Origin of the sequence: Corynebacterium ureicelerivorans, from assembly GCF_000747315.1 — a bacterium.
GTDB lineage: Bacteria > Actinomycetota > Actinomycetes > Mycobacteriales > Mycobacteriaceae > Corynebacterium > Corynebacterium mucifaciens.
The window spans coordinates 1-48,288 of record NZ_CP009216.1 but is presented as its reverse complement, the minus strand read 5'-3'; the positions used below and the strand labels follow the sequence as shown (position 1 = coordinate 48,288).

Genomic DNA, 48,288 nt, shown 5'->3' with positions numbered 1-48,288 from the left:
GACACCCCGCCCACCGGCATATTCACCAGGGGAAGAAGGTACGTTCCCTCAACTTTCCCCCAACCTCCAGACCTCCCGCCGTAATTGCGGTGTCACTTTCCTCACTGTGCTGTCACTGTGGAAAGTGACGCGACAGTGACCCGCGGGCGTTGGCGTCACCCCCGTTTCCTACCCCTACACTAGTACGCATTGCATACTAGTGCGCAATGCGTCATAATGGATTCACAAGCAAAGAACAGCCCCCACAAGGAGACACCATGAACCGCCAACAGATCATCACCATCACCACCCAGATCCTCGAAAACAGCATCTACGCAACCCACCTCGACATCCTCCGCGACTACAAAGACGACGAATCCTGGGACGCCTACACCAACATCATGGACATCCACCACAGCCGAGCAATCGCAAAGCTTGAGCTGCTCGACGTCATCAACCCCCGCCTCGCCGACCGCATCCGCGCCGAGCACCACGGACTAGACTACGACTCCTCGAAGCAGATGTACGCGCACTTCCTCGAAAACAAAACCCGCCGCGAACGCATGAACATTCTGCCGAAACTCGCAGACGCGGGCCGCCTAGGCGAGGTGGAGGCGTTCATGCGCGAGTTCCGCGACCGGGAAATCCCGAAGGCCGCAGAGCAGGTCGCCAGCTACTTCGAGCAGGAGAACTAGCCGTGCAAATCATCAGCCCGGATACCCTCTCCCACATTGGCGAGAAGATCATCCTCATCGGCTTGGCGGCTAAGGCTGTGGGCGCGGAGGTCGCCGGCGGTAACGCCGTGGCACTGCGCTCCGCACGCGAGAGCTTGGCCGCGTCGGAAGCCGACTACGACAATGCCATGTCCGAGCTTGCACCGGAGCAGCGCGTGTGGGTGGAAAGCCTGTTTGCGGACGCGCTCGCTAAGGCGCGGGCTGGGCGCGACGGTTACCACCAGGCCGTCTACATGGCCCAGATTAAGTGGTCCGACGACCAGGTGCGCGAGCTCGAAGCGGTCACCACGGAGCTGAAAGACGCCCGCACGGAGTGGGTGCGCGACGCTATGTCGTACGACGTGACTGCGTACCAGGTGGCGAAGCTGTGCGGTCGCACCCCGTCCACGGTGCAGCGCTGGGTGAAATAAGAAAACCCCGCTAACGCGGGGCAGAAAGAAGCCGCCTTTGTACTACGGCTCACCCCCGCAAGGCGGGGAACACCCAGAATGTAGCACACCCCACAAACGTAAAAAGACCCCACCTTGGCGCATAGCCAGAATGGGGGCCAGGTGGGTTAGCGGCAGGCGCGCCACTTGTTGAAGCTGGGGAATGGTGGGTCTTTGAATTCGGGAATGGTGGAGAGGTGGTCGATGTAGGCGCGGGTGGCGTCCAGCTCGCACTCAAGGGCGTCAATGCGGTTGTCGCGCTCCGCCAGCTGTTCTTTGAAGAAGGATTTCATCTCCGTGGTCAACGTCTGCCAGTTCGCGGGCTCCGCGGCCTCCTTCTGCGCCTTTGTAGTCACCTTCGTGCCCGCGTACGCACCTAGCGCTGTGACTACAGCAATGATGATGGGGGCGACGCTATTCACGTCGAAGCTCACAAGCGATCTCCTCCCTGCTCACCGTCGGCTCACGACTACCGAACCACACGGCCCACAGGACGAGGGCTGCGATGGACAGGTAGCCGACTGCGGGTAGCCAACCACGCACGGCGCCCTTCGCAATCGCGTCCGCGATAAACGACGCGCCCCACAGCAGGTTCAAGCCGACGCAGGCACCAACCGCCACGGGGGCGGCACGCGGCCACCACGCCGCCACTATCGCAGCCACCCCGGCGATAATCCACACCCACGCCCACACCGACATGGGCAATGTTCCCTCTACCGGATGCGCTTGCCGCGCATGCTCCGACATGAGCAACGGGGTGTAGGAGATGCCGCGAGCTACCGCGCCCACACCGAGGATAAGAAGTGCGGGACCGACGGTGCGCGCCCAGTCACGCACCTGCCGCGCACCCGGCTTCATGCGCTCCGGTAGGTGCTCAATCGGCACGGTGCTTCCCCCCGTTCACAGTCGGGCCAGTGTAGACCGGCAGCGTCACCGGCTCCGCAGCCTCCGAATCGGCACGCTCAATACGCTCCGCCTCCGCAATGATCTGCTGCTGCTGCCCAACCGTCAACGCCGGAACAGTGAAACGGGCGATACCAAACGCCAACGCCGACGCCGCAACCGCCACCACCTGGCCCACACTGCCAGCCGCAGCCGGGATAGTGTCAGCATTCTCCGCAATGAGCGTGACCATCCACGCCAGAAGCGCAGCGAGGGCGGACAGGGACTCCTTACGCAATGCGAGTGAGGACTGCTTGCTGCGCACGCCCTTGACGGCGCGTTCCAAGATGTTCGTGTTCATTACTTGGCTCCGATCTGGTCGATTTTGCGGGACAATTCCGCCACGTCGTGGCGTAGTGCAGCTACCGCGTCCACGAGTGTGAGGTTCTGGCCGTTCTGGTTTTGGCCGAGCTGTTCCCAGCCCGCGTCTCCGCGTCCACGCAGCTGCTCGCGGATGTCCGCAGCGTCGCGGGCTGCGGCCTGGGCGGCAGTTTTCGCGTCGTTGAGTGCGGCGGGGCTGTCCGGCCACGGGTAGGAGGTGGTCATGGGTTCCTCCTTGGTGTTGTTCGGGTTAAAGATTCGGGCGAGTTCATCTCGGGTGCCGCGGTAGGCGTTCACGTCGACCGGGTAGTGGTCGCCCACGACACCTTCGGAGCCGAACTGCAGAATGTCCGGCTTGCGGTCGCCGAGTGGGTACGTCCAGCCGCGGTGGTTCGCCCCACCGTCGGCAAGGTACGTCTCCCGCGGGTCACCCTTGCGGTTCTTGCCGTAGTTGGACACCCACAGGTGGCCGAGCCCGTGCATGGGCGGTTCGCCGCCGGGCATTTTTTCCCAGTACCACGCGCCGGAGTAGATTCCGGGCACGTGGTAGCCGCGGGCTTCGAGTTCGCGCTTCGCCGCCCACACATCGTCCTTGGTGAGCAGGGCGCGGCCTTGCTTGTCGACGGATTCGACGTCAATCCACACGCCGAGGTCACGCCGCCCGTTCATCTGCTTGTCGATGACGTCCACCTGCTGGGCAATGGTGGTGCCTTCGGAGGGTGCGCGTAGGTACCAGTAGGTGGACACCAGCAGACCCTGCTTCTCCGCGTCCTCAAGGTGCGACTGGAACAGCGGGTCTTGGTAGGTGCCGTCGCACAAGCGGATGATGACGAACTCCATGCCGTCCGCCTTGACCTTCGACAGCGGATAATTCTTCTGCCAGCTCGAGATGTCGATACCGAAGATGGTGCCCGGCACCGCTGGTGGCGTCCAGGGTTTGGCGGGTGCTTCGCCTGGGTAGTCTGCTCCGGCTAGCCAGGTTTCGGGGTCGACGCGTTTCGAGCGGTAGCCGCGCTCGTAGATGGTGAGGTGTAGGTGCGGGCCCGTGGATTGACCGTTCGAGCCGACGTAACCGAGCAGCTGGCCTTTCTTCACTCGGTCGCCCGCCTTCAGCCCGGTGGCGGAGGCGTTCCACATGTGGCCGTACTCGGAGCACCCTCCGCCAACCTCGGCGGGGTGGTCGATGACGATCCACTGCCCGTAGCCGGACGCCTTACCGATGTACTGCACGGTGCCGTCCGCGACGGCGTAGAACGGTGTGCCGTCCGGGGCTGCGAAGTCGGTGCCGGAGTGGCTCTCCGGCCTGCCGGTGACGGGGTTTGTGCGGCCAGCGAACCGCGACGTGATGCGGATTTTGTTGCGCGGTAGGGGCCAACTGCGGTAACTCATTGTGTCCTCCTTTTGGGTATGAGTGAACCCCTGCCGCGTGTGCGGTCAGGGGTTGTGTGTTAGTGGGGTGTTATGGCCAGCGTCGGGCGATGACGAGGCCACCCGGTTCGCCGGAAGACCCGTCACCCCCATAGCCACTAGCGGTCTTATTGCCTGAGCTACCTCCTGCACCACCTTCTCCGGGGATGGTGCCGGTGTATGTGCTACCCCATGCTTGGGGAGTGGGGCGTGTAGTGGCTGTGGCTGTGGTGAACCAGCCGCCGATAGTTGTGGGACCGCCGGGGACACCCACGTTGCCGGAACTCGAAATCGAGCTCCCCCGACCTCTCTTGCCGCCTTCTCCTACAGTGACGTTGGGGAGCATGTCGAGAGTGAACCCCGACACCGGCGCACCGTTTCCGGGTGCACCCTTCTTGCCCGCACGGTCAGTGCCGCCGCCCTGGCCGCCCTGGCCGCCGCTATAGGCCCACGCCGAAACCTCACCCCCAGGCACCAACAGCTGAATGCTGGGTGACACGGTGCGCCACGACACGAAGCCGGGACGAAGCGTCTCCGCAATCCAATCAGGGCTATCGGCTTGGCCCCCTCTGAAGCCCCACGCGGCGGTGTTCGTGGCGGCGACTGACGCATAACCAGGCGTAAAAACATCCTGGCTGTTGAATATGCCGCCGCTGTTGACGGTAGTAGCGACCTGCACACCATCGATCAGTAGCGTGACTTTATATGAGGTCAGTCCGTCCAAATCCGTCAAAAGCGCTACTGCGTGCATGCCGCCTGTCCACGGCGCGCTTAGAATGACTCTTTGGCCACTCGGAGACGTGGATTCCGCGTAGACCATTCCGCCCCGCACCTCCATGCGGAGGGCGCGCCTACCACCCTGCGTCACGGTAAGGGCGGAGTCGCTCCCCGCCACCATGTGCAACTCGCTTCGCTTGCTGCTGCGGACGGGTACTGTCGCGGTAGTCGCAGTCAAGGACGCGGCTGCCATTCGGAAGTCCATCTGGTCGATGAAGCCCTCGAACCCACGTATCCGCGACGCGGCGTAGATGAGCCGCCCCATGTGCCAGATTTCTTTCACCTTCCGGCCCTGGTGGAACACGTCTTTGACCTTCCGGCCCTGATGATAAATAGGCATGCCCGCTCCTATTCGTAGACGATGTGCAGTTTGCCGTCCGCCGCGCCGGTGTCACCCTCCACAATCAGCGCGTCCGTGTACGCCCGCGCCTCCCGCACCACCGTGTCCAACCCCTGCTGCACAGTGGCGTCCACATAGTTCTTGTTCGCTGCATGCACCCCCGCAGTCGGATCAGCAACCGACACAGCTCCCTTCGACGTGCGCCTCATGATGGTGCCAGCAGTCGCACTATAAGTAGCAGCCTCGACCTGGGCAGTAGCGTCCAACACACTCTGCGGAATCGGCGGAGCAATCTGTGACGTAGGCACCGACCGCCACCCACCATCCTGACGCACCACAACCTCACCGTCAGCAGGGTCATTCTGCACCAGTCGGTGCGTGTGGTCAGCCCGCGCCGCCGTCATCGACGAGCCACGGGAGTTAGCGGAGCCTACTGGCTTTGGGTACTCGTTTGTGAGCAGCGCCGCATTCTCCCCTGTTAGAAAGCCCGCTCCAACAATCGCGTCCACCAGCTTCTGCGGGTTGTCACGTACCGTCTTCGCCAGCTCAATGTGCAGGAATGGGTTTCCGCGTTGCGCCGCAACGTCACCTTGAATGTTCGCCATGCCGATGAGCTTCGTGGCTGACCCGTCCCACTGGCGTGCCGTCGTGATACCAGCGGATGCGATGAAGGCCTCCGTGCGGATCACGCCCGCCGACAGCGGGGACGACCCGGACGACACCACCGCCCCCACACCAGGCATCGAAGCATCACCAAAACCATGCAGTTGCAGCTCCGGCTGCCCCGGCTGCGCAATCTTCGTGGTCACCTTGTGCCACATCGACTTCGTATTGTGGGCAGCATCCCTAGGGTCAGTACCGTCCGGGTTTGTGCGGTGCGACCCAGCCACCGCTAGTACCGTCCCCGCAGGGGAGCGCTGCCACACCTGCACAGCAATGTCATCGGAGCCACCGTCAAAAACAGGGTGCGGGGCCTCCACAACACCCGACACCACACTGTCCACGGGGAATACCCACATCCCCCAATACAGGCCGTTGCCAGGCGTGCTCCGGAGGACACGCACGTTTCGCTTCGCCGCAGCCGAATACCCCTCGATGACCTCCGCCCCGTCCGGCAGGCTCGCAGGCTTCACGCCCCGCGCCAACGCCATCGCCGCCGACACCATACCCATCACCTGCTCCGTAGATGGGTCACTGTACGTGTGGCCCTCCGCCAATCCGGCGCGATTCTCCCCGACGAGCGCAGCCACGTCCACCTGCTTCGCCATAGGCTCCGGCAGGCCACGCAGACGAGAGGTCTTCGACTCGATCAGCGTGCGCAAAGCCTCGTCGCCGGACTCAAGAGCAGCCGCAAGCTCACCCAAAGTGTCCAAGGCTTCCGGGGCTGCGCCAGTGATCTTCTCAATGGTTGCGGCGTCACCCTCCGCGAGAAGGGTCTTGACCTCCTCCAAAAACGCCTGATTGCTCCTGAACGCCTCCGTGGTGGCCAGCGCGTCCTGCAGCGACTCATAGAGCGACTGATTGCGGTCCAGACCAGCGGAGAACTCAGACAGCGTGCGGGAGACAGCGGAAGCCTTCTCATCGGCTACAGTCTGCGAATCGAACGCCTTTCTCGCCGAATCCGCCGCAGCAACGCTCGACTGCTCCGCCTGCTGCGAAAGCTGAGCAACCGCAGCCCGAGACGCCTCCACAGCCTCAGCGTCCTCGGCCGCCGACGTGGCAGCACCAACCGCCGCCGCTTCCGCCTCCAAGACGCGCTCCGCCGACCCCACACGGTTAGCGCCCGCCGTCGCTACTTCAGCCTGCCGAGTCGCTTCCTGCTCGGAGGCGGCGGCCTTGCCTGCGGAGGCTTCAGCCCTGGCCGCCGCGTCCGACACGGCAGCCACGTCACGCGCCACCTCACCCGCAAGACGCTCCAACACACGCCGGTCAGTATCGCCCGCCACCTGGGCAGCGACCACACACTGCTCAAGTGTCGCCTCCGCCACGTCCGGCACGACTAGCTTCACCGCATGGGAGAAGCCGCCCGTGACCTCAAGCATCATCACCGCAGGCCCAGGAAGCACCACCATGTCCAGCTGCCCGCCATCGACGGGTACTGAATCGTCAAACGAGGTAGTCAGGCCACCCTGCTCCGCACGGTCACGCGCAGCACGCACCCGCACCTGGCTGACCAGCAGCGGCCTATCCGTCACAACCCGCAACGGGCCAGAAACACGAACCATTCTTTTTCCTCCTAGCTTTCCATCCACCACAGGCGAGTATTGCCACCCGACGCCGTACGCTGCACTTCGCCCGAGTGATTACACCGCGCCTCAAAACGCACCGTCTGACCAGCCTTAACATCGATATTCCGCGACACGGACTGCGACCTGGCACCACTACCCAGAAAGCTCAGCGGCCCGACACTCGTGGACGATTCCTCCGCCACCGTCTGCCCGTCGACCGTGATACGCACCCCATAGAGTGACCCGCGATCCGCAGCAGCCCAATCCACACGCAGCTCCATCGAGACCAGGCGGTCCTTCTCCACCGTGACGGTGCGCACTGGTGTCCACCATGTGCCCGCCACGAATCGCGGCAGTCGCTGGTCAAGGCGGGTCAATGAGCCGTCAGCGCGCTGGTAGTGGAAGACGGCGGCGTGCACGTCGCTGGCCATTTTCCAGCTGCGGGTGGTGCCCACATCCACCCGACGCACCTCCCTCGGATACGTGGTCACCGTGACATCAGTGTTGCCGCTGCGCCTCGTGTGTGTCACGTCCAGCACCGCCGTACCGACCCACGAACCCAGCGCCTGCACCGTGCTCCCGTCGACGCGCCACACGCCATCACCATCAGTGCCGACCTGCCACGCCCTATCCCCCATGCGACCCAGCTGCGCCTGCATCGCGTCCATAATCGCGCCCTGCTCATTCTGGCGGGCATTCTGCTGCTCCGCCAGCTGGTCCTGAGCCTCGTCAATCTCACGCTGCGCCTCCCACAGCTGGGTATTCATCCACAGATACGAGTTCAGCAAGCCAGGGGGTGGAGGGGTCTCACCATCCCCCACCATCCCGGTGATCTGCGACTGCACCGCCGCCAACTGCGCCAGCAAATCCCCCTCATCAGCCTGCGCGCCACCCAGCACCTCACGCACCTGCGCCACATCAGCCACACGCTCCGAACGCTCCACCGCCACGACGGCGTTAGCGTGCGACTTAGCCTCGTCCAGCTGGCTTGCTAGCTGTTCGTCAATGCCCGCGGCCTCCGCCCTCATCTGGCGGTCAATCTGACGCATACTCTCCGCCAGGTCGGTAGTGTCAGACATCAGCGCCGGGCCGAACCCGACCTCCGCCGTACGCACCCCGTCTTGCAGAGAGTAGCGAATACTGGTGCACGTGGCCGGCACTACCATGCCCCACACCAGAAGCGGGAGTACGTCACCTTGCGCGAAATCGACATTCGGCACCAGAGCCCCTAGCTCATCGTCCGTGAGAGTGCGCTGGAACACTACGTCCCCGGACAGCTCGCGAGCCGCGGAATCAATCTGCGATTCAGCGTCCGACCACCCGTTCTTGTCGCGGGCGTCAATCTGGATATCCCGCCGTACATGACGCCGGGCGAATCGCGGGGGTTGCTTCACCAGGCGATGTGCGTAGCCGAAGGTTCGCGTCGGCCCCAGGTCGGGGCGCTGCTCCTCCGGCATGTCCTGCGGATATGTCACGTCCCACTGGCCGACCACCGTGGTCGCCGTCGGGTGTACCAGCGTCACCTCCGCGCCAGACGCCTCAAGCGGGGGCACCTTGCCGACAAGGTTCACCATTTAGCTCTCCGCCTTCACTCGAATCACGCCCATTGCCTTCTGCCACTGCTGCTCCCCTTTCAGCGTCGGCACCGGGGCGTCGCCGGGCCACCACAGCCGCGCCGACAGCTCGACGCCCGCCAGTCGCGCCGTCTCGGCTACCGTCCCCCACACTGGGTCATCGCGCCGTGCAATACGCACCACCGGGGAATCGCCCTCCCCCGGTGATACGACGAACGCTGGGTCTTCCAGCGTGCCGTCCAGCCGGTCGGCTGCGTCGAGGCTGTCCTGAATCACTTCAGATATGCGCTGCACCGCGGGCCCGGACACGACATGCCGAACATCAATGGAACCTTGCTGTTTTGGTGCGGTTGTTAGCACCCACGAGGTGGTGGCAATCTCGACGGGCGAAAGCTCCCGCGCCACTTTGTACACCCCGCCCTGGTCGGCGTCCCACCGTTCGAATGGTTGCGCCCCCCACGTGTCGGGGATAGACGCGGCGAGAACGAAGTTCAGCTCCCCCAGCAGTTCCATCGTCTCGAACGTCAGCGTCGCCGGTTCACCGTCAGGCCCGGGTTCCAGTGTCGGGTACGAGATGGTGGACACCATGCGCCCCTCAATCCCACCTGGCTTCTGCACGCACAGCATGTACCCGAGGTTCTCCCCGGGCTGCAGAATCGCCCCCGCGTCGGTTCCGAACCCTGCGCCGAAGAACGCGGTTACGAGGGGGTGGAATGTGCCGTCGCCGGTCACGACCGGCACCGTCAGCGTCCCCTCGGTCACATCGAGGTTACGGGTAGAAACGTCGTACTCAAACGCTTCCAGCTCCCACAGTGGCTCCCCCTCTCCGTCGAGGATGCCTACCCACTCGCCGTCGGTTTCCACCACCCGGTCGATGTGGGCGCGCTCCTCGCGCCACTGTGTCTCGGTCAGCATTAGGGCTCCCGCACTCCTATCTCCCACTCAACCCGTCCACCAGGCGGCGGGGTGAACACGCCGCTGCTCCGCGGCATGATTCGCTCCTCAACAACTTGCCCCCATAGTTCCCTAGTCAGCTCGCGGTCAGGCTCGCCGGCCACCGTCGTAACCGGGAAGCCCTTAGCCCGGTCGAGCAGAACCCGGCGCGGTTCCGGCACCGTCGGCAGCTCAAACGTCCGCCTGGAGGGGAGCGTGACCGTCCCGCCCTGCTGCCACCGAATCCACACCTTCACCCGCGACACACCGGTGTTGCGTACCTCGGTTCGACCCTCCCCCACCATGTAGGACAGCCAGCACCCGTCATCCCAGTACACCGGCACTTGCAACGTGTCGAACAGGTTAGGGGTCAGTACTTCGCGTGGTGGCAGACCGGTATCATCCGGTAGGCGAAGACGCGCCGTTGCCGCCATCCCGTCGTTAGGGGTCACCTGCAGCCTGCAGTAATCATCATTCGCCCACCCAGCGCGGAAGGCGCGGCGCACCTCCCCGAGATCAACCCCCGGCGCGGGGTAGAACCCGACCGTGAGCGAAGTCGTGACCGGGGTGAGCTTCGACCCGCCACGCACCACCTCACCGGCTCGCGTAGTCGCCACCGCCCGGGAAGACAGCTCGCCCAATCCCCCGCGGACAATCCGCACGGGGGAAGTAGGGTCATTCAACCGCCACGCCATGCCGTTGACGTCGAACAACTCAATCGTTGCGTTCCGCCCCATGTTCATCTCCTATCGAATGCCGGCGCGCTTCAGCTGCACCGTCTTGCCGGTCGGCGCACCAGCCCGCTGCAACTGTCGCACGTCAATCTTCACCCCGTCCATCTCGGACGCGAGGCGCTTGAACGCCGCCTCCACATCGTCCGAATACATAAGCGCGCCTTGCGTCAAGTCCATGCGAATCAGCGTCTGGTTGCGCGCAGCGCCCCGCTCGTTCTGGACGTTCAGCCCCATCATCATCGAATCCGGGTTGCGGTTGGACATGTCAGCAGCAGCGCCCGCGTACTCGCGCTGCCAATCAGCGAGGTTCCACCAGGCATCCCGTGTAGCCCCGTCAGCCTCGCGGTAACCCTCTGCGTCCGACCGATACGACGCCTCCATCCCTTCCGCGTAGTAGCGCTGCATGTCGAGCGGTAGACGCTGACCCTGGTAGGCACGCTCGTCCATAGCGTCCACGAGCCCGTCGTAGGTGTCTTTACGCTCCCTCGCAATGTCAGCCAACCGCGAATCAATATCGTCCAGCAGCTGCACATCACGAGCCTTGCCGTATGAGGTGCTGCGCATGAGCTGGTCTGCGCGCTCGTTCTCACCCTTAGCGCGCAACATGCCCGCCATCTCGATAATGCGCTGGTCTTCCTTCGACAGCGGCTCCACTGTCTTACCGAGGGCTTCCAGCCGGTTGTTCAGCTCCGCCAGCAGCTCGTCGTTCGCGGCCAGTGTCGCCTTCGCGGCCTGGTTCGTCAGCGACGCCTCCGACTGGATACCCAGGATGCGCCCATTCTTGGTGAAGTCCCAGAAGGCCCGGAAGTTCGTGTCCTTAATGTCCTTGCGGGCTTGCGCGTTCTCCGCTTGCAGGCGCGCAATCTCTGCTTTGATAATCGCCTCGTCTGACTGCATGCCCATAGCGCCGGACTGAAGGCGGTTGTACCGCGCCACCTCGTCGTTGAAGTCGCGTCCCAGGCGGGCAAGCTGCTTCACGGCCTCGTGCTGACTGTAGGTGGCTTCAAGCGAATCCAGCTGCATTGCTAGAACGTTCTTCTCGCGCTCCCACTGGGCGGCGGAGCGCAGCGCCTCAAGCGCTTGCAGTTCTGCGCTGGTGCGTGTGGCTTGCTCCATGAGCCCCTCGAGGCCGGCCTTTTGCATGGAGTAGTAGGCGCTCGCGTACGCTCTTCGCTGCTCAAGGGACGCCGTCTCGTCGTTGTAGCCAGCGAATCGCCCGGCGAACACCGCCGAGACCAGGCGAGCCTCCTCCTTCGTGAGGTTTTTGGTAGTGCGCAGCCGCTGTGCCATTGCGTCGCCGTAAGCGTCTGACAGGCCCTGCTCACCCCGGATACGGGCCACCATCGCGGCGGTGGACATGTCCAGCATGTCCTGCTCGCTCGCCTCGATATCAAGCAGCCCCGACTGGATGTTGCCAATCAGCCGGTCGTATTCAATGTCCAGGCCCACAAAGTTATAGTGCTGCTTACCTGCGAGTTTGTCGCGCTCCGCCTGCAGCGCGGCCTCCGCCTTGCGGATACCCACCAGGCCCTCGAGGTGCGCCGTCCACACGGAGTTCTGCGCCTGGCGCACCTTCCATGTCGAATCGAGCACCTGCAGCTTCATGCGCACCATGTCCGCCATGAGCCCGCCGACAACACGGCGCTGCTGCTCCGTGGCCTCCGTCAAGTCGCGCACGTTCGCCATAATCTGGGCGTGCGCTTCGGCAGCACCCACACGAGCCGCACGCTCGGCCTCCACGACCTTCTTGACTACCTTTGCGACCTTCTTTGTCAGCTTGATGACAACCGAGGCAACCTCGACGGCCATGGCTATCTGCGCCTGCCCGGTAGCAACCGCAGCCGCTTGTACCACGCCCTGCGCGGTGGTTAGGTCGGCTTCCGCAGCGGTGACGGCCTGGCGGGCGTCGAGAATAGCCTGCGCGTCCTTCGCGCCGTTCTTCTCCAACTCCTCGGCAGCGTCCTCACGCACCCGCGTCAGGTTCCGTTCCGCGTCCGCCAGCTTCTTCGCGTCGCCTCCCTTGCGGGCCTCCTCCACCTTTCGCTCCGCGTCTTCAACCTTGCGGGCGGTGGCCTTTGACAGCTCCGGCGCGCCTTCCATAACCTCGTTGAGCTCCCGCTGCGCGTCCGCCAGATTGGCCTCCGCCTCCACTAGGGCGTCCGCTGCGTCGACCTGCGCGACGTAGGAATCCTCAATCTCCTCCTGCGCCCTCGCAATGCCGCCCGCATACTCGCCGAGGAAGTCGAGGCCCAGCTTCTCGCCGGCCTCAATCCACTGCGAGTTCGACATGGACGCAGCGCCCATGAGCGCTTCGCCAGCGGTGCGGTTCGCGTAGATGGCCCACCGGTCGAACGGGCTGGCGTCTGCGGGGAGGTTCTGCAGGTCGGCGCGGGCCTGCAGGGTGGTGTTCCACCCCACCTGCGTCAGCGCAGCACGGTTCATACCCGCGCCGGCGACCTGGTTACCAAGCGTGGTGAAGTCGTTGAGCGCCTTCGTCACACCCGGCAGCGCCTCCGCGTACTGAGGCAGGTAGGTGACAATCGCGTTGGTCAGCGCCGGGGGTATCACATACTCGTCGTGGCCCGACATGTTCACCGCGATCTGCCCGTCGCGCAGAATGCCGCCCTTGTCGTACAGCCCGGCGTTGTAGCGCGCCAGCTGCTTGTACTTGTGGTTGCGGGCCTCGACGTCGGAAGCCAGCTGCGAGGCGGTGCCCCAATCGACCTTGCGGGTCTTGCCTGCCTTCTTCATCGTTACGGAATCCGTCGACGTGTTCACGACGTCCCCGCCGCCGCCGCCGTACGAACCAGGGTCGGTGATATCGCCAGAGCCCGGGCCCATGAGGGGCAGGTACGCCCGGTTGGTGAAACTCGAGTGGTCGGCTCCGGCTGCGCGCCCGCCAATCTGGCCGTTGCCGCGGCCACCGCCCATTTCGACGTTCACCCGCGTGCCGTCAGCGCCGTAAATGGTGCCCGCGGTGTGTCCGCCGTACGGGCCACCGTTGAACCAGCCGACAGCGAAGCGCGGGCCCGAGCCCAGACCGCTGCTGAACCCCATCGAGGACAGCACTGAACCCTCGTTGCCGGTGGCGAATTTCCGGCCCTGCAGGGGCATGCCCACCGCCATTGCAGCGAGGCCCGACATGGCGCCGGAGCAGTCGCCCCAGTTTCCGAGCAGACCGCCGCCCCACACGTAGGTTGCGCCCTCCAGGGAGCGCGGGGCAGTCTTGCCGTTCACCGTCTTGCCGCCGGCGAACGCCAGCAGCTGCGCCGGGGACACAACACCACCGTCGGCGTAGCCCGGTAGGTCTTCCATCGAGACACGGCCCGCGTTAATGTCGTGCAGCAGCGGGAGGTTCTTCTCCGTGGCAGCACGGTTCACCACGTACTCTCGGGGCTCAATGCGCGCCACCGGCACCCCGGTGGAATCAATACCGAGGATCGGGTCGCGCTCGGTGTCCGAGATACCCGGGATGTTGGGGATGAATCCGCCGTCCGCGAACCCAGGCACCAGCCCGCCCGAGTGGAAGCCGACCACGCCACCGTTGAAGTGTCCGCGAATCGCGTCCCAGGCACCGCGCAACCGGGCCCAGAACGTGACGGTCTTCTCCGAGGGGACAGAGTTCACGGAGTCCTTAGCGCGCCCCGCCTCCTTCACCACATTGTTAGCGTTGCCCTTCAGATCGGTGTTGGTGCTTTTCGGAATCGTGCCCAGGGCCCTGTTCGCACCGTCCACACCCGCGTGCAGCAGCTTCGCCTCAAGGTCAGCGGTAGGCACGGAGGACACCGCAGCCAGGGCGGCGAGCTCACCGTGGGACACATCCACACCGTTCAGCAGCTTCTGAATAATCACGTCGGCCTCGGGCGACGGGTTCTGAATAGCCAGAATGTCCAGAATCTCCTGCGCGTGCGCCGCTGACCCCTCAAGCTGGTCGGTGTTCAGCAGGGCGTCAATCGTCACGCCCTTAGACGCGGCCTCGTCAGCAACCCACGCCACCTCCTGCAGCTGGTCAATCGCCTCACGGGTTTCAGCCGTGACCGGGATAGACACCTTCCCGTTGCCCAGGTCATTGACGGCCACACCCATCTCGTCCAGCGCAGCCATGACATGCTCCGAGGGCATGTCCATGCGTATCTCGTGCTGGTCTTCCTCCGCGCCCTTCAGCATGGCGAGAATCGCGGACAGCTCCTGCGTCGCCTCGTCCGCGCCCTGCAGCTGCACCGCAAACGTCGACGTGCCAGCAATCTCGCGCAGGTTGTCACGGATGCCTTCCATCTGCTGGTCGGTCAGCCCCCACGCCTGCTGAATCGCCTGCAGCGTCGGCTCCATGTTCGCCATAGCGTCGTCCATGTCCGCGCCCTTCAGCGCAGCGCGCTCAAGGTCAGTCGCCAGGCCGTCAATCTTCTTCTGCAGCTCCGCCGTCGCCTGGTTCGCACCCTCGAGCTGCAGCTTGCCCGACGCGTCGAACATGGCCTGCCCCATGAAGTCCGACGAGCGGGTGATCATCTCAATCTCCTGGCCGGTCTTGTCCAGGGATTCCTTGAAGTCGAGCATGGCGCGCTCCGCGTCCTTCGGGCGCAGGCCCATAGCCACCATGAGGGCGTCCATTGCGGCCAGCTTGTCCTCCGCCGACGTCGCGGAATCCGCCAGCAGGTCAATCGCTCGAGCTGCTTGAACGTAGTTCTCCGGCAGCTCGCGCCCAGCCTGCGCGGTGCGCTCAATCTCGTCACGCACCTGCCCCAGCGAATCCGCCACCGCTTCGCCCTGTGGGCCCATGCCACGCAGCGATTCCACCAGCCGGTCGTACTCCGGCCCGCCCTCGGCCACGACGCGGTTCACATCGTCCATCGTCAGCCCGGTGTCGCGCAGCGCGTCGGACAGCGCCTTCTGCTGGTCGCCGTACCCGCGGGCAGCGTCGAGCGCGGACTGGTACTCCGCGGTGGCGTCGCTGGTGATGCCCTGTAGGAGGAAGGTGCCCACCCCCACCTCGTCAATCGCGGTGCGGACACTGCCGAACACCTTGTTCGCGGCCTCGCCCTTGGCGGTGATGTTCGCCAGCGCACCCTCAACCATCGTCTCGGCGGCGGATAGTGCGTCGCCGGACAGTATGCCCTCGGTGCCAGACGCCGCCAGGACGAGCTCGCGCTGCGCTTCAGCGGCCTTACGCGACGAATCCTCGATACGCTGGTTCGCCTCATCGACTGCCTTACCAGCCGACACGAACGCGGTCACAGCGGTTGCCGCCGCCGCGAACCCAACCATCCACGGCCCGCCCAGCATGGCCACCACCGAGCCGAGCCCCGCCTTCGCGCTCCCACCAATGTGCTGCAGTGCGCCACCAATCGCAGCGCCGTGCGCCTTCGCCGTCGCAGCGCCAGCAGCCCACCGTGCGTCATGCGCGGCCCAGAACGCGTTAGAACGGGCGGTCGCAGTGTCCGCCGTCTTCGCCAGCACCGACTGCTCCCGCGCAGTGTCACGCAGCACCATAGCCTGCGCGCCGTACTGCACCGACGCCTCACGCGCCGCCTCCGCCACGCCGGACAGCGCCCCCTTCGCCGTCTTCGCCCCGCCCGACATTTTCTCGAACACCGTGTGCGCCGGGCTCGAGTTCAGCACCGCCAGAATCGCGGCGAACTCACCCAGCCCCACGGTCACGTCCTTCACGCTTTGCGGGGCCTGCGCCACAGCCGTCACGAACTGAAGCACATCCCCCGCAGCACCAGCAGCGGCCTTCGCCACCCCCTCAATCGCGGGCTGCAGCGCGTTCACCATATCGACGCCGGCGTTCGCCAACCCCACCAGCTCGTCCTGCATGGCGTCGAACACGCCAAGCTGCAGGTCTTCAATGGTGTTCTCCCAGCGTTCGAGAGCGCCCGGGAGCCCCTGCGTCTGCGCAGCAGCCACTTCCGCGGCCTGCCCCTGGCGGGTCACGGCCTCCTTCAGCTTGTCGAAGCCCTCCGAGCCCTGCTGCGCTGCAATACCCGCCATGCGCATAGCGTCCGACCCAAACAAGGTGGCGGTCGCGGCCTGGTACTGCTCCTCGGTCATGTTCTGCGAAGCAACCTGCAGCTGCCCCATGAGCGACGACATGCCGACGAACTTCCCGTTCACGTCGTAGACAGTGAGGCCGAGCTGCTCAATCGCCTGCTGCGCGGGCTTACCCTGGTCGGTAAGCGCCAGCATTGCCGTCTTGAGCAGCGTACCGGCGTCCGAACCCTGAATACCGGCGTTGGCGAACATAGCCAGCGCCGTCGCCGTGTCCTCGATGGTGAGGCCGAACTGCCTAGACACCGTACCGGCCTGCTGCAGACCCTGCGCGATACCGGTCATTTCAGCGGACGAGGCGTTCGCAGCACCCGCGAGAATGTCAGACACACGGGCAGCGTGCTCCGCGCCCAGACCGAACGCCTGCAAAGCCTGCGACTGGATAGTTGCGGCCTGCGCCGCGTCGAGCTGCGCAGCGGACGCGAGCTGCAGCGTGCCCTTCGCCGCGCTCATGGCTTGGTCAACCGTGAACCCACCCTTCGCCAGCTCCGTCATTGCAGCTGCAGCGTCCGACGCCGACGTGGCCGTGAGATCAGTGGCGGAACCCAGCTCGCGGGCCTTCGCCTGCACCAGAGCCAGCTGCTGCGCCGACGCCCCGGACACAGCGGTGAGGGTGTTCATCTGCGACTGGAATTCATTGCCGGCCTGCAGCACACCACGCCCGAAGTCGATAACGCTGAACGCGGCCCCCACCGCTGCAGCAGCGCCCGCCGCCTTCCCCACAATGCTCTTGAACCCCTGGTCAACGCCGGATTCGTCAACGTCGGGCCGAATCTTCTTCTTCGACAGCTCGTCGCTCGACTTCTCCGCCGACTGCACCGCAGACTGCAGCCGGTCAAGCCCAGCGGTGTCCGCCGTGGGGTTAATGCGCGAGGAAGACAGCTTCGACGCCGACTGCGACACCTTCCCCAGCGAGGTGTCCAGCTTCGTAATCTGGGTGGCGTCCACCACCGGAGCCAGCTTCTTCTTGCCGGCGCTGTCCAGCTGCTTCTCGAAGTCGGTTACGCGGCGTTTCGCGTCCGCCAGGCCCTTATCCAGGCCCGACGTCTCCACACCAATCTCAAAGCCAAGTTTACCCAGGTCAAGCGTCGCCATGCGCGCTATTCTGCTCGGGTTCCTTCGGCGGTCGGACAGCGCGCCGTAGCGTCGAATCACGCGACATGAGCCAGTCCACGCGAACCGCGAACCACCGCCACGGCCTTGCCTTCACCGCGGGGTCTTCCAGGTCAGCGCCGAAGTAGTGGTGCATGTCCCCCTCGAGCTGCACCCAGTGGGACAACACCTCGATGAAGGGAATCACCTCGCCCTTGTCCTCGGTGGGTAGGAACCACTCGCGGGTCAGAATCTCCCCGTCGGCACCCAGTAGTTCCATGTCGGGTGGGCCACCGCCCGGGTCGCCCTCGAAGTACGCGCCCGGGTTCGGGTCGTACCAGAACTCACTGTCCTGCGCCCACGCCCACCCGTCGAGGTCGCGTCTTAGTCGTTCCCACTGGTCGCGCCAGGTGCCTGCTGGGTCGCCAGGGCGTCGGTTTCGGACTTCTCCCGCGCCGCCACCACTGCCACGGCCTGCTCCAATTTTCCCGTCTTCATGTACTCCTGCGCCACAGCCTCGGAGTTCACCATCATCAGGTACAGGGTGGTGACAATGCGCTCAAGGGTGCCCCAGTCCATGCCGTTCTCCTGCAGCTCCGCGAGGATACCCCCGGTGAACCGCGCCCCCTTCGTCTTGGTGGGGTAGTGGAAGGTCGAGCCGAACATGGGGGCCATGAGCTCGAAGGTGCCGAACCGGTTCAGGCTGCGCAGCTTGTCAGCTGCAGCCTTGGATTCCTCGGCGTCGGTGCTGCGAATCTTCTCACGCAGCTCCTCCCGCTTGGTGTCCATCTCGTGGTGGGTGGCGTGGAATCCCAGCCCGTGCTCCACGTCGGCTTGGACGTGGTAGCTGCGTCCCGCCCACTCGAACTTCAGTCCCTGCTCGGCGTTGTACTGTTTCAGGTCGCCAAGGTCAATAGCCACGGTGTCTCCCGTCTCCCGCTTGTGGTCATGTACTCCGGTAGTGTCCCCCGCGCCGGCCTGCGGTCAGTGGGCATGAGGCAACCCCCTGCGCCCGGGAGACGGGAACGGCGCAGGGGGTTGCCGGAATGTGGGCCGCTGTTAGGCGGCGGGTTCACCCTCGGTGTCGGCCTCGGTTTCCGGGGCCGGGGTGATGCGCAGACGGGCGCGCAGCTCCTCATCAGTGAACGGGACGGAATCCTGACGCTCCGCACCCTCCTCGACGGAGTGGATACGCGTCGGCGCGCAGGAGGACTTCAGGTTCGCGGTCGCCTCGCGGATACCGTTCGCCTCACCACCAGCCGGGGCGTAGCGGTTGTTGAAGGTGGCCTCCCAGCCCTCGTCGGTGTCGGTGCGCCACACGCGCACATCGAGCTGGCCCTCCGCGCCCAGCGATTCGCCGGTGTAACGCAGCAGCTCCTGGTCGGGGGACAGCACATCGGTGTCGCCCTGGCGGACGTACTGGTGCGTAATCTCGATGTCGAGGGAGCGCGAGGTGTCAATCTCGGATTCCCAACCGTCGGAATCGAGGTCGGTTGCGTCCACGCCGTTCGTGGTCACAACGGGGTTGATGGTGGTCGCGCCGCGGACGAACCGCCAGTTCTCGGGGCCGGTGCCCTTCGGCTTGACCTGCGCGACCCAGCCGCGGTTGAGCTGCTTGTTCAGCTCGCAGCTGTTGGGTGCCTTGGCGAATGCCATGTTTCCTCCTAGCTAGGAAAGCGTGTTCGGGACTGCCGCGAGTGCCTGGTAGGTGTCTACCCGTACCCAGCGGTTGTTCCCGTCCCGCAGCGCTGGGTCGCTCACGACTTGCCTGCAGACTAGAAGCGTCTGGTCGGCGGTCAGTCGCAGGTCGGTCTGGTCATGCAGGGCGAGGAACGTCAACTCGGCCAGGTGCTCGGCGTCGAGAACGTCGCCGGGGGCGGCGCGGTGCGCGAGGCTGAACCGAATCGTCGGGTTACTGTCCGAGGTGTAGTGGTCGCGCCGGACGCCGAACACGCACACCGCCCGGTCGGGGGCGGCCGGCAGCTCGTTGAGGTACACCGCTGTGCGCTCGTCGCGCTGCTCGCCGTGCGGGTCAGCCACGATCCCCCGCGAGTGCAGGTACTCCGCGACCTGCAGCGCGAACTCCGGGTGGGCGTGCTGCCAGCCCACGGTGCCGTAATCCGGCATGTTAGATCGCTCCCTTGATGTGGTTGATGATGGTCTGCTTGACAGCGTCGGTGTTCTGGTTCATGGCCGTCTCCATATACTTCGCTTGCCCGCCCCGTGGGTGGTTCCAGCTAGTTTCCTCGTGCTGGCGGGCCGCGTAGATGGTGTTGTTGCCCACGCCGGACAGCACCTCGCCGCCTTGTTCAACCGGGCGGTGAACGAAGGTTGAGGCGCGCAGCACGCCCTCGAGCACCGGGGTGAGGTCTTGCGACGCCGTAGCAACCGCCTGCGCCGCCTCCGCAACCCCGGCGCGAGCGCCGGCGGTGATACGGGCCTTCAACGCGTCGGCGTTCCACTCCAAGCTCACCGCAGCGTCACCTCCACGTGGGCGGGGGTTAGCCCGGTGCCGGAATCCACCAGCCGTGCGGTCACCACCTCGCGCCGGGGCGCGACCCCGAACTGTGCGGGCAGCGTCACCTTCGCCCCCACCTTCGGAAGCGGGCCCGACGGGTGCCACCGGCACGTCGCCGACACAACAACCTCACTCCCGTTGGGGGCGGTGACTGTGCGGGCCGTTGCGTTGATACTGCCTCGCACCACCACCTGCGGGCCGTGTGTCACCCCGTAGGCGGTGCGCTTCTCCTCGCCCTCTAAAACGATTTCGTGCCTGTCCCACAGCTGGGAACGTAATGCTGCCGCGTCCACGTGTTCCTCCCATCTAGTATCGAACCCACGGGTGCTGCGGGCCAAGACCCGCGGCGTCCAGAATCATCTGCGCCTCCGTAGTCAGCTCACCCCGGCGTAGCCACGCCCGGGCAGATTCGGCCTGCGCGTCACTGAACGACAAGCTGGCACCGTTGTCCGACGTGCCGGTGACCGTCGGCTCCGCCGCAGCCCCACCGGACAGCACATCGGCCACCAAACCGAGCGACAGCACCGTGGCGCACTGCACCTCAATCGCCTCCACCATTGCCTCACGCTGGTACGTCTCGGCAGGCGTGTAATCATCGTTCGTCGCGTACACCGCGGCCTGCGTGTACTTCAGCACGCCGGACGTCGACCAGTTGATAAGGCGCTTCAGTTCGCGCTCGTCGCCGGCGTTGTCATGCTCCCGCAGCGTGTCGAGCAGCTCCGCCTGGTACGGGTTGTTCATCGTGTCTCTCCTCGATACAGGTAAAGGGGGCCAGGGGCTGCATGCCCCTAGCCCCCTCTAGTCGGTGCTGCGCGGTTACGCAGCCGCGGTTGCGCCGGTGGTGACCTTCACCCAAGCGGAAGCCAGCGCCTCCGGGCGGATAACGTCAGCACCCCACACGTTCAGGCCGCGAACGTAGTCCGCGAACTGAACCTCGGAACGGTTCGTCTCCACCTTGGTGATGGCCTGGGCGTACCACACCGCGTCGCGGGTGCCGGCCACAATACCCTCACGGCCAGCGTTCGTCGGGGCGTCGGAAGACACCAGGACGTCGAACCCGGCGAGCTTGCCGATAATGCCCTGGCGCAGCGTCTCGTCGGAGCCCGATTCGTTAGCCTTCACGAAGCCCGGGGTGCGCAGCGCAGCGGCCTCGGAATCCGGGCCGAGCACCAGGAAGCGGCCTTCGGTCGGCACGCCGTTCTTGTTCAGCGCGGCGCGCATGTCGAGAATGACGTCCCACAGGTCGTTCTCGGAGCCGCGCTCCACGTCGACGTTGCCGAGCTTCGTGCCAGCGCTCTTCACCATCTTGTCGCCGACGTAGGTATCCACGCCGGAGCGCAGCTGCATAGCAGCCTGGCGCACAGCCGGGTCGCGGAACGGGCCCGCGGCCATGGATTCGTCGGTGTCGTTGACGTAGAACGCGAAGTACTTGCCCTGGTCAATCTTCAGGGTGTTGTCCTCGACGTTGACCTGCTCGTACACCAGCGGCTCGAGCACGTTGTAGTCGCGGACGGTCGGGGCGGAGATGGTGCCGAAGTGGACGGTGTCGCCGACGCGGTTAATCTCGCCGGAGTAGCGGTCGTTCACGATGGTGGGCTGCGCGTACACCAGGTTCTTCTCGAACGGCTCCATGATTGCCGCTGCCCACACCTCGGGGATGAAGCCGTCGAGGCCCGGGTTGGTTACGGGTGCTGCCATAGTGGTTGCCTCCTAAGGCGTTACTGCTGCATGAGCTTGTTGATGGTTTCCCAGTCGCCCTTCGCCGCGAGTTCCTTCAGGTCTTCACGGGTGACGCGGGTGGCGTCGTTGCGGGTCGGGCTGGGGGTGTTCCCGGACGTGCGCGGGGCGTTGCCGGCGCGCAGCTGGGGGAACTGGTTGAGCGTGTCGGTGACGAGTTCGCCAGCCTTGCTGTCCCACTCGTCGCTGCCCCACTCGGGGAGGTTCCCGGAGCCACGCAGGTACGGCACCAGCATGTCGGGGTCTGCGCCGTTGTCCTTCGCCAGCTTGCGGAGGGTAGTGTCCTCGCGCATGCGGTTGAGCTCGGCTTGCAGTTTGTCCCGCTCGGCTTCGCGCTCCTGCGCCGCCTGCTTCGCCTGCTTAATCTGCTCCTCGGGGTCATCGTCGGACGGTTCGAAGCCGAGTACCTGGGCGAGCTTCTTCAGCGTCGCTGCTTGTTCCTCGGCCTGCTTCGCCTTCACGCGCCGGTCGCCGTTCTCGTCCTTCAGCTTGCGGTTCTCCGCCTCGTAGCGGGCAAGCTGCTTCTGCAGCTCCTCCATGCTCGGGGCGTTGTCGCGTGCCTGCTGCAGGTCGTGCTCGGCCTGCTGCAGGTTCTCACCGGCCTGGGCGTAATCGCCCTGCTCGGTGTCGTGCTGGGCCTGCTGCGCCTTGTCAGCTGCGGCCTGGGCGAGGTCTGCCGGGGTGGGGGTTTCGTCCGCCATTGTGTGTCTCCTCCTTGGGGGCTTGGGTGGTGTTCCACGCCTTGGTGGTAACGGAGGTGAGTATGTGACGGAACGTGTGGCGGTCAGTTTGCCTACTTTCAAACAACGTTTGAAACTGCCTGCTAGACTGTGCAGCAACAGCACCACCCGCGCCTCTCTACGATGCGCCTCCGGGTGGCCCTTTCTTTTATGCGCGTAGCTTCTCCCGCTCGTGCCGGCGCGTGAGGAAGCGGTGAGCGCCGACGTGCTCCCGCTGCGCTGCCTGCCACGCCCGCACCTTGCGCCTCGCATGGGCCCGCTCCTCCGGCGTAAGGGCCACGGCTTCACGCCTGCGCCACTGGCGGATATTCCGCTCAATCTGCCGCTGACGCTGCAGCGCCTTGTACTGGCGCTCGTTCTCCCCCTCCGACACCACCTTCGGGTCGGTGTAGGTGAACCCAGGGATGTAGGCACCCTCCGAATGCCTACAGTTCGGGTGGTGGTATCCGCGGGCAACCGCGTCCTGGAACGTCGCCACCGCTGTTACCGTCACCTGCTCCCCGGTCACCCGGTCGGTGAGAGTGTGGGTTCCAGCCCCGCCCCGAATCGCCAGCAGCTTCCCCTGGTACGGGTAGCACCACGGGTGGGAGGCCGGGTGCGTCGATACCTTCACCAGCTCAACCCCGGCGTCGCGCCAGCCGTCCATGTGGCCCTGGTTCAGCGCGTTCATGCGCCCGGTACGCACCGCCATGTCCGCGTAGGTGTCCATGCCCCAGCGTCGGCCCGCTGCGTCCCGGAAGGAGGTTATGCCCCGGTCGGCGAGCTGGTTCAGCATTGACTGCACCGCCTGCTGGTTGCTCTCGCCGGACACGACGGCCCGGGTGACGGTCAGGCGCTGCGCTTCCTGGTAGGCGTCGTGCACACTGCGCAGAATCTGCGGGTGCTGCGACACCACCGCCGTCGCGGTGGACACTGCGGTCGCCTCAACAGCCGCCGTCGGAATGAGGGACGGCACCGGGCTAGGGGTCTGCGCAATGGCTTCCCGCACCGCTGCCACGTACTCCGCCTCCATCTCCTGCAGCACCGCCTCGTCAAGGTGGCCGGCCAACTGGTCGAGCTTCGCCTGCGCGAGCTTCAGCAGGCGCGCCAGTTCGCGCTGCTGCTCGATGTAGTGGCGTTGCGTGCCCGACCCGTCGACCGAGCGGGCAATGAGGCGCAGCAGGTACACCTCGGCGTCACGGTACGCCTCAACAACCCGCGACTGCTGCTCAAGGGCCGGCACCTACTACTCCTCCATGCCCCGCGGCGGTTCGTCCAACCCCACGTTCTCGAACGGGTTCACCCCAACCTCGGCGCGCTGCTCCCGGGCGAGCTCGGCCAGCTCGGTATCAATCTGCTCCTGCGTCCACTCGGGGTGCAGACGGGTGACCGCGTACCGGGTTGAGGCGACCCCGGCGTTGCGCAGCGTCTGCACGGTGGTGGCCTCGTCCAGCTCGGTTGCCTGCACCGGCTCCGCCACCGACACGTTCACCGTATGGGTGGGTGGGGCGTAGCCGTTCAGCGCAGCGTCCATCTCAAGCCACGCCGTCAGCAACTCCCCCAGCCCGGCGCGGGCGTGTCGGCTCTTAGCCTTGTGGGTGTGAATGGTGCGGGTGGAGCGCGCCCGAATCTCGGTGGCGGTCATTTGGGCGCTGGCGTTCTCCAACCCGAAGGTGATGTTCGACCAGCCCGCCGACGACACAGCGCGCATATGCGTGTTGTCGATTGCCTGCATGTAGGAATCCACCCGCATGTCGAACTGCACCCGCTCGATGGTGTCCGCGGCGTCTGGGCTGGCGGACTGGGGTTTGGTGTAGACGTCGCGGAACCACTCGTACGACATGCCGCGCCCGGGCCCGTTGGAGCGCAGGTAGTGCTCGGGCACAACGAGCTTCGCCTTCGCACTGTCCACCTCGTGCATGAGGTCTGTCCACAGCATGTTCAGCGAGTGCCACACTTCCCCGCCCTTCACCACGTCGGACATGCCAAGGTAACGCAGGTACGGGTCGGTGCGCCACTGGGGGGAGCGGTCAAGGTTCGGGATAAGCACAGCGGTGGGGCGGGTAGCACCGGTGGTCACCCCACTGTCGGCGTCCACCACGTCCGCGAGGTACGCCGTCTCCGGCACCTCGGTGAACGGCACCACCATGCCCAGCTTGTGCTCGTCACCCTGGTGCAGCTCGTACTCGATACGCCCCGCGGTGTGGCGCTGCAACAGCCGGTACACATGCTTGCCCTGCCGGTAGGTGTCCCAGAAGACAATGGCGGTGACCCTGCCGTTGGTGAACTCGGGCATGCCCTGGTCGGCGTCTACCCACTCCACCCACGGGTGCGGGTCAATGTCGGTGTTCCACACCACCCTGCCGTACACCCAGCCCAGGCCGGCGCATGAGCGGAACGCTTGGTGCAGGTCGGCTGCGAAGGTGTCCGTGCCGGTGAAGTTGGTGAGCGCCACCGCGGCGTCGGTGTTGCCTTCGTCCGCGGGGTTCAGGGTGAAGCGGGGCGGTTCCCCCACCAGCACGTCGGCGGACAGGGTGGCGAGGTCGAACGGCAACGTGTCGAACTGCGTCACCGCGGGGGTTGCATTGTTGGGGCGCGGGGTGCCGAGCATGCCCCTAGCCACGCTGCCGAACAGCCCGCCGTTGAACTGGAACTGCGACGTGTACGGCTTCGGCTGGCGGGCGGCGTACAGGTCATTCTGCACCGCCAGGTCACCGGACAGCACCGCAGCGTCGTGGCGCACCTGGTCGAGCGCCGGCTTGTAGTGGGCTGGGGGCCAAGCGGAGGTGGGCGGGAGGATACTCATGCCCGGCATGTTCTTGTGTTTCGCGGGGCGGTCAGTCCTCCTCGACCGGCCAACCATCCTCCCCCAACTCCTCCTCCTCATCGTCACTACACCACAGGTCGAGCAGCGCGTGCGCTATGAACGGTGCCTCCTCTATCGGGATAGCGACAGCAGCGCCGGTAGCATGCTCCCCCTGCTTCGCCTCAATGATGATGAAGTCACCTAGCGCGTCCTCGGTGGTGCTGACGTCGAACCAGGTGTCCGTGGTGTCGTACATGCCGCTTATGCTCGCTAGGGTTCGGGAGCGGTCAGCATTGCGCGCCACAGGTGACGCGACGAGTGCACCGCGTAGCGGGCGGCGTCCACGTGGTCATCGTGCTCCTTCACGGGCTTGTCCTCCCCACGCTCCGCCGCCTTCGCGTCCCACACGTAGGTCGGTAGCTCGTCAAGCAGGTGAGCGCATGAGGCGTGCACCTTCAGCTGCCCGGCCATGAGCAGGCTGTCCAAGGTGCGGATACCGTCAAGCACCTTGTTGTCGGCCCGGTGGGTGGTGAGCCCGCGTCGTAGTAGCTCCTCACGGAAGCTGGCCGCGGCAGGGTCGGCGTACATGTACTGCGGCCAGTGCGGGAGCGTCGCCGTCCACTCCTCAAAACTGGTCGCCAGCTCGAAGTCTGTGGCACGCCGGGTCGGGTTGGGTGACCATTCGTTGTGCAGGTACAGGCGGTAGGTGTCTTGCCCGTCCTCGACGCTGCGCCCCAGGGATAGGGCGTACCCTGCGGTGGGGTGCTCGGTGCCGTAGTCCACGCCGACGCTGAACGTTTGCAGCAGCTCGGGGAGTTCCTGCACCGTCATGGTGTCCTCGTCCCAGCCCTGGAACACCGCCCCTTCGGCGGCAACCCAGCGCCCAAGAATGAACCGCTGGTAGAACACTCCGGTATACAGGGCCTTCTGCCGCTCGACGTACTCCGCCGGCAACCCGGGGTTGTCCGCCATCGTGAACGTCGCGTGATAGGTGTCCGTCTCGTCCGGGCGCTGAATGTAGTCCGTGAGCAGGTAGTGGCGCTGGTTGCCCGGGTTGGTGGTGATGAAGCACTGCGCCCCCTCAACACGTAGGCGGGTGAGCAGCATGGTGAACACCTCGTGCGGCATGAGTGTGCCCTCGTCCACGAAGGCGTAGCGGATGGTCATGCCCCGGATACGGTCGGACGCCTTGATCGTGCCCATGCCGATAACGTGCACGGTGCGCCCGAACATGAGGGCGGTGTCCGCGTTGTGGTTGTAGCGCACGTGCTCACGGAACGGTGCGAACAACGGGTGCGATTCGATAAGCGAGAAGACGTTACGGTACACCGACGGCAGGCTGTACCCCATGATGACAATGTCGCCCTCCGCCGGGGCGTTCTGAATCTTGTGGAGCATGAGCAGCAGCCAGGTGAACGTTTTGCCACCGGACACACTGCCGTCCCACACGTTGATGAAGCGGGTGGAGTGCGCCCACGCCTGCTTCTGCTTCGGCGACAGAGTAACTGCCACGGGCTACTCCTGCTCGCCAGCTGCCTTCTCGAGCGCGGCCACCTCCGCGGCTACCGCCTGCGCCAACGTGTCGAGCTCGGAGACGCGCTCCCCCTTCACCTCGAACTTCACCGCCGCATTCAGGCCCAGCAGCCGCGCCCGCTGCTCCGACACCTTCAGTACCTTCTCCCCCGCTTTGAACGCCCGCTCGTGGTCTTCGCGCTGCAACATGTCCGGCAGGAACCGCTGGTACACGAGGGCGAGGCGGTCAACCTCCTCCATCACGAATTCCTCAACGGTGGGTTTGAACGTCGCGTCTATCGCGTCGCGGTAGTCACGCCGCACCTGCGATTCGGATACCCCGAGCTTGCCGGCAATCTTCTCCATCGTGAGCCCCTGCCGGTGTTTCATCTCAACGACCTTTTGTGCGCGCTCGGCGCGTTCTGGGGTCATGCCGGTGGGGTATGCGGGCATTGGGTTCTCCTGTGCTGTGGTTGTGTGTTCCGCCCCCTTCTGTGCGCCTGGGCGGGTCAGGGCTTTACCTGCTGGTTTAGGTGGTGTCGGGGTACCGTGTGGCTACTGTCCAGGTGCGGGTGTGGCCGTCGTTGTTGGGGCCGGTGAAGGTGTGGAGCACCCCGTCGGGGTAGTGGGTGGCCGTGTGTTCGTCCGGCGTGTGGAGGAAGCTCTGCACGTAGCAGTCCACCACTTGGCGGGCTTCTTCCATGAGGTGTTCGGCGTGTTCCATGTCCACCCCCACCTTGTTGAGCATGTCGCGTACTTGGTCGGTGCTGTACCAGCCGGGGCCGTGCAGGTTCACCCCACCATTGCCCGCTGGCAGCGGCCCGCCGTGGTCGTAGCGGGGGTCGCGGGGGTGGCACATGGTGCAGCGCCCGCACACGTCGCACTCGTCGGCTGCGGGGCAGGTGATGTTCCCGTCACTCATGCTTCGCATGGTGCGTCACCTGCGGGTGCGGTCAGGCTTGCTGGTGAGGTGCCATGCTCCGCAGGGGCAGCGGTACACGCGGGTGGGGAGGTGCTTGCCGGGGCGGGGTTGTCGCCATTGCCGGCGCAGTGAGGCGTGCGCTTCACCGCGGTTGGGGTAGGCGTGCTTGTTGGGGGTGGGGCAGTTCTTCCCGAGGCTGGCTTTGCTGGCTGCGCGCTCGCGGGATATGCGCTTCTGACGGGCCGTGCGGGTCATGCTCCCGCCCCGTGGTCGAGGAGGTGTTCCAATGCCTCCTCGGGGCTGTCGAACCCGCGGGTGAAGTCCTGCCATTGCTCGTGCAGCGGGGGCAGCAGGTGCAGAGTGACGGTGGCCATGCCCGGGTAGGGGAACTCGTCCGGGGCGTCACCCTCCGGTTCTGGTTCTGCGTCGGCGGTGAGGGCTTCGAGCGCTTCCAGGTCGGCCTCACCCCACCCGGTGCCGTCGAACACATCCAACGCTTCTAGTTCCGCTAGAAGCGCGACGTGGTCGTAGGAGGCGAGGTCACTAGACCTGTTGTCGGTGAGTGCTAGGCGGCGGGCCTGCTGCTCGTCCAGGTGGACGATATGCACCCACACCACGCCCCACCCTTCGTTCGGGTGTTCCTCGTTGAGTTCCCGCATGGCCTGCACCAGGTGATTCCCCGCCAGAACGATGCAACCGTCCTCGGTGTCATTCACCACCGCAGGGCGGTACTGCCCATGCTCCAACAAGGAAGCCTTAATCAGGGTCACGTCGCCGTTGCGCGGGTTCCCACGGTACGGGTGAAGGTCACCCACCGGCAGGGTTGTTCTCGTCTCCATACCGGGGCATGGTGCCCCACCGGGCCACGCGGTCAGGCGACGGTGAACGAGCGGCCCGCTGCTCGCACCACCAGGGGAAGCGATGAAAGCAACGGGCCGAATCGGGGTTAGGGCCCACCCCACGGCGAAACCTACCCCACAAGCGAAGACCCCGCCATACAAACGTAGAGGGCGGGGTTCGCGTACCAGCTAGTCTACCGGGCCACTAAACCTGCGCTTCGCACTCTCCATAATCCGCTGCTTATCCGTCTCCGATAATGTGCCCGCTCGACCGCTAGCCCAGTCAGGGAATAGCCGCTCTGTCCGCACGTTTATCGCCGCCCCCGCAGCATTTACGAAGTCCACCAGGGCGCGCACATCACCCTCGAGCCATGAGGCCTCCCCCGCGTTGTCGGCGGACTCTACAACCACCTTGCCGTTCGCGTCCACCACAACGTCCGCTGCCGTGTCCCGCCCGTCCCGGTACAGCACGCCCTCGTAGCCGTCCGTGTCCGGCTCCGGGTACACGCGCAGGCCTTCCAGGCCGGTGGTGGAGGGCTTCGGGCGCACTATCCGCCACGGGGTGGGGTGCGCCTCCAAATAATCACTGATCCGCCAGAAATTACTCATTCCACGGTTTCCCTTCCTGCGGGTAGTGCTCCCGATACCAGGCCAACTCGCGGCGTTCCTCCGCCCGCGCACCCCGCGCATACGTGTTCTCCCTGGCGCGGTACTTCACCCGCTGCTCCTTCATGCACACCTTGCAGGTGTACTGGTGCCCGTCCGGGGAGGAAGTAAGACGGTGGAACTCCGACAACGGCTTCTCCCGATTGCAAACGTTGCACACTTTCGTCGCCATGCCCCCACGATACGACCTAGCTACCTGTGGAACCATACCCACCTTCACCGCGTTCCGTGTTGTCCAGGTGCGCTACCTCTACCCACTCCTCGCGGTCGCACGGCACAACCACCAGTTGCGCAACCCGTTCCCCACGCTTAAGGCGCGCATGAATACGGCCTGTGTTCCGCAAGCACACCTTCACTTCGCCGCGGTAACCCGCGTCAATCACCCCGGTGCCGTTGGCCACGTCAAGGCGACGCTTCACCCCGAGCGACGAGCGGGCGAACAGTAACCCCACGTACCCCTCGGGTACTGCGACGCGAACGCCGGTTCCGAACACGCGGGACACGCCGGGACTGATCACGTCCGTCTCCCAGTCAGTGCCCTGCCCTTCACCCGTATCAATCGACCACGCGGTGAGGTCAACGCCAGCGTCCGTGGGATGCGCCCGCTTCGGGGTCGGCACATCCGGGTGCACCTTCGAGAACTCAATCATGCTGCTTGCTCCTTTGCTTTCCTGCGACGCTCACGCCGGCGCCTGTTTACTTCGTCACGGTTCTGCGCGTTCCACAACCGGCTCCTGCACGCGTTGCACAGCCCTGTGCTGCGGAACGGCTCCAGGCCGTGACACACCCGGCAATGCGTAACCCCCGGTTTCTCCCGCAGGTCGTCAATGTCGTCCCACCACATAGGCACCGGCCAGCCACCGCGCATAGCAGCCGCAGTCGCGGTGCGCACCGGGTCGGCGGCGTGCTCCCGCCAGTACCGTTCGATTACCTCGGCCCTGCCGCGGGCTATCCACTCGCCCTCCTCGTTGACGATGAAGGACACGGTGGACGTTGGGAGGCCGGTTCCCTTCGCAATGTCGCGCCCGGTGTGGCCCGCGGCCTGCAGGCTCTGCAGCCGGCGCCGGTACGGCCACACCTCAACGCGGAACGGTTCGGGCTCGAGCTCGCGCAGCGCCAGCAGCTTCTCCGCGGTACTGCGGTGCATGGTCGGGTTGTGCGCGATTCCGAGAATCGTGTTCTCGGCAAGCCCGGATTCGCGGGCAATAGTGCGGTTGCTCCACCCGGCGCGCTTCAGCTCGGCAATGAGCACCCGCGAGCCCTCGGTGGACACAAGGGGGTGCTGAAGACCCTTTACCTCCGCATGCTTCTGGCAGTACGGGTAGCCCGGTTTGCGGGCGCGGTTGGGGCACCTGCCGAATCTGCCGGTCGCTTGGCACTGGCCCTTCTCCTTCCCCATTAGAACTCCCAGTCCGAATCTGTGGTGTCTTCGGCCTTGCCCATGACGTAGCTGCTGCCGCTGCCGCTGAAGAAGTCGTGGTTCTCATCCGCATTGGGCGACAGCTGCGCCATAATCTCAGGCTGCACCTGCGTCTCGTCGGCGGGGAACAGCGCCTCGTATCCGAGGTTGTTCAGCGCCTTGTTCGCGTTGTAGCGGAGGAACACCTTCACGTCCTCGGTGAGGCCCAGTGGGTCGTAGATCGCCTCGGTGTAGTCGCATTCGTTCTCGTACAGGTCGTACAGGAGCTCGTACACCATCTCTTTGACGGCGTGCTGGCCCTGCTCATTTTTGTCCTGCAGGTGCCGCTGGAACTTGTAGCCGATGTAGTAGCCGTGAACGGCCTCGTCGCGGATAATCAGGCGGATTATGTCGGCGGTGTTCGTCAGCTTCGAGTGGCTCGCCAGGTGTAGCGGCCAGAAGAACCCGGAGTAGAACAGGAAGGATTCGAGAATGGTGGACGCGGCCTTCTTCAGCGCCGGGTCGCTTCCTCGGTAGAACTCCTCCACGCGCTCCGCCTTGTACTGCAGCTGCTTGTTCTCACGCCCCCACCTGAACGCCCGGTTGATTGCCGGGGTGTCTGCCAGCGTCATGAAGATGTTGGAGTACGACTTCGCGTGCACGGATTCCATGAACGCGATGTTGGTCAGTACGGCTTCCTCGTGCTGGGTCTGCGCGTCACCGATGAGGGAGACGGATCCCACGGTGCCCTGCAGTGTATCCAGCAGCGTCAGGCCCGTGAACACGCGCATTGTCACTTCGCGCTCGGCGTCCGTAAGCAGGTTCCAGGACGGAATGTCGTTCGATACGGGCACCTTCTCCGGCAACCAGAAGTTGCCGGTGAGGCGGTTCCACACCTCTAGGTCTTTATCGTCAGGGACGGTGTTCCAGTTGATGGGTTCAATCATGCTGCTGCCTTCCTTTTGATTCGTGCGGTGTAGCCTTCTGCCTCCCATTCGGCGGCTACGTCAACCGCCGCGTCTTGGGTGGTGTAGTCCCTGCCGTCGACGGGGAGCCATTCGCCCCAGGCGACGCCGCCGTTGACGCCACCAACCCAGATTTCGGTGATGTAGTCGTTCACTTCTCCTCCGGGAAGATGGTCGGTGCAATGGTCGTGAGCTGGTCGCGCACCATGCCCATGACCTCTTGCATTTCCGCGTCCGCGTCCGGGGCGGTGCGGCGCTCGATTACTTCGTGCCATGCGCGCAAGTTGCCGGTGACCACAATCCGCGTTTCGGTCATGTTCGGGAGCGCGGCGCGGGCGGCTTCGCGGACCTGCTTGCGGGGCAAGCCGTCGTCCGTGAGCACGTCCACGATGGTGCTGTAGTAGTGGGAGGTTTCGCGCTCGAGTTCGAGCAGTACGTCCTCCTCGCCGCGCATGGCGGGCGGCACCACAATGTCGGCGCGGCCCTCGTCTACGAAGCGCTGGGAGAGTTGGCTGTACGACAGGTGGCGGTGGCGGATTAACTCGTGGGTGAAGGCGCGGGACACGCCGGTGATGTAGAACGTGGCGGTGGCGTGCTCCGCAATGCTCCAGTGCTTCTGCTCGAACAGTGTGCGGCGTAGGTAATCGGCGGTGGTGGCCGTGGCCGGGTTCGGGCGGTTGAAGCTCTGGTAACAAGCCCTGCCAGCGAACTCGGTTATGTACTCCGCGTGGGCGGTGCCCTGTTGGGGTTCAAGCCACTCGGCGGCGTGGGGGGCTGTATCCAGCGTTCCGTCCAGTGTGGTGACAGTGGTGTGGGCAATGAGGGTCACGCCGGGTTCGGCGATTCTGGTCATTGGTTGTTCTCCTTCAGTCGGTTGATTTCGCGGTTGATGTACCAGCGGGCCTTCTCCAGGTCTTGCAGCACGTCGCCCTTCACCCGTCCGTCGACGCTTCCGGCGCGGGCCAAATACTTAGCCGCATTGCCGCAGTTAAACGTGAGGTTCTCCGCAATATCGATGACCTCCGCACCGTTGCTGAACCCGGTGTAATGCTGCGGGTGGTTCACAGGGTCACTCACGGGTCACCTCGCTAGCGATCTCCACTGCGGCGACCCGCATTTGCCGTGCCATTTCCGCTGCCGTGGTGGGGGTTAGCCGTAGCCGTCCGCCGTCCCACGCGACGCACACGTAGCCACCCTCGCGTTCAACCTTGATTTCCTTGAGCTCCATCATTGGTTCGCCTCCGAGTAGTCGGCGGACCCAAGCAAGGCGTGGGCGAAGTCGCGGGCCTGTTCAATGCTCATGTAGACCGACACCTCGTCGAATTTGCCGAGAGAGAACTCCACTTCCCCGAACCAGGTGCCGACGAGGATGCTGTCATCGTCGTAGCGCTCGGGATCGTCGTGCATGTTGATGATGGTGCTGCGTACCGGCACTTCTATGCTGGCGTAGTCGGATTTCAGGGTCGGTAGGTCTGGCGCGAGTAGGCCCGCGTCTGCGAGGTCTTGCGCGATACATTCCGGTTCTCGGCAGGGGTCGAACCCGTGGGCGCGGATTACGTCGGCTGCGCGGTCGATAGTGCTCATTCGGTGTCTCCGTTCAGTAGGCCGGTGAGTGCGCGGGCTACGGATTCGAGGTTGCTTGCGACGGCTGGCGCGTCCGGGCTGTTGAAGTCCCGGCACATTGCCGCGGCGCTGGTGCACGTGTCGCGCTGCGCTTCGATTCCGTCGCGCAGGCGGATCAGTTCGTGTGCGAGGTCTAGCCATGTGTAGCGGGTGGTGGCGGCTGCGCCCTGCTCCATCTCCGCGACTAGCTCCCGCAAACGGTCGTAATCAATGCTCATTGGTGTCTCCGTTCAGTAGGTCGGTGAGACGCTGCTCTGCTTCGAGGTAGGCTTCCCGCCGGGGGACATTGGGGGCGTATTCCGCTTTTTCTCCGAGGTCATCGGCAACCTGCTTCACCCCGTCCCGCAAGCGCAGTAGTTCGCGGGCGAGGTCGATCCAGATGTAGCGGGTAGTCGCCGCCACACCCTGCTCCATCTCCCCCACCAGCTCCCGTAGCCGGTCGTAATCAATGCTCATGCTTGTTCCCCCTCGTCTCGTGTGGTGCCGTCTGGGTGGTGGGTGCGTCCGTATTCGTCTACGACCCCGATTTTGCAGTGTGGGTGCGCGACGAGGAACCGGGCCGTGTGGAGACGGAAGTAATCTTCGGGGATCATGCCGTCGCGCCAGGCGGCGGCGATCCGGTCGCGGTTGTCGAGGTCGGCCCAGATTTGCTCTAGGTCGTGTAGGTGTTGGCCGGATTCATCGTCGTTTTCGATTGGCGGGTTGTGCGATTCGCACCGCAAGTACAGATACGTGCTCATTCGTGTTCCTCCGTCTTGGTGGGTGTGAGTTTGTAGCGGCTTGTCCCCGGATTCCAGCCGTAGGTGCCGCAGTCTGGGCAGCGGACGTTTTGCCAGCGGTGGCCGATCCTGCGTGCCGCTTCCTCCGCCGCGTCCCCATAGCCGTCGGGGAGCGGGAAGTCATGCAGCCGGTGGGGGCACTCGTCACGGGTGGTGCCCACGCCGGTTTCCCCTCCACACAGTCGAATGAATGTGGTCATGCTTCCTCGGTTTCGTGTCGGTTGTTGGGGGTTGGTTGGTATTCCCAGCCGGGTTGCGCGCCGATTAGTGGCGGGAGCATGGGGTCGGGGTAGTGGCGGCGGCGTTCAACCACACGGAGCCAGCGCCAGCCGTGGTTGCGGGTTTCCACGGGGCGCCACGCGAACCACCGCTGCCACGGGCCGTAGGTGCTGCTCATGTGTGTTCCTCCTGTTCTGCGAGGGCGAGTAGCGCGAGTGCGAGGGGTTTTGGGCCTTTGTTCCAGTTGTCTTGCGCCCAGTAGTTGGCGCTGCTGTAGTTGGCGTACAAATCCCCGTTAATGTCTTTATGTACCGACTTCTTTAGGTCGTGGTTCCTGGGCAGCACGACTTCGCGGGTGCGGGCCATGCGGTCGGCGTAGGCGACGGCTTCGGCGTGGTGGTGGAACATGCGGACACACGGCACGCTCGCGTCCACCACCGTCTGCGGTCGCAGTGAGTGGTAGTCCCTCGGGTAGGCCAGCCACTTCCTGCTGTAGATGTGCTGCTTCACTTCCCAGCGGCTCATTCGACTACCTCCGGCTCCCCCACCAAGCGGCGGACAATGCGGGTTTTAATGTCCGGGTTCATGCACTTGAGTAGGGCCACCATTTCAGCGGCTTCGTCGTGGGTCGGTCGCCAGTCGTACATGTGTCTGTAATCACCGTTGTCGTCGATGCCTGTCTGCACCGCGTACTCGTAGTGCATGCTGGCGACTAGTTCCGCGAGTGCGGGGGTGGCTTCTACCAGCGGGGCGTACTTCGCGGCCACGGTCACGGGGCGTTGCCCGTCCCCCGCTTCTTGGCGTGCCGTGTTGAGTAGCTCGCGGGCCTTGTCCGGGGTGATGTTGGTGGTCACTTGCCCCACCCCCAGCGCAGCACCTGCCGCTCCGTGCCTGCCATCTCGCGGTCGGTAAGCCGGGTTTTAACCTTGCGCCAGGCTCCGAATTGGTTCTTTTGCCATGCAAAGTAATGGGATTCCGCGACTACGGTTCCGGCGGGCGCGTTCGCGTAGTCCTGCTCGGTCACCAGCGTTTCCGGGTGGGTCGGTTCTTCCGGCGCCCCTACCTCGCGCAGTTCGTACCGCTTCCCGTTCGGGGTGATGGTCTTCGGGGATTCCAGCACCGGGCGACCCAGGCCCATCTGGTCTACGTCGCAAACACGGATATTTCCATGCAATTTATCCAGCATGACCACCTCGTGCCCATCAGCGTCTACAGCCCCGGCCAGGTAGTGCTTCTCGTCGTTCCACTCCACGTCCGCCATCGTCAGTGGGTCTGTGGTGGCCATGATGTGCTCGCGAGCAGCCTTAGCGGCACCCGTCAGGCTGTTCGGGTTGCGGGATTCAGCCCACTCACGGGCTAGGCGTGCGGTTTCGTTACTCATTGGTGTCTCCGTTCCGGTAGGGGTCGGTCGCCAGCTCGTAAATCAGCAGGCCCGCGAGGGCGTAAACAACCGGGAGGATTGCGCCGGTGCCGGCCATGATTACGGGCACCGACAGGGCAGCGAGTGCCGCGATAATGAGGAAGATGATTGCGCGGTTGGTCATGGCTAGGCCCCCTGCAGGATGTCGTGGAGGGAGCGGGCGGGCGCCACATCGTCGGCGGTGTCGCGGACGATGTTCAGCGCGAGGTTGAGGCCGGGCAGTTCCGCTGGGGTGGCGGTGGTGCGGGCTTCTTTGAGGCGTTGTTCTGCCATGTCGAGGGCGCGTAGGCCTTCGTTGTTCCCGTGGTACATGACGGGGTTCCTTTCTCCGCGTTGCAGCGCGGTCTATGTGGTTGTGCGGGCCGGTTGGCCCTGGTGCCCGTGGCGGGGGCTTGAACCCGCCTGCCTGCCTTGTCGGGCTAGTTGTCGCCGCGGACGTCGGCTACGACGTCCCAGAAGTCCATGCCCTCGCGCTCCACGAGCTGGCCGTCCTCGTTCCATTCGGTCATGCGGTGGGCGACTTCCTGCGCTTGCTCGCTGGTGAGCTCGACATCTCCGAGGCCCGGGGTGATGTTCTGCTCGATGTAGTCGGCGGTGGTGGCGTAGGTGGCCATCTTGTGTCCTTTCTGGGGTTGCAGCCCCTCTGCTCTTTGTTTGTACCCCTAGTTTATTACACACTTTGTCATAATGTCAAAGGGAAACCGAAACGCCCTCCGGCTCACCCAAAACCTGCAGGTAAACCCCCTCACACCCCTTCTCTACCAACGAAATCGCACACGACGATTCAGTCACAATCCACCAGCAGTCATCCTCAACAACACCCGCGTCCACCAGCCCGTCAATCGCAGGCTTCAGCGTCGCAGTGATGTTCTCCCGGTCACGCCGACGCCGGTCAGCCACCAACCACACCAGCCGCACCTTCGCCGTCCCCAACCGCGGGATACCCGCCTGCCGAGCCAGCAGCGCCGACGCCTCCCGCACCGCCTTCTGCTTCTTCGCCCTAGGAGCCCAATGCTCGCGGTCATTGAGCGACAGCGGCGGCTTCACCCACGGCAACTTCAAGTCCCACTGCGTCACGCCAGCGCCTCCCGCTCAAACAACGAGAACTGGATAACCACCTCGCGGTCACGGCGGGGCGGGGCCGAGTGGCGCTTCCGGTCAACCTGCTTCCGCAGCCCCACCCGTACCTCACCATTAGCCCGGGCCCGAGCCAACTCCTCGTTGTACGCCTTACGGCAGTTCGTGCAGAACCCCCGCCCCCGGTGCATTGCGTACCCGTCCGGCACACGGTCACGCGTCCACCGCACCATTGGCGTGCCGCAGCTTTTGCACCTGTCCCCTGCCTTCGCCCGCGGCGTCACCTCGACGGCAGGGGGAAGCTCCCCCGCCCGGGCCGCGAGCTCCATAGCTGCGCGCTGCGAGCCGTCGCAGTACACCCCGGCCTGGATCACACCGACCGCGGGGTGTTGGTTGCTGAAGTCGATACTTGAGCCGGCTGTCAGCGCCTGCTTCGCGCACTGGTTGATGATGGGGCACTCTTCGCAAATCTGTATCGCACGCACTGTCGATGGTGCGTCACGGCCAGCCGGGTTGGTAAACAGCTCCCGGTCTTGGTATGTGCATTTCGCGCCTTCCACATCGGCCACACTAACACCATCGGGTGTGTATTGCGAGCGGTTTCAGTTCCCACCCGCAATGAGGGTGAGCACGCGGGAGAGCTCCGCGACGTGGGAGGGTTCTAGCTCGATGGTTTGGCCGTTGACCTCTATTTCGTAGGCGGTGAAGGTGTCCTTCGGGTCGTGCGCCCTGGTGACTTTGCAGGGCGCACCAGGCGGGGTGAGGGCTGTTGTCTCAATCATGTTAGGAAGTCTGCTCCGGGTGGTTATGCGGTCGGCTCGGTGCCGTCAATGGTAGAACACATTTGCGACGTACACGAACACACGTTCTAATTACATGGCCGGGGATAGCGTTGCAGCACTACCCCAAAACTCCCCTTCTCCGTGAAACCAACTACGACACGGAAACGAACGGAGCCTCAACCCCCAGCCGTCGTCGGATAAACTCAACCCCCGCCGGCTTCACGTACGTTGTGTGCTTCAAGAACTCCCGCCCGTCCGCGTTAACATACTTGTGCGGACGAACCAGAAAGTAGCGCTCATACTGCCGGTACGGGGTGTTGTACAGGTGCCCCGACGGGATAAGCACTCGTTCCTTCCGTAGCCTGCGGAACAACTCGTTTTGCCCCATGCCCAGCATTTTCGCTACTGCACCCATGTAGTAGGTGCCGTCGGTTCGCATGAAACTGTCGAACGCCTCTGCCTTGGGGCGCGCCTCGTCCGCTTCGGCTTCCGCGACGTGGGCACGCGCCATTGCAGCCTCGGAGAGTTCCACCGCTTCGGCCTTCTCGGCCTCCAGGCGCTCCATCTTGGAGTTGGCCACCATGAGGGCACGGGAGAGTAGTTCCTCGTCCGTGAGTTGTGCGGGTTGCTGCGTTTCGGCCTGGCGGGTGCGGGTGGCGAAGTATGCCTGCGCGGACGCGACTTCCGGCTTGTTAGGGTCGCCGTTCATGGCGACGAGGTACGCCGCGAACCGGGTTAACTCGTAGTCCTCTTGTGGACGGCCCGCGGTCTTTTTACTAGATCGGATAAAAAGGCTGGTAACGTCCATTTTTTGGTTGTGCGCTGCCTTAATGGCGCGGTTCAGTGCGTTCTCGAAGTTCTGCCACTTGCGGTAGCCCATGAGTTGGGCGAGGTCGCGGGCGCTCCAAAACTCGGAGCCGTCCTCGCGCTCCTGGCGATACACGTCAAAAGGGGTGGGGGATTGTTCTGCCCCTGCGGGTATGACAAACTGACCCATGATTCAACTCCTTATTAGTTGAGTCCACGCCACGGGGTGTTGGTAGCACCGCCGTGGCCCAAAAATATCGGGCACCAGGTCTAAGTGACCTAGTGCCCTTTAACTTACCCGACCCTTGCCATTTTGTCAATGGTCAGCGGTCGCCAGAAACAATCCGGCTCACCCACGCTGTTGAACGACCCAACCGGCGCGCAATCTGCCCACGGCTCACTCCACCGTCTACGGCTCGCTGGAACTCCAAACGGCGTGCAGCCTTAGCAGCCTCCACCGCGCCTTCGTAGTCCTGGTGCGCCTCAACGGCAGCGGCCAACAGCTCGTCATGCTCACTGTCCACTACTGCCCCGCAAGAACTAGCTTCAAACCATTCACGCCCTGCCCTTGAATAAGGTGAGGGCAACCCGTAGCGGTAGCTGCTAAGAACGCCGGGGTCACCTTATCCTCCGGTACGTCCTTCACCTGGGCACGAATTGCAGATTCCCCCTTGGCGCGGATTGTCTCAAGGGACTCTGACTGTTCCTGTTCCGCGTACCCGCAAGACAAAATAACGACGCTGCGGAATGTATCGTTTGACAGCCCTACAGACTTCGCACCCTGCTCCATGAGCCAATCATGGGTAGGTTTCGCCTGTTCATCTACTGGGTCTTTGTACTCGTAGGTGCTGGTGGCTGGCTCTGCGTCCTCGTCGGAGGTGTCGCCGCACGCGGTGAGGGTGAGCGCGGTGGCCGCGGCCAAAGCTGCAATTTTCTTATTCATGGGTTCCGTCTCCCTTGTTGTTTTCTGTGTTCCCGCCGTTACCTTACCCGGCGAGCGTTCCTAGAACGGCGGCTCCGGGTCGCCGCCGCCGAACCCGCCCGTGTCGCCGGTCGCGCCGCCCCACGGGTCATTCTGCGGCGTCTGGCCGCTCTTCTGCCCCCAGCCACCCTGCTGCTGACCCCCGCCGCCATTCGACTGGTTGCGGTTCACCTGCGCGGTGGCGAACTTCAGCGACGGAGCCACCTCGCGCACGTTCACCTCAAACACGGTGCGCTGCTCCCCCTCCTTCGTCTGGTAGGAGCGCTGCTGCAGCTCGCCGGTGACGTTCACCCGCATGCCCTTCTGCAGGCTGTTGGCCACGTTCTCCGCGGCCTCCCGCCAGATGTTGCAGGTGAGGAACGTGGTGTCGCCGCCCTCCCACTGATTCGTCTCCTTGTTGAACCGGCGGCTGTTGGCAGCGACGCGGAAGTTCGCCACCGCAGCGCCCGAAGGGGTGTAGCGCAGCTCCGGGTCTGTGACCAGGGTTCCGCCCTCGATGTTGATGTTAGGAAGTGCCATGTTTCCTGTTCCTTGCGTTGAATTCGTCTCGGTTGAGTTTCAGTTTCGTCTCCGCGTCTCGGGCGTGCGTTGGGCACAGCCCGAAGTACGCTCCTAGCCGGTCGTGGGGGTCTATGAACCCCGTGCAGCGGCTGTACTGGCAGTGCCCTACTTGGTGCCTACCCATACGGCGTTCACCCCTCCGTGGCGCTTCGGCTGCGTCGAGCAGCGGTATCCGGTCTTGCGGATAATCCCGCGGCGCGACCAGGCCATGAGGAGGCCTCCGTATGCGTTCGGGGTTGTGGGGTCGCCGGCCTGGTCGAGGAGGCGGCGTAAATCGTCGGCGGTGAACTCACGCCCGGTGTTCGCCAGGTAGCCCATAGCCCGGTCTGCTGCGACGTGCCAGCCGCGGTGCACAGCAATGTTGGCGTAGTAGGCGGCTTCTGCCGGGTGCGTTTCGCCCCACAGCGGGTCTTGCGTGCCCATCATGCCGACGGTGCCCCCGGGAAGGCGCGGAGGTAGCTTTGTGCCTCGCGCAGTTCCGCGACCGCTTGGTTCAGCTTCGCGTGGACGTACGGCTTGTCGAGGCCGGCGTCTTGGTAGCTGTGCAGCGCCTCGTAGCATTCCTCGAGCGCGCCCGTGAGTGCGCCTTCGAGGTTGCCCAGGGCCGTGAAGGTGGGCAGTTTCATTGTGGTGTCCTTTCTCCGGTTGCAGCCGGTCTTGTGACGTTGGTGAGGGGCGCAGGGTCGCAGTGCCGCTCCCGCGACGGTGGGAATAGTGCCGTCGCATTGCCCGTGAGCGGGTACGCCCTTGCGCGGTGCTGAAGTACGCCAAAACGCACCACCGCCCCTGCGTGCCCGCCTGCGGGGTTGAACCGCAGCGCACCCGGTGAAGGGCGCGGGCCCGGCGCGGGCTACCTATTCGATTGTGTGGTGTGCCAGCCGTCGGCACGAGGCGCAGTATCGCCCGGCTCCGGTGGCGGTCAGGACTGGGAGGGGTAATTCTCCTGCACCCAGTCCTCATCCCATCCGATGTTCTCCCGCTCCATGTAGTAGCTGGTGGTGGAGGGGTAGACGGTGTACTTGACCTCGCCGTTGATCAGTCGGTGGAACGCCTCGCGCTCTTGGTCGTAGCGGGACCGCTTCTCCCGAATCTGGCGGTTAATCTCGTCGCCGTCGGCCACACGGCGAATGGTTGTTCCGTCCACCTCGGCAAGCGGGTTCTCGTGTGCTGCAGCCACCAGCGTCTTCCACAGGTCGAGCAGCTCCGGAGTTTCCAGCACCAGCTGGTTCACCGTGAACAGCTGCGCGCCCTCAACATTGCCCCAGTAGGGCTTCACGTCGTCGTATGAGCGGGGCGGGTTGGTCTTCGGCAGCTCGTCTAGCGTTGCGCCGGCGTACTCCGACATGGGGGCGGATTCTGGCTTCTTGGACATGGTGGTGTCCCCTTCCTCCGGGTTGCAGCCCGGTCTAGTAGTGGTGGCGGTGTTGCCACCTCGTGCGCGCCCCGGCCTCGAACCGGAGAGGGTTCCACCCGCGCTAGTTGTACGCCAGGGCGTTCAGGCACTCCTGCGGCAGCAGCACCCACGCCACGTCGAGCACCGCGTTCCAGAACTCGACCTGCATTGCAGCCTCCATCACTCGCCCTCCTTCCCCATCAGCCCGTACTCGGTCATGTACCCGGCGAGGGCCTGGTTCGCCCGGGACGCCGCGTCTGCCAGCGCCTCCCATGCCCGCAGTCGCTCGTCGTACGGAGCTACCCGGGCGGCGCTCTCCAACGCCCGCTTCGCGTCCATGCCGGCACCGAGCAGGGCGCGCTCCATGCGCACCCGGTCGGCTTCCTGCGCTTTGCTGTTCACTACCGCTCCCACCCGTCGAGCGTGTCCACCTCGGGGTCACGCGGAGCCTCGGGGCCGGCCAGCAGGTCGTAGGCGAGGCGCGCCGTCTGCAGGACTGCCCCGACGCTGCGCACGGTCATGACGCGGATCGTTTCGGTGTTCCCGTTGTCCTCGTTGCGCAACGTGATGGCGTGGCACCCCGGGTCGAAGTCGAGGGTCGCGGTGAGGTTCTCGTACGCGAGGTGGTCACCCACCCTCCGCCAGTGCTTTGCGATGTGGGGTGCGCGTTCGAGCAGCATGTCCATCGTTGTGTTCCTTCCTCGGCGTTGCAGCGCCGTCTTGGTGCGGGGCGGGTGCCCCTAGTGCCCGTGGGGAGGCTCGCACTCCCCTGCCTGCTGGTCGGGCTGATTGCCGGCCCGGAGGCTGGCGGTTGCGGTTAGTCGAGCTCGAGGGCCAGGTTGTCGAGGGCGTAGGCCAGGTCGCGGAGGAACGCAGGGAGGGCTGAGCCGTCGGCGTACATAAGCTCTTGGACGGTGTCTTCGAGGGATTCCTTCAGGGTGGTGCTGAACTCCCAACCGTTCTGCATGGCCATCTCGGTTTCGAGCTTGTCGACGATGTTCTGTGCGGTGAGGTTGTCGGCGGTGGTTTTCATCGCGGTGTCCTTTCTGGGGTTGCAGCCCCTCTTTCGTTGTTGCCCTAATCCTATTCCATAGTTTGTAATAATGTCAAACGTACAGGTCAAACACGCTTTACAACATCCTTCACCGCGTCCAACACCGCACCCGACACCACAGGCCGCGATTCCAGCACCGGCCTTGCGTGCCCACGCACCTCACCAAACCGGCCCTCCGACAGCTCCCGGTCACGCTGCACCCGCCGCGCCTCACGGTGCGCAGCCAGCAGCTCACGCTTCACCGGCTCGGATTCCCACCGCGCCAGCACAGCCCGCGCAGCCTGCTTCAGCTCCCGCGGGGTACACATCCGCTCCCCCGCAATCTCCACGGCCCACACACGCACCGCCTCCGGCCACACGCCCTTCGGCACGCTGATAGACCCGAGCACGTCGGCCCACACGGCCACCACCTGCTCCGTGGGGCGCGGGAACCGGTCAGGTGCCAGCGCCTTGCCGTAGGTAATCACGTTGCCGGCAAGCTCAATCTTCTCCTCGGGCGTCACCGCTCAAGCTCCTTCCACTCGTTGCCCTGGCGCTGCTGCTGCATGCGCTGAATCATCTGCTGCGCCACATCATTCGCCGTTGGCTGATAATCGCCGCGCTGCCCCACGTCCGCGCCGAGCGTTTCCTCGTCCTCCCAGCGCCCCTGGTTCAACCAGGTGGCCGGGTACGGCAGCTTGTCCTTGCTGCGCCCCTCGACGCGCCAGGAACGCACCGAACGCTCGACACCGGCCAGCAGCTCCTCCCGGGTCGCCCCGTCTTTGCGGGCCCGCTTGTACGCCCTCTCCGCGTCCTTCTTCCCCACCTTCCGCGGATAGGTCGCGTACCAGTCCGCGAAGTCCTCCGCGAGGCTCGGCACCGGGACGGCCAGCTCCCCCTGCCCCCCTTGGGGGGCTTGGGGGGAAGTTGGTGTTCTACCTAGTGTTTTATCTTGGTCTTCTATGTAGGTATTTTTTACCTCCGGCCCGTGGGTAATTTTTACCTCCGGCCCGTGGGTAATTTTTACCTCCGGCTCCCCCTCACCGTCGGTATTTTTTACCTCCGGTTGCCACGTCACCAAACGCTGCTCACGCAGCCGGTAGTCATTCCGCCCAAACTTGCCAGGCTCCCCAGGAACCGGGACACGCTCAACCAACCCCAGCTCCTCCAAGTCATTGATCGCTTGCGTGACCGTCTTCGGGGTCACACCGAGCTGCTCGGCCATGAGCTTCACCGTCACTGGGAAGTCAGGCCGGTGCGTGAGCAGGTTCCCCAGCACCGCGACCACACGCAGCGGGAACCCGGAACGAAACAGGGCGTTGGGAATCGTCGCCCAGTTCTCGTCAATGGAGCCGTCACGATAAATCGCCACCTACGCAGCACCTCCCACCGGCTGGTTGTGCTCGTCCAGGTAGCCGGCTGCGCGTAGCTCCTCCAACGCGGTATCCACCGTGCGCCACGTCAACCCGGTCAGACCCGATACCTGATTCACCGTCAACCCTTGGGGCCACCGATTCGCGGCCAGCACCGCGTACACCTTCAACGCCCGTGGGGGCATGGCCGACAAGTCAGCGGGTATACCTACCTGCCTCATTACTGCACCCCCTCGGCTTTCTCGTAGCCACCGCCCGGGGTGAGGTACACCCAGCCCCGGCCCGGTACTTTCATCGGCTTATACGCCGGGTCGCCGGTGTAGTGGCGCGACACCACGGCCCCCACGTCGCGCCCCGCCTGCGGGGAGCGGTGCGTCAGGTAGTCGTGGCAGGCGTGGCACGCCGCGCAACCATTCCCGATGGTGTGCGGGTTGCGCGACGCCCCCCGCGACTGGCGGTGGTGAAACTCCTCCGCCCGCCCGGTGCAGACACCGGGGAATCCGACCTCACACCGGCCCCCGTTGCGCATCATCACCGCCGCGTACACTTCCTCCGGCACCCGCCCGTTCTTCGCGGGTTTGCGCTTCATGTAGGAACGCTTCATCGTCCGTGCTTTTCCTTTCTCCGTGCTTCAAAATTGGGGTTGCAGCCCCGTCTAGGTGTTTGGCCTGGCGCGCCGTTCCCACTCCTGCAGGTGCCTTAGGAGCACCTGCACTGTCCCCGCGCTCAACGCCTCCGTAATGGCCTCGGACAGCTCCCGCGACGGCAAGTGGGTAATGCACCAATCGATAACCCGCACCGCCTGGCGGTCACGCCAGCTAAGGGCGCGCAGGCTAGGCTTCGACAAGCTCACCCTCAACCACCTCCCCGTCGAGTTGGTCTTGCACGTTGCGCTGCGCCCGGTGGCTAATCTCCGCTTGCACAATCTCCACCCGCTGCGTGTCCTTCATGCGCTGGTAGTACACCAGCCCCTTCTTCAGCGCCTCGTCGGACTGCTCGGTAGCCTTGCGAGCGAACTCCGCCAGCTGCTCTGCCGTCGCCTCCTGCTGCGGCTTCTGCTTCGGCTGTGGATTATCGGCTAGTGAATCGTCCTGCACCGCCTCGCGGAACGTCGCCGGCGCGGTATTCGCCCCCACCCCCATCGTCTCCAAAAGCTTCACCACGGAGAAGTCGTTGAACGTCCGCTCCTGCCCGGGCTGCAGCTGCAACGCCGGAACCGTGGTAGCGATCTTCGTCATTGTCCAGGTGCGGGGTTGACGGGCCTGCACAATCACCTGCACCCGGTACGGCAAGCGCTTCTGCGCCTGAATCTTCCAGTCCTTCTCCTTCGTCGGCCTGCCCTCATCGTCCATAAGCGTGACCTTCTCCAGGCGGGCGGTGCCGATCACCACACCCGGGAATCGACGCAGCTGGCCCATCACCCCCTCCCAGGTGTCGCCAGCCCGGTTCCACAGATCCATGTCAATACGAATGCCACCCTCGGGAATCTTGCGCCCCTTGCGGGTGGCGCGCCGGTTTGCCTCGGCCTGCGCATTCTCCGTGATCAGCTCCCACAATTCGGTGAGCGAATCGAAGATGAGCATGTTGTTCTTGCCTTCAGCAGCGGGGTGCGCCGACGCCCACGCAATCGCCTCACGAATCATCCCCACGGTGCCGTCATGCTCGATGATTTCAAAGTCAGCACCCGGAACCTGCCCGTATTCATCGGCCATGCCCTCGCCAAGCTCGATGAAGAATGCCCTGTCGACCGATTCCATGCCGGTTGCTTCGACAGCGGCCCAAGTTTTACCTCCACCCTCGACGCCGGCGAGGAGGATAAACGGCCATGAGGTCTGCCCGGTGGGTTTCCTAGTGGTGATGGTCATTGTTACTTGCCCTCCTCAATCTCGCGGAACGCTGACTGCGCCAGCGCGTCCTTAATCGGTTCCATCTCGCGCTCGAACGCGGCCTTCGCCTGCGCGCTGCGCCCCTTCGCCACTGTGAATCGCGGGCTCGAGGCGTCCTGAATCTCCCAGCCCAACGGCAGCTCCTTGCCCCCGCTGAACTCCCAGCCCTTCAGAACCTCCTGGCAGACTTCCTTCTCCACCTCTGCGGTCACGGACGGCACCAGCAGGTCTTCGCGGCCTGCGGCCTCGACCAGCTTCACGATTTCCGCGGCTTCCGGTGTGCCGTTGGCCGGCAGCATGTCCTCGACCTCGTGGCCGTGCTCGACGGCGTAGCCCAGCAGCACGGAATCATCGTCCGGCACCGCCTTCTTGTTCGGGGTGGACATGGACACGGTGCCAATCTTCACGCCGTTGTCGTTCTTGATTTCGGCCTTGTCGCCGGGTTCGTACTGCGCGGCGAGCTCGGCGGTTTCGTCTTTGTGGACGGCGTACAGCATGTCGAGCACGAACTTCTGCTTGATGAGGCGTGCTGCGCGCTCGTTTTTGGTTAGTTGCCCCTGTGTGGCGGGGTGGTTAGGATTAGAGGTGCTCATGGTCTGAATTCCTTTCTCCGTGAGCGTCTTTGCCCGGTTGGTGTTGCAGCGCCAGCCGGGCCTTCGTTTTGCCGGGTTGCAGCCCGGTGTACGCACTCTGCGGTGTGTACTGGTATGCACTCTAGTACACAGTTTGTAAAAAAGTCAAACCTAGTGCGATACGCTAAAACCCATGACACCCAACCCGCCCCCACAATGGCTCCCCGGGCGCATACTCCAAACCGCCCGAGAACAGGCGGGACTGTCTAAACGCCAAGCTGCCCTCAACGCCGGAATAACCCCCACGTTCTACAGGCGCATAGAAGACGGCGGGCACCTTATCAACGGCGAGTTCACACCCGTCAACCCCTCTGTGGAGAAGCTCACCGCCGCCGCTAAAGCAGTCAGCGCAGACCCCCACGCGGTTCTCTCCGCAGCCGGCTACAACCCCGCCGACGTGCAAAGAAAGACCCTCCACAGCAAGGTGGAGGGTCTACCTGACCGGCTACTACCAGCCGCGCTGAACCTTATCGAGCAGCTGGAACGCTAGGCCCAGCGTTTCGGGTCGCTGAACATCCTGTCGAGGTCTGCCGGGTCGATACGCACCATCCTTCCTGAGCGTCGGGCCGGTAGGTCGCCTGACCGGATACGCCGGTCAATCGTGCGGACATTGCAGCCGACAATGTCCGCGGCCTGCTGTCGAGTGAGCAAGGTTGCAGCCATGCTTCACGGTTCCTTTCTCCGTCTCCTAGTGTCTACTAGTGGACACTACAGTACACACTACCGGAGGGTGGCGCTCACCCGCTCCATGAGCTCGTCCGTACGCCCGGAACGCACCTTCATGTACACGTCGAGGATGGTGGAAACATCATCCTGCCCCAGCAGCGCGCCTATCTCCTTCAGGTGCGCGCCCTGCTCCGCCAAGCGGGTAATCAGCCAGTTCCTCCCGGTGTGAGGGTTGATACCCGCGTCGACGCCGGCCCGCCGCTTCACCCGGTTCAAGATACTGCGGTAGCTGGTGTCCATCACCATCTGCCCCGTCGCGGTGCGGGTGAGCAGCACCATTTTGCGCGTCCCACGGTCAGTCTCTACCAACGTGGCCAACCCGTCATGCGCCCATAGGTGAGCGAGGAACAGCGGGGCGTCCGCGTCCATGATGGGTATCGTGCGCCTCCCCGCGGACGTCTTGGGGGTGGACATGACCACCATCCGGGTTTTCCCGTCGATGGTGAGACGCTGCGCGTTCTGCCGTACCGCCACGGCGACTTTAGGGAGCCACGGCACCGGGCGCGGCGTCACCGTCACATCCTCCACCTCCACCGCTATAGCCTCACCGATACGCGCCCCATGATGAAGGATGAGCGACGTCAACGGCTTGTACGCGGCGTCCATGTGGTCGAGTATCGCGGCGAGCTCCCAGTCCTCCGGCAGGTACTTCTCCTGCGCCTGTACCCGCTTGCCGGCCTCCCGTACTGCCGCGGGGTTCGCGTCTATCATCTCGCGCCGGACGGCTTCTGCGCACGCGGCTCGAAGTCGCTTGTAGGCATGCTGGTTCGTTGTCTTCGCGTCGGGGTAGGCGGCTTGCAGGCCGTCCCACCACTTGTACACGTCCGCTGTTGTGAGGCGGGTGAGGGGAATGTTTTTCAGCCCCACCACCCGTGGGTCACTGTCCCCGGGCGGGAGTGGGGCGAGAATGCGGTTGTGTACTTCCCTCCGATAGCTTTGCAGCGTCGACGGCTTCAGCCGTGACGTCAGGATTTCGAGGTAGGTTTCCAGCCATTCCCCAACGGTTATGCCGTCCGCCTCCGCCTTGGCTGCGCGGGTTGTGGGGGGCTCCCATGCGTCGAGGTCGATTAGGCGGCGTTCGTGGGCGAGCCAGCCCTCCGCGTCGCCCCGGGTTGCGAAGCTGTGGCCGGGGGTGTGGCGTTTGCTGTCGGGGCCGGTGTATTCGGCGTAGAAGCGTGTCCGCTTTTTGGTGATTTTGCCCCAGGTTCTTCTCCGGGCCATGCGTTCCCCTTGCGTTCCCTTCCGTAAGTCGTTTCATGTCCGCGTGTGTCTACTCGTGTCTACTATGGAATAGTGCCACACGCTGCGGAAACGAAAGAATCCCCAGGCCAACAATGACCTGGGGATTCCCCTCGGTGGAGCCGCCGGGAATTGAACC

The 48,288-nt window shown here is 64.6% G+C and carries 70 protein-coding genes; 3 read left to right on the top strand and 67 right to left on the bottom strand.

Translation table 11 applies throughout. The features are described from left to right. The first annotated feature begins 257 nt into the window (after positions 1–257). Positions 258–674: a hypothetical protein gene (locus tag CUREI_RS11475; RefSeq protein WP_038610323.1), complete on the top strand. Its 417-nt coding sequence runs from the start codon at positions 258–260 to the stop codon at positions 672–674. A gap of 2 nt (positions 675–676) precedes the next feature. After that, complete coding sequence (locus CUREI_RS11470) at positions 677–1,123, top strand: hypothetical protein (protein WP_038610320.1); 447 nt, start codon at positions 677–679, stop codon at positions 1,121–1,123. Between the two features lie 146 nt (positions 1,124–1,269). Here the strand turns inward: CUREI_RS11470 and CUREI_RS11465 are convergent, their stop codons facing one another. From CUREI_RS11465 to CUREI_RS11155, 65 genes are all read right to left on the bottom strand, one after another. Then, the gene (locus CUREI_RS11465) at positions 1,270–1,575 is read right to left on the bottom strand and encodes a hypothetical protein (RefSeq protein WP_038610318.1); all 306 of its coding nucleotides are present in this window, start codon (positions 1,573–1,575) and stop codon (positions 1,270–1,272) included. Next, the gene (locus tag CUREI_RS11460; RefSeq protein WP_038610316.1) at positions 1,556–2,026 is read right to left on the bottom strand and encodes a hypothetical protein; all 471 of its coding nucleotides are present in this window, start codon (positions 2,024–2,026) and stop codon (positions 1,556–1,558) included. The genes CUREI_RS11465 and CUREI_RS11460 overlap by 20 nt, the downstream gene beginning before the upstream one ends. Continuing rightward, on the bottom strand, positions 2,016–2,384 hold the full coding sequence (locus CUREI_RS11455; RefSeq protein ID WP_038610314.1) for a hypothetical protein: 369 nt from the start codon (positions 2,382–2,384) through the stop codon (positions 2,016–2,018). Before CUREI_RS11455 ends, CUREI_RS11460 begins: the two co-directional genes overlap by 11 nt. After that, on the bottom strand, positions 2,384–3,793 hold the full coding sequence (locus CUREI_RS11845) for a peptidoglycan DD-metalloendopeptidase family protein (protein WP_038610312.1): 1,410 nt from the start codon (positions 3,791–3,793) through the stop codon (positions 2,384–2,386). Before CUREI_RS11845 ends, CUREI_RS11455 begins: the two co-directional genes overlap by 1 nt. Positions 3,794–4,936: 1,143 nt before the next feature. Further along, a complete protein-coding gene (locus CUREI_RS11440) occupies positions 4,937–7,153 on the bottom strand; it encodes a hypothetical protein (protein WP_144242400.1) in 2,217 nt (738 codons plus the stop codon). Positions 7,154–7,164: 11 nt separating this feature from the next. Then, positions 7,165–8,730, bottom strand: coding sequence for a hypothetical protein (locus CUREI_RS11435; RefSeq protein WP_038610307.1), 1,566 nt, complete (start codon positions 8,728–8,730; stop codon positions 7,165–7,167). Beyond that, positions 8,731–9,645: a hypothetical protein gene (locus CUREI_RS11430; protein ID WP_038610304.1), complete on the bottom strand. Its 915-nt coding sequence runs from the start codon at positions 9,643–9,645 to the stop codon at positions 8,731–8,733. Beyond that, entirely contained in the window at positions 9,645–10,400 is a 756-nt protein-coding gene (locus CUREI_RS11750) for a hypothetical protein (protein WP_144242399.1), read from the bottom strand. Before CUREI_RS11750 ends, CUREI_RS11430 begins: the two co-directional genes overlap by 1 nt. 9 nt (positions 10,401–10,409) lie before the next feature. Continuing rightward, entirely contained in the window at positions 10,410–17,537 is a 7,128-nt protein-coding gene (locus CUREI_RS11420; protein ID WP_038610301.1) for a phage tail tape measure protein, read from the bottom strand. Then, entirely contained in the window at positions 17,524–17,814 is a 291-nt protein-coding gene (locus tag CUREI_RS11415; protein WP_051952171.1) for a hypothetical protein, read from the bottom strand. The genes CUREI_RS11420 and CUREI_RS11415 overlap by 14 nt, the downstream gene beginning before the upstream one ends. A gap of 104 nt (positions 17,815–17,918) precedes the next feature. Continuing rightward, on the bottom strand, positions 17,919–18,455 hold the full coding sequence (locus CUREI_RS11410; protein WP_038610299.1) for a DUF7426 family protein: 537 nt from the start codon (positions 18,453–18,455) through the stop codon (positions 17,919–17,921). A 138-nt stretch (positions 18,456–18,593) separates the two neighbouring features. After that, positions 18,594–19,190, bottom strand: coding sequence for a phage tail tube protein (locus CUREI_RS11405; protein WP_051952170.1), 597 nt, complete (start codon positions 19,188–19,190; stop codon positions 18,594–18,596). Positions 19,191–19,202: 12 nt separating this feature from the next. Next, entirely contained in the window at positions 19,203–19,661 is a 459-nt protein-coding gene (locus CUREI_RS11400; protein WP_038610296.1) for a minor capsid protein, read from the bottom strand. Between the two features lies 1 nt (position 19,662). Continuing rightward, positions 19,663–20,007, bottom strand: a complete 345-nt coding sequence (locus tag CUREI_RS11395; protein WP_038610293.1) for a hypothetical protein — start codon at positions 20,005–20,007, stop codon at positions 19,663–19,665. Continuing rightward, on the bottom strand, positions 20,004–20,345 hold the full coding sequence (locus CUREI_RS11390; protein WP_038610290.1) for a hypothetical protein: 342 nt from the start codon (positions 20,343–20,345) through the stop codon (positions 20,004–20,006). Before CUREI_RS11390 ends, CUREI_RS11395 begins: the two co-directional genes overlap by 4 nt. Positions 20,346–20,358: 13 nt before the next feature. Further along, positions 20,359–20,793, bottom strand: a complete 435-nt coding sequence (locus CUREI_RS11385) for a hypothetical protein (RefSeq protein WP_038610287.1) — start codon at positions 20,791–20,793, stop codon at positions 20,359–20,361. Between the two features lie 75 nt (positions 20,794–20,868). Further along, the gene (locus tag CUREI_RS11380; RefSeq protein ID WP_038610284.1) at positions 20,869–21,750 is read right to left on the bottom strand and encodes a P22 phage major capsid protein family protein; all 882 of its coding nucleotides are present in this window, start codon (positions 21,748–21,750) and stop codon (positions 20,869–20,871) included. A 20-nt stretch (positions 21,751–21,770) separates the two neighbouring features. Then, positions 21,771–22,490, bottom strand: coding sequence for a hypothetical protein (locus CUREI_RS11375; protein ID WP_038610282.1), 720 nt, complete (start codon positions 22,488–22,490; stop codon positions 21,771–21,773). 187 nt (positions 22,491–22,677) lie between these two features. Then, positions 22,678–23,751, bottom strand: a complete 1,074-nt coding sequence (locus CUREI_RS11370; RefSeq protein ID WP_038610280.1) for a phage minor capsid protein — start codon at positions 23,749–23,751, stop codon at positions 22,678–22,680. Positions 23,752–23,754: 3 nt separating this feature from the next. Continuing rightward, positions 23,755–25,314: a phage portal protein gene (locus CUREI_RS11365; protein WP_038613831.1), complete on the bottom strand. Its 1,560-nt coding sequence runs from the start codon at positions 25,312–25,314 to the stop codon at positions 23,755–23,757. A 31-nt stretch (positions 25,315–25,345) separates the two neighbouring features. Next, complete coding sequence (locus tag CUREI_RS11360; RefSeq protein WP_038610277.1) at positions 25,346–25,570, bottom strand: hypothetical protein; 225 nt, start codon at positions 25,568–25,570, stop codon at positions 25,346–25,348. Between the two features lie 14 nt (positions 25,571–25,584). Next, positions 25,585–26,826, bottom strand: a complete 1,242-nt coding sequence (locus CUREI_RS11355) for a PBSX family phage terminase large subunit (RefSeq protein WP_038610273.1) — start codon at positions 26,824–26,826, stop codon at positions 25,585–25,587. A gap of 3 nt (positions 26,827–26,829) precedes the next feature. Then, positions 26,830–27,279: a sigma factor-like helix-turn-helix DNA-binding protein gene (locus tag CUREI_RS11350; protein ID WP_038610270.1), complete on the bottom strand. Its 450-nt coding sequence runs from the start codon at positions 27,277–27,279 to the stop codon at positions 26,830–26,832. Between the two features lie 76 nt (positions 27,280–27,355). Next, a complete protein-coding gene (locus tag CUREI_RS11345) occupies positions 27,356–27,748 on the bottom strand; it encodes a hypothetical protein (RefSeq protein ID WP_038610267.1) in 393 nt (130 codons plus the stop codon). A gap of 251 nt (positions 27,749–27,999) precedes the next feature. After that, a complete protein-coding gene (locus CUREI_RS11340; protein WP_144242397.1) occupies positions 28,000–28,587 on the bottom strand; it encodes a ParB N-terminal domain-containing protein in 588 nt (195 codons plus the stop codon). 189 nt (positions 28,588–28,776) lie between these two features. Next, positions 28,777–29,196 carry a hypothetical protein gene (locus CUREI_RS11335; RefSeq protein WP_038610264.1) on the bottom strand — a complete coding sequence of 140 codons (420 nt, stop codon included), beginning with the start codon at positions 29,194–29,196 and terminating at the stop codon, positions 28,777–28,779. Continuing rightward, positions 29,189–29,425 (bottom strand): hypothetical protein, encoded by a 237-nt coding sequence (locus tag CUREI_RS11330; RefSeq protein ID WP_038610261.1) that lies wholly within the window; start codon positions 29,423–29,425, stop codon positions 29,189–29,191. Before CUREI_RS11330 ends, CUREI_RS11335 begins: the two co-directional genes overlap by 8 nt. A 16-nt stretch (positions 29,426–29,441) precedes the next feature. Next, positions 29,442–29,903 carry a dUTP diphosphatase gene (gene dut / locus CUREI_RS11325; RefSeq protein WP_038610258.1) on the bottom strand — a complete coding sequence of 154 codons (462 nt, stop codon included), beginning with the start codon at positions 29,901–29,903 and terminating at the stop codon, positions 29,442–29,444. Next, positions 29,900–30,652 carry a hypothetical protein gene (locus tag CUREI_RS11320; protein WP_038610255.1) on the bottom strand — a complete coding sequence of 251 codons (753 nt, stop codon included), beginning with the start codon at positions 30,650–30,652 and terminating at the stop codon, positions 29,900–29,902. Before CUREI_RS11320 ends, dut begins: the two co-directional genes overlap by 4 nt. After that, entirely contained in the window at positions 30,652–31,599 is a 948-nt protein-coding gene (gene nrdF / locus CUREI_RS11315) for a class 1b ribonucleoside-diphosphate reductase subunit beta (protein WP_038610252.1), read from the bottom strand. Before nrdF ends, CUREI_RS11320 begins: the two co-directional genes overlap by 1 nt. After that, positions 31,596–31,772, bottom strand: a complete 177-nt coding sequence (locus CUREI_RS12490) for a hypothetical protein (RefSeq protein WP_158407447.1) — start codon at positions 31,770–31,772, stop codon at positions 31,596–31,598. The genes nrdF and CUREI_RS12490 overlap by 4 nt, the downstream gene beginning before the upstream one ends. After that, a complete protein-coding gene (gene thyX, locus CUREI_RS11310) occupies positions 31,769–32,470 on the bottom strand; it encodes an FAD-dependent thymidylate synthase (protein ID WP_038610248.1) in 702 nt (233 codons plus the stop codon). The genes CUREI_RS12490 and thyX overlap by 4 nt, the downstream gene beginning before the upstream one ends. Then, positions 32,467–32,694 (bottom strand): DUF3310 domain-containing protein, encoded by a 228-nt coding sequence (locus CUREI_RS11305; RefSeq protein ID WP_038610244.1) that lies wholly within the window; start codon positions 32,692–32,694, stop codon positions 32,467–32,469. Before CUREI_RS11305 ends, thyX begins: the two co-directional genes overlap by 4 nt. Then, entirely contained in the window at positions 32,687–32,848 is a 162-nt protein-coding gene (locus tag CUREI_RS12485) for a hypothetical protein (RefSeq protein ID WP_158407446.1), read from the bottom strand. Before CUREI_RS12485 ends, CUREI_RS11305 begins: the two co-directional genes overlap by 8 nt. Continuing rightward, positions 32,845–33,201: a hypothetical protein gene (locus CUREI_RS11300; protein ID WP_038610240.1), complete on the bottom strand. Its 357-nt coding sequence runs from the start codon at positions 33,199–33,201 to the stop codon at positions 32,845–32,847. The genes CUREI_RS12485 and CUREI_RS11300 overlap by 4 nt, the downstream gene beginning before the upstream one ends. Beyond that, positions 33,198–33,458, bottom strand: coding sequence for a hypothetical protein (locus CUREI_RS11295; protein WP_038610237.1), 261 nt, complete (start codon positions 33,456–33,458; stop codon positions 33,198–33,200). The genes CUREI_RS11300 and CUREI_RS11295 overlap by 4 nt, the downstream gene beginning before the upstream one ends. Further along, positions 33,448–33,696: a hypothetical protein gene (locus CUREI_RS11290; protein WP_038610234.1), complete on the bottom strand. Its 249-nt coding sequence runs from the start codon at positions 33,694–33,696 to the stop codon at positions 33,448–33,450. The genes CUREI_RS11295 and CUREI_RS11290 overlap by 11 nt, the downstream gene beginning before the upstream one ends. After that, on the bottom strand, positions 33,693–33,980 hold the full coding sequence (locus tag CUREI_RS11285; protein WP_051952166.1) for a hypothetical protein: 288 nt from the start codon (positions 33,978–33,980) through the stop codon (positions 33,693–33,695). Before CUREI_RS11285 ends, CUREI_RS11290 begins: the two co-directional genes overlap by 4 nt. Then, positions 33,977–34,219, bottom strand: coding sequence for a hypothetical protein (locus tag CUREI_RS12385; protein WP_144242396.1), 243 nt, complete (start codon positions 34,217–34,219; stop codon positions 33,977–33,979). The genes CUREI_RS11285 and CUREI_RS12385 overlap by 4 nt, the downstream gene beginning before the upstream one ends. Beyond that, positions 34,216–34,416: a hypothetical protein gene (locus CUREI_RS11280; protein WP_038610230.1), complete on the bottom strand. Its 201-nt coding sequence runs from the start codon at positions 34,414–34,416 to the stop codon at positions 34,216–34,218. The genes CUREI_RS12385 and CUREI_RS11280 overlap by 4 nt, the downstream gene beginning before the upstream one ends. Beyond that, complete coding sequence (locus CUREI_RS11275) at positions 34,413–34,763, bottom strand: hypothetical protein (RefSeq protein ID WP_038610226.1); 351 nt, start codon at positions 34,761–34,763, stop codon at positions 34,413–34,415. Before CUREI_RS11275 ends, CUREI_RS11280 begins: the two co-directional genes overlap by 4 nt. Continuing rightward, positions 34,760–35,092, bottom strand: a complete 333-nt coding sequence (locus tag CUREI_RS11270; RefSeq protein ID WP_038610223.1) for a hypothetical protein — start codon at positions 35,090–35,092, stop codon at positions 34,760–34,762. Before CUREI_RS11270 ends, CUREI_RS11275 begins: the two co-directional genes overlap by 4 nt. After that, positions 35,089–35,619, bottom strand: coding sequence for a hypothetical protein (locus tag CUREI_RS11265; protein ID WP_038610221.1), 531 nt, complete (start codon positions 35,617–35,619; stop codon positions 35,089–35,091). The genes CUREI_RS11270 and CUREI_RS11265 overlap by 4 nt, the downstream gene beginning before the upstream one ends. Beyond that, positions 35,612–35,782: a hypothetical protein gene (locus tag CUREI_RS12480; RefSeq protein WP_158407445.1), complete on the bottom strand. Its 171-nt coding sequence runs from the start codon at positions 35,780–35,782 to the stop codon at positions 35,612–35,614. The genes CUREI_RS11265 and CUREI_RS12480 overlap by 8 nt, the downstream gene beginning before the upstream one ends. 2 nt (positions 35,783–35,784) lie before the next feature. Beyond that, entirely contained in the window at positions 35,785–35,970 is a 186-nt protein-coding gene (locus CUREI_RS11260; RefSeq protein ID WP_038610218.1) for a hypothetical protein, read from the bottom strand. A gap of 107 nt (positions 35,971–36,077) precedes the next feature. Continuing rightward, positions 36,078–36,272: a hypothetical protein gene (locus CUREI_RS11255; protein WP_038610215.1), complete on the bottom strand. Its 195-nt coding sequence runs from the start codon at positions 36,270–36,272 to the stop codon at positions 36,078–36,080. A gap of 76 nt (positions 36,273–36,348) precedes the next feature. Then, positions 36,349–36,735: a RusA family crossover junction endodeoxyribonuclease gene (locus tag CUREI_RS11250; RefSeq protein WP_038610213.1), complete on the bottom strand. Its 387-nt coding sequence runs from the start codon at positions 36,733–36,735 to the stop codon at positions 36,349–36,351. Next, positions 36,732–37,304 (bottom strand): WhiB family transcriptional regulator, encoded by a 573-nt coding sequence (locus CUREI_RS11245; protein ID WP_051952165.1) that lies wholly within the window; start codon positions 37,302–37,304, stop codon positions 36,732–36,734. Before CUREI_RS11245 ends, CUREI_RS11250 begins: the two co-directional genes overlap by 4 nt. 33 nt (positions 37,305–37,337) lie before the next feature. After that, positions 37,338–37,517, bottom strand: a complete 180-nt coding sequence (locus CUREI_RS11240) for a hypothetical protein (RefSeq protein ID WP_038610210.1) — start codon at positions 37,515–37,517, stop codon at positions 37,338–37,340. 151 nt (positions 37,518–37,668) lie between these two features. Next, on the bottom strand, positions 37,669–38,514 hold the full coding sequence (locus tag CUREI_RS11235) for a phage antirepressor KilAC domain-containing protein (protein WP_051952164.1): 846 nt from the start codon (positions 38,512–38,514) through the stop codon (positions 37,669–37,671). Positions 38,515–38,647: 133 nt separating this feature from the next. Next, the gene (locus tag CUREI_RS11230; RefSeq protein WP_038610208.1) at positions 38,648–38,848 is read right to left on the bottom strand and encodes a helix-turn-helix domain-containing protein; all 201 of its coding nucleotides are present in this window, start codon (positions 38,846–38,848) and stop codon (positions 38,648–38,650) included. After that, complete coding sequence (locus CUREI_RS11225) at positions 38,848–39,267, bottom strand: hypothetical protein (RefSeq protein WP_038610205.1); 420 nt, start codon at positions 39,265–39,267, stop codon at positions 38,848–38,850. The genes CUREI_RS11230 and CUREI_RS11225 overlap by 1 nt, the downstream gene beginning before the upstream one ends. Before the next feature lie 60 nt (positions 39,268–39,327). Beyond that, positions 39,328–39,825: a single-stranded DNA-binding protein gene (ssb, locus tag CUREI_RS11220; RefSeq protein WP_038610203.1), complete on the bottom strand. Its 498-nt coding sequence runs from the start codon at positions 39,823–39,825 to the stop codon at positions 39,328–39,330. A 147-nt stretch (positions 39,826–39,972) separates the two neighbouring features. Next, on the bottom strand, positions 39,973–40,293 hold the full coding sequence (locus tag CUREI_RS11215; RefSeq protein ID WP_144242395.1) for a hypothetical protein: 321 nt from the start codon (positions 40,291–40,293) through the stop codon (positions 39,973–39,975). Next, positions 40,290–40,493 carry a hypothetical protein gene (locus CUREI_RS11210; RefSeq protein ID WP_038610200.1) on the bottom strand — a complete coding sequence of 68 codons (204 nt, stop codon included), beginning with the start codon at positions 40,491–40,493 and terminating at the stop codon, positions 40,290–40,292. The genes CUREI_RS11215 and CUREI_RS11210 overlap by 4 nt, the downstream gene beginning before the upstream one ends. Before the next feature lie 293 nt (positions 40,494–40,786). Beyond that, positions 40,787–41,239 carry a DUF7432 family protein gene (locus CUREI_RS11205; protein WP_038610197.1) on the bottom strand — a complete coding sequence of 151 codons (453 nt, stop codon included), beginning with the start codon at positions 41,237–41,239 and terminating at the stop codon, positions 40,787–40,789. Between the two features lie 201 nt (positions 41,240–41,440). Continuing rightward, on the bottom strand, positions 41,441–41,662 hold the full coding sequence (locus tag CUREI_RS11200) for a hypothetical protein (protein WP_038610194.1): 222 nt from the start codon (positions 41,660–41,662) through the stop codon (positions 41,441–41,443). Next, positions 41,662–41,946: a hypothetical protein gene (locus CUREI_RS11195; protein ID WP_038610192.1), complete on the bottom strand. Its 285-nt coding sequence runs from the start codon at positions 41,944–41,946 to the stop codon at positions 41,662–41,664. Before CUREI_RS11195 ends, CUREI_RS11200 begins: the two co-directional genes overlap by 1 nt. A 131-nt stretch (positions 41,947–42,077) precedes the next feature. Beyond that, the gene (locus tag CUREI_RS11190; RefSeq protein WP_038610189.1) at positions 42,078–42,293 is read right to left on the bottom strand and encodes a hypothetical protein; all 216 of its coding nucleotides are present in this window, start codon (positions 42,291–42,293) and stop codon (positions 42,078–42,080) included. Between the two features lie 86 nt (positions 42,294–42,379). After that, on the bottom strand, positions 42,380–42,817 hold the full coding sequence (locus CUREI_RS11185) for a hypothetical protein (RefSeq protein WP_038610186.1): 438 nt from the start codon (positions 42,815–42,817) through the stop codon (positions 42,380–42,382). After that, positions 42,814–43,665, bottom strand: coding sequence for a MarR family transcriptional regulator (locus tag CUREI_RS11180; RefSeq protein ID WP_038610183.1), 852 nt, complete (start codon positions 43,663–43,665; stop codon positions 42,814–42,816). The genes CUREI_RS11185 and CUREI_RS11180 overlap by 4 nt, the downstream gene beginning before the upstream one ends. After that, entirely contained in the window at positions 43,666–43,887 is a 222-nt protein-coding gene (locus CUREI_RS11175; RefSeq protein WP_038610180.1) for a hypothetical protein, read from the bottom strand. Continuing rightward, positions 43,887–44,270 carry a hypothetical protein gene (locus tag CUREI_RS11745; protein ID WP_051952162.1) on the bottom strand — a complete coding sequence of 128 codons (384 nt, stop codon included), beginning with the start codon at positions 44,268–44,270 and terminating at the stop codon, positions 43,887–43,889. Before CUREI_RS11745 ends, CUREI_RS11175 begins: the two co-directional genes overlap by 1 nt. Before the next feature lie 229 nt (positions 44,271–44,499). Continuing rightward, positions 44,500–45,531, bottom strand: coding sequence for an AAA family ATPase (locus tag CUREI_RS11160; protein WP_038610175.1), 1,032 nt, complete (start codon positions 45,529–45,531; stop codon positions 44,500–44,502). A gap of 2 nt (positions 45,532–45,533) precedes the next feature. Then, on the bottom strand, positions 45,534–46,145 hold the full coding sequence (locus CUREI_RS11155) for a hypothetical protein (protein WP_038610172.1): 612 nt from the start codon (positions 46,143–46,145) through the stop codon (positions 45,534–45,536). Positions 46,146–46,317: 172 nt separating this feature from the next. Between CUREI_RS11155 and CUREI_RS11150 the strand changes: the two genes are divergently transcribed. Further along, on the top strand, positions 46,318–46,674 hold the full coding sequence (locus CUREI_RS11150; protein WP_051952161.1) for a helix-turn-helix domain-containing protein: 357 nt from the start codon (positions 46,318–46,320) through the stop codon (positions 46,672–46,674). Here the strand turns inward: CUREI_RS11150 and CUREI_RS12125 are convergent. Both CUREI_RS12125 and CUREI_RS11145 read right to left on the bottom strand, forming a co-directional pair. Continuing rightward, positions 46,671–46,847, bottom strand: a complete 177-nt coding sequence (locus tag CUREI_RS12125; RefSeq protein ID WP_084768136.1) for a helix-turn-helix domain-containing protein — start codon at positions 46,845–46,847, stop codon at positions 46,671–46,673. The two genes, CUREI_RS11150 and CUREI_RS12125, sit on opposite strands and share 4 nt — an antisense overlap. A gap of 57 nt (positions 46,848–46,904) precedes the next feature. Continuing rightward, positions 46,905–48,131, bottom strand: coding sequence for a tyrosine-type recombinase/integrase (locus CUREI_RS11145; protein ID WP_038610169.1), 1,227 nt, complete (start codon positions 48,129–48,131; stop codon positions 46,905–46,907). Between the last annotated feature and the right edge of the window lie 157 nt (positions 48,132–48,288).

Excerpts from the sequence above, each read along its gene's own strand:
- CUREI_RS11385 (WP_038610287.1), bottom strand. The coding sequence starts at position 20,793 with ATGAACAACCCGTACCAGGCGGAGCTGCTCGACACGCTGCGGGAGCAT.
- CUREI_RS11210 (WP_038610200.1), bottom strand. The coding sequence starts at position 40,493 with ATGAAACTGCCCACCTTCACGGCCCTGGGCAACCTCGAAGGCGCACTC.
- ssb (WP_038610203.1), bottom strand. The coding sequence starts at position 39,825 with ATGGCACTTCCTAACATCAACATCGAGGGCGGAACCCTGGTCACAGAC.
- CUREI_RS11195 (WP_038610192.1), bottom strand. The coding sequence starts at position 41,946 with ATGGACATGCTGCTCGAACGCGCACCCCACATCGCAAAGCACTGGCGG.
- CUREI_RS11160 (WP_038610175.1), bottom strand. The coding sequence starts at position 45,531 with ATGACCATCACCACTAGGAAACCCACCGGGCAGACCTCATGGCCGTTT.
- CUREI_RS11420 (WP_038610301.1), bottom strand. The coding sequence starts at position 17,537 with ATGGCGACGCTTGACCTGGGTAAACTTGGCTTTGAGATTGGTGTGGAG.
- CUREI_RS11430 (WP_038610304.1), bottom strand. The coding sequence starts at position 9,645 with ATGCTGACCGAGACACAGTGGCGCGAGGAGCGCGCCCACATCGACCGG.
- CUREI_RS11280 (WP_038610230.1), bottom strand. The coding sequence starts at position 34,416 with ATGAGCAGCACCTACGGCCCGTGGCAGCGGTGGTTCGCGTGGCGCCCC.
- CUREI_RS11335 (WP_038610264.1), bottom strand. The coding sequence starts at position 29,196 with ATGAGTAATTTCTGGCGGATCAGTGATTATTTGGAGGCGCACCCCACC.
- dut (WP_038610258.1), bottom strand. The coding sequence starts at position 29,903 with ATGATTGAGTTCTCGAAGGTGCACCCGGATGTGCCGACCCCGAAGCGG.
- CUREI_RS12480 (WP_158407445.1), bottom strand. The coding sequence starts at position 35,782 with ATGACCAACCGCGCAATCATCTTCCTCATTATCGCGGCACTCGCTGCC.
- CUREI_RS11225 (WP_038610205.1), bottom strand. The coding sequence starts at position 39,267 with ATGAATAAGAAAATTGCAGCTTTGGCCGCGGCCACCGCGCTCACCCTC.
- CUREI_RS11750 (WP_144242399.1), bottom strand. The coding sequence starts at position 10,400 with ATGGGGCGGAACGCAACGATTGAGTTGTTCGACGTCAACGGCATGGCG.
- CUREI_RS11300 (WP_038610240.1), bottom strand. The coding sequence starts at position 33,201 with ATGAGCACTATCGACCGCGCAGCCGACGTAATCCGCGCCCACGGGTTC.
- CUREI_RS11275 (WP_038610226.1), bottom strand. The coding sequence starts at position 34,763 with ATGAGCCGCTGGGAAGTGAAGCAGCACATCTACAGCAGGAAGTGGCTG.
- CUREI_RS11190 (WP_038610189.1), bottom strand. The coding sequence starts at position 42,293 with ATGAAAACCACCGCCGACAACCTCACCGCACAGAACATCGTCGACAAG.
- CUREI_RS11295 (WP_038610237.1), bottom strand. The coding sequence starts at position 33,458 with ATGAGCATTGATTACGACCGTTTGCGGGAGCTAGTCGCGGAGATGGAG.
- CUREI_RS11350 (WP_038610270.1), bottom strand. The coding sequence starts at position 27,279 with ATGCCCGCATACCCCACCGGCATGACCCCAGAACGCGCCGAGCGCGCA.
- CUREI_RS11260 (WP_038610218.1), bottom strand. The coding sequence starts at position 35,970 with ATGTACCACGGGAACAACGAAGGCCTACGCGCCCTCGACATGGCAGAA.
- CUREI_RS11365 (WP_038613831.1), bottom strand. The coding sequence starts at position 25,314 with ATGAGTATCCTCCCGCCCACCTCCGCTTGGCCCCCAGCCCACTACAAG.
- CUREI_RS11265 (WP_038610221.1), bottom strand. The coding sequence starts at position 35,619 with ATGAGTAACGAAACCGCACGCCTAGCCCGTGAGTGGGCTGAATCCCGC.
- CUREI_RS11380 (WP_038610284.1), bottom strand. The coding sequence starts at position 21,750 with ATGGCAGCACCCGTAACCAACCCGGGCCTCGACGGCTTCATCCCCGAG.
- CUREI_RS11435 (WP_038610307.1), bottom strand. The coding sequence starts at position 8,730 with ATGGTGAACCTTGTCGGCAAGGTGCCCCCGCTTGAGGCGTCTGGCGCG.
- nrdF (WP_038610252.1), bottom strand. The coding sequence starts at position 31,599 with ATGATTGAACCCATCAACTGGAACACCGTCCCTGACGATAAAGACCTA.
- CUREI_RS11845 (WP_038610312.1), bottom strand. The coding sequence starts at position 3,793 with ATGAGTTACCGCAGTTGGCCCCTACCGCGCAACAAAATCCGCATCACG.
- CUREI_RS11215 (WP_144242395.1), bottom strand. The coding sequence starts at position 40,293 with ATGATGGGCACGCAAGACCCGCTGTGGGGCGAAACGCACCCGGCAGAA.
- CUREI_RS11475 (WP_038610323.1), top strand. The coding sequence starts at position 258 with ATGAACCGCCAACAGATCATCACCATCACCACCCAGATCCTCGAAAAC.
- CUREI_RS11285 (WP_051952166.1), bottom strand. The coding sequence starts at position 33,980 with ATGAGCACGTATCTGTACTTGCGGTGCGAATCGCACAACCCGCCAATC.
- CUREI_RS11145 (WP_038610169.1), bottom strand. The coding sequence starts at position 48,131 with ATGGCCCGGAGAAGAACCTGGGGCAAAATCACCAAAAAGCGGACACGC.
- CUREI_RS11375 (WP_038610282.1), bottom strand. The coding sequence starts at position 22,490 with ATGGCGGACGAAACCCCCACCCCGGCAGACCTCGCCCAGGCCGCAGCT.
- CUREI_RS12385 (WP_144242396.1), bottom strand. The coding sequence starts at position 34,219 with ATGACCACATTCATTCGACTGTGTGGAGGGGAAACCGGCGTGGGCACC.
- CUREI_RS11205 (WP_038610197.1), bottom strand. The coding sequence starts at position 41,239 with ATGTCCAAGAAGCCAGAATCCGCCCCCATGTCGGAGTACGCCGGCGCA.
- CUREI_RS11290 (WP_038610234.1), bottom strand. The coding sequence starts at position 33,696 with ATGAGCATTGATTACGACCGGCTACGGGAGCTGGTGGGGGAGATGGAG.
- CUREI_RS11155 (WP_038610172.1), bottom strand. The coding sequence starts at position 46,145 with ATGAGCACCTCTAATCCTAACCACCCCGCCACACAGGGGCAACTAACC.
- CUREI_RS11320 (WP_038610255.1), bottom strand. The coding sequence starts at position 30,652 with ATGGGGAAGGAGAAGGGCCAGTGCCAAGCGACCGGCAGATTCGGCAGG.
- CUREI_RS11400 (WP_038610296.1), bottom strand. The coding sequence starts at position 19,661 with ATGCCGGATTACGGCACCGTGGGCTGGCAGCACGCCCACCCGGAGTTC.
- CUREI_RS11360 (WP_038610277.1), bottom strand. The coding sequence starts at position 25,570 with ATGTACGACACCACGGACACCTGGTTCGACGTCAGCACCACCGAGGAC.
- CUREI_RS11330 (WP_038610261.1), bottom strand. The coding sequence starts at position 29,425 with ATGGCGACGAAAGTGTGCAACGTTTGCAATCGGGAGAAGCCGTTGTCG.
- CUREI_RS11340 (WP_144242397.1), bottom strand. The coding sequence starts at position 28,587 with ATGGAGACGAGAACAACCCTGCCGGTGGGTGACCTTCACCCGTACCGT.
- thyX (WP_038610248.1), bottom strand. The coding sequence starts at position 32,470 with ATGACCAGAATCGCCGAACCCGGCGTGACCCTCATTGCCCACACCACT.
- CUREI_RS11455 (WP_038610314.1), bottom strand. The coding sequence starts at position 2,384 with ATGAACACGAACATCTTGGAACGCGCCGTCAAGGGCGTGCGCAGCAAG.
- CUREI_RS12125 (WP_084768136.1), bottom strand. The coding sequence starts at position 46,847 with ATGGCTGCAACCTTGCTCACTCGACAGCAGGCCGCGGACATTGTCGGC.
- CUREI_RS11235 (WP_051952164.1), bottom strand. The coding sequence starts at position 38,514 with ATGGGTCAGTTTGTCATACCCGCAGGGGCAGAACAATCCCCCACCCCT.
- CUREI_RS11405 (WP_051952170.1), bottom strand. The coding sequence starts at position 19,190 with ATGGCATTCGCCAAGGCACCCAACAGCTGCGAGCTGAACAAGCAGCTC.
- CUREI_RS11150 (WP_051952161.1), top strand. The coding sequence starts at position 46,318 with ATGACACCCAACCCGCCCCCACAATGGCTCCCCGGGCGCATACTCCAA.
- CUREI_RS11175 (WP_038610180.1), bottom strand. The coding sequence starts at position 43,887 with ATGAGGCAGGTAGGTATACCCGCTGACTTGTCGGCCATGCCCCCACGG.
- CUREI_RS11240 (WP_038610210.1), bottom strand. The coding sequence starts at position 37,517 with ATGATTGAGACAACAGCCCTCACCCCGCCTGGTGCGCCCTGCAAAGTC.
- CUREI_RS11745 (WP_051952162.1), bottom strand. The coding sequence starts at position 44,270 with ATGAAGCGTTCCTACATGAAGCGCAAACCCGCGAAGAACGGGCGGGTG.
- CUREI_RS11440 (WP_144242400.1), bottom strand. The coding sequence starts at position 7,153 with ATGGTTCGTGTTTCTGGCCCGTTGCGGGTTGTGACGGATAGGCCGCTG.
- CUREI_RS11415 (WP_051952171.1), bottom strand. The coding sequence starts at position 17,814 with ATGGAACTACTGGGTGCCGACGGGGAGATTCTGACCCGCGAGTGGTTC.
- CUREI_RS12485 (WP_158407446.1), bottom strand. The coding sequence starts at position 32,848 with ATGATGGAGCTCAAGGAAATCAAGGTTGAACGCGAGGGTGGCTACGTG.
- CUREI_RS11255 (WP_038610215.1), bottom strand. The coding sequence starts at position 36,272 with ATGGCCACCTACGCCACCACCGCCGACTACATCGAGCAGAACATCACC.
- CUREI_RS11345 (WP_038610267.1), bottom strand. The coding sequence starts at position 27,748 with ATGAGTGACGGGAACATCACCTGCCCCGCAGCCGACGAGTGCGACGTG.